This is a genomic window from Acetobacter okinawensis JCM 25146, assembly GCF_000613865.1.
GTDB lineage: Bacteria > Pseudomonadota > Alphaproteobacteria > Acetobacterales > Acetobacteraceae > Acetobacter > Acetobacter okinawensis.
On the sequence record NZ_BAJU01000009.1, the window covers coordinates 1 to 57,671 of the forward strand.

Consider the following 57,671-nt stretch of genomic DNA (forward strand, 5'->3'; position numbering starts at 1 on the left):
CTGCGTGTGGGCCGGGCGGGCGGGGATATCTTCCTCATCGGTGTTGAGGGTTACAATACTGGGGTTATGGCCCGACCAGAGCCATGTGAGGAACCGCTCGTAAATGCCGGGCTGGAACGCGGGGGGGAAGGGAATGGTGTGGGAGTGGAAGTGATGTGGCTCCGGGGGGGTGTCCTGCGTGTCGGCCACGTCAATCAGATTATCGGCCACCAGTCGTCCGTCCGGGCCAAACAGGCGGGCATGGGCGTTGGGGCTGGGTTCGGTCAGGCGCTGGAGCAGGGGGCGGGCCAGACTGGCTTCCAGCTCGTAGCCACGGTCCTGTAGCTGCGTGGCATGGGGGTGGGCGGCACGTACCGCACTCTGCCCCAGTGCTCCGGCGTAAATGCGGGCCTGTTCACGCAGAGCCGTAACCTCTGTTGCCAGCAGGCTGTTGCGGAACTGGTTGAGGAACAGGACCGTCAGCCCTAGCAGGGCTAGTGGCAGAATATTGACCAGCAGCACGCGGCGCATAAGGGGAGAGATCAGCCGTGTGCGCGACGCCTGATAGGCGGCTGTGGCCTCCACCCCGCCATTGTGCGGGCGTTGTCCGGGTATGCGCAGGTTGCGGGCCCGCGCGAACAGATGCGCCAGCAGGGGGGGGCGGTCGGTCATGCCCTTGGGTCAGTCTTCCTTGTAGCGGTAGCCAATGCCGTACAGGGTTTCAATCTGGTTGAAGTCATCATCCACCTGACGGAATTTTTTGCGGACCCGCTTGATGTGGCTGTCAATGGTCCGGTCATCCACGTACACTGTGTCCCCGTAGGCGGCGTCAATCAGCTGGTCGCGGGATTTGACCAGACCGGGCCGCTGCGCAAGCGTTTTAACCAGCAGGAATTCGGTTACGGTCAGGGGGACATCCTCCCCTTTCCATGTGCATTTGTGGCGCAGTTCATCAAGGGAGAGGTTGCCCCGTGTGAGCGCTCCGCCACCGGCGGGCGCGCCACTGGCTTCCGCCCGGCTGACCTCGTTACGGCGCAGCAGGGCGCGGATGCGCTCCAGCAGCAGGCGCTGGGAGAACGGCTTGGTAATATAGTCATCCGCCCCGAGCCGCAGGCCCATGAGCTGGTCGACCTCCTCGTTCTTGGAGGACAGGAAGATGACAGGCAGGTTGGAGCGGGTGCGCAGGCGCTGCAAAAGTTCCATGCCGTCCATGCGGGGCATCTTAATGTCCAGTATGGCCAGATCGACCGGGTAGGCCGTCAGGCCCTGCAATGCCGACTCGCCATCCGTATAGGTACGGACGTTAAAACCCTCTGCTTCCAGGGTCATCTGAACCGATGTCAGAATATTGCGATCATCATCAACCAGCGCAATTGTCTGCTTGGTGCGCTCTGTCATCGTTTGTGTGTTCCTTCCCTTGCCATCCGCGCAAGCTGCCTAACTTAGGCGCCGCAGCCGATCCATGCCAAGGGGGGAAAGGCAAGAGACACGCTTTTTTCAGCCCAAGGGCTGTCATGGGCAAAATCCTGCCCTGCAGGGGGCCAACGGGTCTTGTCGGCGGGTGCGGTGTTGCCTACTTCTTTCTGCATGACCCAAGATACAGAACCCACACAGGTCGAGACCCCGGTAGAACCGGCTCCGGCCGAACAGGCTGCCCCCCAGCATGAGGGTGCAGCCGAGAGCACTGCCGATGCGCGTGTACAGGACCTTGAACGCACCGTAACGGAGTTCAAGGAAAAATGGCTGCGCGCGGAAGCGGAAAACCAGAACCTGATGGCCCGCGCCAAGCGCGATGTGGACGATGCCCGCCAGTATGCGGTGCAGAAGTTTGCGCGCGATGTGGTGGAGGCGGCAGAAAATCTGCGTCGCGCACTCGACAGCCTGCCCGCCCCGACAGAGGGTGAGGATACGGTTGTTACCAAAATGCGCGAGGGGATTGAGAGCACCGAGCGCTCCTTCCTGTCCATTCTGGAACGGCATGGCATCAAGAGCGACAACCCTGCGGGCAAAGCGTTTGACGCCAACCTGCATCAGGCCATGGCTGAGCAGCCGAGTGCGGAGCATGCGCCCGGTACGGTCATGCAGGCATGGACGCCCACATGGACGTTGCATGGCCGCCTGCTCAAGCCCGCCATGGTGGTTGTAGCCAAGGGTGCCGGCGCACAGTAACGCTGCGGGGCGGGAAGGATAAAAACCTTTCCGCCGTGTGGTTTTTCCTTCTTGAAAAAGGGAAAACCACACCATACATCTGGCTTGTCATTGTGGTTGCGCCCCGGTTTTGTCCGGGCACACCCGGTTACGATAAAAAAGGGCTTTATCTGATGCTTCGGGTCGGATGAAGTCGCTACAAGGAGCACGAAATTGAGCAAAGTCATTGGTATCGACCTCGGCACCACCAACTCCTGCGTGGCCGTGCGCGAAGGTAACGAAACAAAAGTCATCGAAAACAGCGAAGGCGCACGCACAACGCCGTCCATGGTCGCTTTCACCGAAGGGGGTGAAATGCTGGTCGGGCAGGCCGCAAAGCGTCAGGCTGTTACCAACCCTACCAACACTCTTTATGCCGTAAAGCGCCTGATCGGCCGCCGTTTTGATGATGCAACCGTCCAGAAGGACAAGGGCATGGTGCCCTACAGCATTGTCAAAGGCGACAATGGCGATGCATGGGTCGAGGCACGCGGCACAAACTACGCCCCCTCCCAGATTTCCGCCTTCATTCTGGGCAAGATGAAGGAAACTGCGGAATCCTACCTTGGTGAAAAAGTCACGCAGGCCGTTATTACGGTTCCCGCGTACTTTAACGATGCCCAGCGTCAGGCAACCAAGGATGCAGGCCGCATTGCCGGTCTGGAAGTGCTGCGTATCATCAACGAACCCACCGCAGCGGCTCTGGCTTACGGGCTGGAAAAAAAGAGCGGCGGCACCGTGGCCGTGTATGACCTTGGTGGTGGTACGTTCGACGTATCCGTGCTGGAAATTTCTGACGGCGTGATCGAAGTAAAATCTACCAACGGGGACACCTTCCTCGGTGGGGAAGACTTTGATAACCGGATCATCGCGTTTCTGGCTGACGAGTTCAAGCGCGAGCAGGGCATTGACCTGCGCTCCGACAAGCTGGCTCTGCAGCGCCTGAAGGAAGCCGCAGAAAAAGCCAAGATCGAGCTGTCCTCCTCCAAGGAAACCGAAATCAACCTGCCGTTCATCACGGCGGATGCCTCCGGTCCCAAGCACCTTGTGGTCAAGCTGAGCCGCGCCAAGCTGGAAAGCCTTGTGGATGACCTGATCAGCCGCACGCTTGAACCCTGCAAAGCCGCGCTGAAGGATGCCGGTCTGTCCGCTTCGGGGATTGATGAAGTCATTCTGGTCGGCGGTATGACCCGCATGCCCAAGGTGATTGAAACGGTTAAGGAATTCTTTGGCAAAGACCCTGCCCGCAACGTGAACCCGGATGAAGTGGTTGCTATTGGTGCCGCCATTCAGGGGGCTGTGCTCAAGGGTGATGTCAAGGACGTTCTGCTGCTTGACGTAACCCCCCTGTCTTTGGGGATTGAAACCCTCGGTGGCGTGTTCACCCGCCTGATTGACCGTAACACCACCATTCCGACCAAGAAGAGCCAGGTGTTCTCCACGGCGGAAGACAATCAGGGCGCTGTGACCATTAAGGTCTATCAGGGCGAGCGCGAAATGGCGGCGGACAACAAGCTGCTTGGCAACTTCGACCTGACCGGCATTCCCGCAGCACCGCGTGGCGTACCCCAGATTGAAGTGACCTTTGATATTGACGCAAACGGCATTGTGTCCGTTTCCGCCAAGGATAAGGCGACTGGCAAGGAACAGCAGATCAAGATCCAGGCATCTGGTGGTCTGTCGGACAATGACATCGAAAAGATGGTCAAGGACGCTGAAGCCAACGCAGCAGCCGATAAGGCCAAGCGTGAGCAGGTGGAAGCCCGCAATAGCGCTGAATCCCTTGTGCATCAGGTCGAAAAGTCTCTGGCTGACGTGGGTGACAAGGTGCCTGCGGCTGACAAGTCCGAAGCCGAAAGCGCCATTGCCGCCGTTAAGTCCGCTCTGGAAGGTACAGATGTGGACGCGCTCAAGAGCGCAACCGAACGTCTGACGCAGGCCGCCATGAAGGTGGGTGAAGCCGCCTACAAGGCTGGTCAGGAAGCTGAAGGTGCAGAAGCCGGTGCCGCTGCTGGTGCCAAGGCTGATGAAAAAGACATCGTTGACGCCGACTTTGAAGACGTGAACGAAAACAAGAAGTCCTGATCGGACGTATGCAGCCTATGGGGCCATGTGACATGCATGGCCTCAATGCATTTTCTATGCGGCGTCCGTGCTTTTTATAAGGCGGACGCCTTTTTACGTTTTACATTCTGGACAGATGCTGTGCTCATGCAAGAGGCAGCCCCAAGAGGACTTTCATGGCTACTAAGCTTGATTACTACGAAATTCTTGAGGTAACCCGCACGGCCTCTGGCGAGGAAATTAAAAAAGCCTATCGCAAGCTGGCCATGAAGTTCCATCCCGACCGTAATCCGGGGGATGATGCGGCGGAGGCCAAGTTCAAGGAAATCAATCAGGCTTACGATGTGCTCAAGGACGAGCAGAAGCGCGCCGCCTACGACCGCTTTGGCCATGCTGCGTTTGAAGGGGGTGGCCCGGGGCCGGGCGGGTTTGACTTTAACGGGTTTGGTGGCGGCGGTCTGGGCGATATTTTCGAACAGATGTTTGGAGACATGATGGGCCGCCGTGGAGGACAGGCCCGGAGTGGGAACGACATTCAGACCCATGTCGAAATTACGCTCGAAGAAGCGTTTGCAGGCGTTGAAAAAGATGTGCGGGTCATCACCCGTGTAGCGTGTGATACCTGCCACGGCACAGGCTCCAACAGCGGTGCCGCAGGGGTGGAAACCTGCCCAAGCTGCCATGGTGCAGGCAAGGTGCGCGCGCAGCAGGGCTTTTTTGTGGTGGAACGGGCTTGCCCGACCTGCCATGGCGCTGGCCGGGTGGTCAAGGACCCCTGCAAGGCCTGCCGTGGGGAAGGGACCGTGGAGCAGGAACGGACCATTAAGGTGCAGATCCCCGCAGGTGGAGGATGGCACACGCATCCGCCTGACTGGCGAGGGCGAGGCCGGTGGCAATGGCGTGCCAGCGGGCGACCTGTATGTGCATGTCTCTGTTTCTGAGCACTCCATTTTCCAGCGTGATGGGGCCAATGTGTATTGCCGCGTACCCCTGCGCATGGCGCAGGCTGCTCTGGGCACGGAAATAGAAGTGCCTGTGATTGATGGCGGGCGCACCAGTGTTAAAATTCCGGCCGGAACACAGACCGGCGCGCATTTCCGCCTGCGGGGCAAGGGGTTCTCGGTCCTGCGTTCGAGTGCGCGGGGGGATATGTATATTCAGGTCACAGTGGAAACGCCGCAGGTGCTGACCAAGCGCCAGCGCGAACTGCTGGAAGAATTTGAGAAAGAAGCGGGGGAGGATGTCAAGCACAGCCCCGAACACACGGGGTTCTTCCGTCGTGTGCGTGATTTCTTTGAGGGATCGGAATAAGACAGATGCGTATTGGCATTGCAGGGATTACAGGCCGCGTAGGACAACTGCTGATTGAAGAGGTGCGGGCGGCAGGTGCAACTGTTGCAGGGGGCACCACGCGCGCGCCAGAACAGGCCACAGGCTGGCAGCCGAGGTTCCATTATTTACCAGCATGTCTGCTCTGGCGGAAAAATGCGACGTGGTGATTGACTTCACCCATGCAGATACAGTCGTTTCCAGCGCCAGAGCTCTGGTCGGTACCGGCGTTGCGTGGGTGCTGGGCACCACAGGCCTGTCGGCGGAGCAGCTGGGGGCGTTGCAGGAGGCATCCGGTCATATGACTGTGGTGCACGCGGCCAATTTTTCGCCCGGTGTTACGCTGGTGCAGCGTCTTGCCAGGATGATGGGGCAGGCTCTCCCCGCAGAAACCTATGATGCAGAAATTGTGGAGATGCACCACAGGCAGAAGGTGGATGCCCCATCCGGCACGGCGCTGGCTATTGGTCAGGCGGTAGCTCTTGGCCGCGGCGTGGCGCTGGAAGACGTGCGTGAAAGTGGGCGTGATGGCCTGACCGGCCCCCGCCAGACGGGCGCCATTGGCTTTGCCGCCCTGCGTGGTGGGCAGATTGTGGGCGAACATGACGTTCTTTTCACATCTGCGGATGAGCAGATTACCCTGTCGCACCGTTCGTTCAACCGCCGCATCTACGCAACAGGTGCGGTGCGGGCGGCATTGTGGACAAAAGGGCGGGAAGCCGGCCTTTACAACATGGAAGATGTGCTGGGTCTGCCGCCGCTGTAAGCATGTGCCTGTCTGTTCAGCGCATGCCCCGCGTTTGGCGCAGGGCTGAAAACAGGGGCTTGTTTTTTGTGGCGGGGCCGTATGGCTCTTGACCATTACAGTCTATAACGCCATACGGTCCCGTCCCCTTTTTTGGGGATGGTTACCTGTTTCCTTTTTTCACTGGCGTGGGGCGAACGGCACCATCATGCGTAAAGACGGCGATTTTCTGTTTACTTCGGAATCTGTTTCTGAAGGTCATCCCGATAAAGTTGCTGACCGGATCAGCGATACCGTTCTGGACGCGTATCTGGCGGCGGATCCTGAAGCCCGCGTGGCGTGTGAAACGCTGGTAACGACCAACCGTATCGTTATGGCTGGTGAGGTGCGCGGGCCTGAATCCGTTACATCCGAACAGCTGATCCACCTGGCGCGTGAAGCGGTCAAGGACATCGGCTACGATCAGGAGGGTTTCTCCTGGCGTCATGCCGAGGCCTCCAACTACCTGCATGCTCAGTCCGCTGACATTGCCGTAGGTGTGGACAGCACATCGGACAAGGACGAAGGTGCAGGCGATCAGGGCATCATGTTCGGTTATGCCTCTAACGAGACAGACACCCTCATGCCTGCGCCGCTGTATTATGCGCACCGCATCCTGCACACCATCCGCGACCTGCGCCGCGCTGGCGATGCGCGCGTTGCTGGCCTCCAGCCCGACGCCAAAAGCCAGGTAACCCTGCGCTACGTCAACGGTCGCCCGGTGGGCGCGACCTCGGTCGTAATTTCCACACAGCATGATGAAGGTGCGGACCAGAACGCCCTGCGCGAGCGTCTGCTGGACGTGACCCGTGGTGTGCTGCCCGAAGCTGGATGCCGCCGGAAAACGAATTTTACGCCAACCCGACCGGCGTATTCGTGATTGGTGGTCCCGATGGCGACTGCGGCCTGACAGGGCGTAAAATCATTGTGGACACCTACGGTGGTGCTGCTCCGCATGGTGGTGGCGCATTCTCCGGCAAGGACCCGACCAAGGTTGACCGCTCCGCAGCATATGCCTGCCGCTACCTTGCCAAGAACGTTGTGGCGGCCGGTCTGGCTGACCGCTGCACCATCCAGCTGTCCTACGCTATTGGCGTGTCCCATCCGCTGTCCGTTTACGTGGACCTGGATGAGAGCGGCAAGGATGTGGACGAAGCCCGTCTGGGCGAAGTCCTGCGTGAGGTCATGGACCTGACGCCGCGCGGCATTCGCAAGCACCTGCGTCTGAACCGTCCGATCTATGCGACCACGTCCGCATATGGTCACTTCGGTCGTACGCCGGACGACAAGCTGGATACCTTTACGTGGGAACGCACCGATCTGGTGGATTCCCTGCGCAGCGCACTGAAGCGTTGATATAAAGGTAGCGTGCTCATGACGGAGGCAAAAGGTCAGGCTATTACTGGCCAGCCCGAAGCAGTGGATGTAAAGCCCCCGCCGGAAAGGTGTATGGCCGCCAGCGTGGGCATCCGCTCCGCCCCCGTCAGGAACGCCTGCTGGACGAAACGCTGCCACGCCTGCGGTTTCCGCTGGATAAGGCAGCAGACCCAGCCTCTGTTTTTGGCCATGCGCCACAGCAGATCTGGTTCGAGGTCGGTTTTGGTGGGGGCGAGCATGTGCTGGCCCAGACCAAAGCCCACCCCGAGGTCGGCTATATAGCCTCCGAAGTTTTTCATAACGGCCTGTGCTCGCTGCTCAACAAGCTTGTGCCAGTGGAGCAGGAAGCAACCGCTCCACTGCCGGATATGCTCCGCTTGTGGGATGATGATGCGCGGCTGGTGTTGCGGGCATTGCCGGATGCCAGTCTGGACCGCCTGTTCCTGATGTTCCCGGACCCATGGCCCAAGGCCCGCCATGCAAAGCGCCGTTTTGTGCACCCGCAGAATGTGGAACTCTGTGCGCGTGTGCTCAAACCCGGCGCCATCTGGCGTGTGGCCAGCGATGACCCGACCTATCAGGCATGGGTGGAGGAAGTCATGTCCGCCCAGCCATATTTTGAAGCACCACCACCCGCCACGACCCGGCCGGATGGATGGTTCCCTACCCGGTATGAGGCCAAGGCCATAGCCGCTGGCCGCCAGCCGCTTTACTGGACGTTTACCCGCCGTTAGGCGGTGTCCACTTCTTTGTCCCGGTTGGTTGCCTGCGTGCGGCATGTTGGCTAATCAGCCGCATTACGTTTTTGCCGTGCGAAAGGTCCACCCATGAGCCAGACGACGCTTCCTATCCGTCGTGCCCTTATTTCCGTCTCCGATAAAGCAGGTCTGCTGGACCTGGCCCGTGCCCTTGTGGCGCAGGGGGCGGAAATCCTGTCCACGGGCGGTTCCGCCAAAGCCCTGCGTGATGCAGGGGTGCCTGTGACGGAAGTATCGGATTACACGGGCTTTCCTGAAATTCTGGATGGGCGCGTTAAAACTCTGGTGCCCAAAATTCATGGGGGCATTCTTGGTCGTCGTGACCTGCCAGCCCACGTGGCGCAGATGCACGAGCACGGCATTGGCCCGATCGATCTGGTGGCAGTGAACCTGTATCCGTTTGAAAAAACGGTTGCCTCTGGTGCGGATGCAGAAACCTGCATTGAAAATATTGATATTGGCGGCCCGGCCCTGATCCGTGCTGCGGCCAAGAACCACGCGCACGTGGTGGTGCTGACCGACCCCGCCCAGTATGAAGGGCTGATTGACGCATTGGGCAATGGCGGCACCACGCTGGACACGCGCCGCTTTTACGCCGGAGCAGCCTATGCCCGTACGGCTGCGTATGACGCTGCCATTGCCGCATGGTTTGCAGCACAGGCGCAGGATGCGTTCCCCGAGCGTTTTGCCCTTGCTGGCCAGCGGGCTGAAATCCTGCGGTATGGCGAAAACCCCCACCAGCAGGCTGCTTTCTACCGCGATGGCAGCACGCGTCCCGGCGTTGCAACGGCGGTGCAGGTGCAGGGCAAAGCACTGTCTTATAACAACATCAACGACACGGATGCAGCGTTTGAGGCTGTGGCCGAGTTTGACGAACCCGCAGTGGTCATTGTCAAACATGCCAACCCTTGCGGGGTTGCCGTTTCCAGCGCGTTGACCACGGCCTGGGATCAGGCCCTGCGGTGTGACCCGGTTTCTGCCTTTGGTGGCATTGTTGCGCTTAACCGCCCGCTTGATGCTGCTACGGCGGAAAAAATTTCCACCATCTTTACCGAAGTCATTGTCGCCCCGGATGCGGCAGAAGATGCCAAAGCCCTGCTGGCGCGCAAAAAAAACCTGCGTCTGCTCCTTACGGGTGGCCTGCCTGACCCGACGGCGGCTGGTACGGTCGTGCGTTCAGTTGCCGGGGGCTTTTTGGCCCAGACGCGTGATAACGGGCGTATTGCCCCCGAAGCGCTCAAGGTTGTGACCAAGCGCAAACCGACCGAGCAGGAAATGCAGGACCTGATCTTTGCATTCCGGGTGGCCAAGCACGTCAAATCCAACGCCATTGTATATGCCAAGGACCGCACAACGGTTGGTATTGGGGCAGGCCAGATGAGCCGCGTGGATTCTGCACGGATTGCCGCAAGCAAAAGCGGGGAGGCGGCGAAGGCTGCTGGCCAGTCTGCACCTCTGACGCAGGGCTCGGTGGCAGCGTCTGATGCGTTCTTCCCCTTTGCTGATGGGCTGGAAACCATTGTGGCTGCCGGTGCAACGGCCGTCATCCAGCCCGGTGGTTCCATCCGTGATGATGAGGTGATTGCCGCAGCCGATGCCGCGGGTATTGCCATGGTGTTTACTGGTATGCGTCATTTCCGCCACTGACGCGCTTTTCCCGCTCTTGCGGGAATGGCTTTTCGTGGCAGATTATGCAGACGAGTCTCACGCATTGCCGCGCCTTGCCCGTTTTGGGGCAGGGTGCGCCTGTCCTTAGTGGTTGTTTCATGCGCTCTTTGCTTAGTTTGTCTGCTTTGATTCTGGCATCTTCCGTTGCGGTTGCAGCCCCTGCCATAAGGGGGAGCAGGCTCATGGCGCGCCTTTTGCCTCCAGACAGACCACAACGGAAAAACAGGCGACCGGGGTTTATGACCTGTCTGTCCTGCCCGTGTTTACGGGGAATGTGGTGCAGTTCCTGCCCGCACCACACGGGGGCATTGTGGGTTTTGTGCTGGATGATGGCACACAGGTTTTTGTCTCTGCCGCGCAGGCCCACACATTTGCGGGCTTGGTCAAGGTGGGGGACAAGGTTGATATTCGCGGGCTCAAAGGGCAGGTTCTGCCGATCATGCGGGCATTCAGCGTGACCAGCCCGCGCGGGCGCACCGTGCAGGACAGCTTTATTGAGATGCCCCTGCACTCACCGGAAATGATCGCAGGGCCAGACCTTGTTCTCCATGGTGAGGTCTGGATGCCCCTGTATGATGTAGGGGGCAATCTGAGCGGTGCGGTGCTCAAGGACCATTCGGTGATTTATCTGTCCCCGCGTGAGGCTGCGCGTGTGGCCAGCCTGCTCAAGCCGGGGCAGACGCTCTATGCCGTGGGTGGTGGGAGCAGTGGTGAGCTTGGCATTGCCATTGATGCGCGAGAAATTGGCCCTGCGGTAGACAAGCTGGTCAACATTACGGTGGGGAATGTGCCGCCTCCCGGCCCCGCACCGGGGACACCGGGGTATGATATTATTCCCGGAGCGGACGAACACTAAATTACCGGCACACAAAGTATCATGCCAAAATGGCGACCACAGAACCGTGGTCGCCATTTTGCGTTAAACACCTATGAGATCATTAAACACGCATGCAAATGCGTGGCGTGTGGGAGGCTGGCATGGCGTTGATACGGTGGATTATTGTTTTTCTTATTTTTGCCCTGCTGGCGTCCCTGTTCGGGTTTAGCGGCGCGGCTTCCGGTTTTTCGGAAATTGCCAAGGTGCTGCTGTTTGTTTTTGTTGTGCTGCTCATTATCAGCCTGTTTTTTGGCGGGCGCTCACGTTCGGGGCCATAATGCACAAAGGGGTCGCACATTCCAGATGTGCGACCCCTCCTGTTTAAGCCCGGATATTTTGCCCCCCACTTTACCAGATAGGTTGGTAGGGGCTTTCAATCTGGCTGAAATCTGCGATCATGCGCATCATGCGCACAAGGCGTGACAGCAGTTTCAGCCGGTTCTGGCGAAGTGCAGCTTCTGGTGCGTTGACAGTCACGTCTTCAAAAAAGCGGTCAAGGGGCTGGCGTAGGCTGGCGGCAGCGCGCATGGCGTTCGCAAAGTGCTCGGCAGCAAAAGCCTGTTCTACCGCAGGTTCGACCGTTTGGAGTGTTGCGTAGAGTGCGCGCTCCTCTTCCTGCGCGAACAGGGCAGGATCCGGCGTCCCTTCGTGCGGGCCGTCCTTTTTGTCTTCAATCCGCAGGATGTTGGCAGCCCGCCGGGTGGCGGCCAGCAGGTTTTTGCCATCCTCCGTTTCCAGCATGGTCTGCAATGCCTGAGCACGGGCGAGCAGACGCACAATGTCCGTGTCGTCATTATCCACCGAGATAGCGGCGAGGCAGTCATGCCGTGCCCCTTCGGCACGGACCTGTACACGCAGGCGCTCGGCAATGAACTGGGGCAGCAGGGCCAGATCGGGGGCATCACGCAAGGGTTCTGGCAGGGCTTGTGCCGCCAGCACGAACAGTTGCACCAGGTCCAGCCGCAGCCCGTTCTCGCGGATCAGGCGGATGATGCCAAGGGCAGCGCGGCGCAGGCCAAAGGGGTCGCCCGAGCCGGATGGTTTTTCGCCAGCAGCAAAAAAGGCTGTCAGCATATCAAACCTGTCGGCCAGCCCGACCACGACGGAAACGGGGGCTACCGGCACCTCATCCCCCGGTCCGCGTGGGGTGTAGTGCTCGCTAATGGCCTGCGCCACATCGGCATGTTCACCGTCATGGCGGGCGTAGTAGCCGCCCATGACCCCCTGCAGTTCAGGGAATTCGCCAACCATGCCGGTTGTCAGGTCGGTTTTGCTCAACTCGGCGGCGCGCTCGCACAGGTCTTTGGGGGTGCTAACCATATCGGCCAGAATACCGGCAAGGCGCACCATGCGGCGCGTGCGTGCGCCCTGTGAGCCAAGTTTGGCATGGAAGGTAATGCTGTCCAGCCCGGCTACGCGTGAGGCAAGGCTCTGTTTGCGGTCAAGGTTCCAGAAGTGCCGTGCATCGGCAAAGCGGGCACGCAGCACACGCTCGTTGCCGCTGACAACCAGAGACCCATCATCGGTAGGAATGATGTTGGCAACAAAGGCAAAGCGCGGCGCTGCCGAACCATCACTGTTGCGCAGGGCAAAATAGCGCTGGTTCACACGCATGGACACCTGCATGACCTCGGGTGGCAGGTCCATGAAGATGGGGTCGATCCGTCCGAGGAAGGGTACGGGCCATTCGACCAGCCCTGCGACCTCATCCACCAGCCCGGCATCGGCGACAATGCTCAGCCCTTCGGCCTGTGCAAGGGTGTTCAGGCCCGTTGTAATGGCCTCGCGCCGCTCGGCGGCATGGACCATCACATGGCGTTCGTGCAGACCCTGCTGCCATTGCGCGGCACTGCTGACGTCCATGGTGCCGGGGTTGAGGAAGCGGTGTCCCTCGGTCTGGTTGGACGCACTCAACCCATGCCCGTTGTCCTCTGCCGTGGCTATGGAGAACGGGACAATCTGGCCATCAAGCAGGCAGACAATCCGGCGCAGGGGGCGCACCCATGTCATGCTGCTGCCAGCACCCCAGCGCATGGACTTGGGCCAGGGGAAGCGGCGCAGCAGATCGGGCATGATGGTGGCAATATGCGCTGAGGCCCCAAGGGGGGCTTCCTCACGTTCCAGCACCCAGAAGCCGTTTTGCAGGGTCAGCGCATCCTTGCTCACACCATGCTTGCGGGTAAAGCCTTCCAGCGCTTTGTCGGGCGCACCCTCACGCGGGCCACGTTCGGAAATGGTGCGGCCCGGCACCATGGCGTCCAGACTGAGGGAGGCTGCAATGCGGCGTGGGCCGGTGTAGCTTCTGGCATCCGTCGGGTTGAGGGGGGCCAGTGCATCGCTCAGCAGGCGGAGCAGGCTTTCGCCAGCCTGCTGTTGCATGCGGGCTGGAATTTCCTCGGAAAAAAGTTCGATCAGCAATTCGGGCATGGTTTTATTGGTCCTCGCCTGCCAGCCAGGTTTCGCAACACAGTTTGGCCAGTGTGCGCACCCGGCCAATATAGGCGGCGCGTTCGCTTACGCTGATGACGCCGCGCGCATCAAGCAGGTTGAACAGATGGCTGGCTTTAAGGCACTGGTCATAGGCGGGCTGGGCCACGCCTGCTTCTGCCAGAGCCACACTTTCCTTTTCAGCATCGCTAAAGTGCTGGAAGAGCAGTTCCGTGTTGGCCAGTTCAAAATTATGGCGCGAATAATCCTGCTCGGCGCGCAGGAATACATCGCCGTAGGTCAGGCCCGCGCCGTTGTAGTCGAGGTCATACACATTTTCGACCCCCTGCACGTACATGGCCAGACGCTCCAGCCCGTATGTCAACTCCGTGGAGGGCAGGGTTACGGGAATGCCGCCTACCTGCTGGAAGTAGGTAAACTGCGTGACCTCCATGCCATCGCACCAGACCTCCCAGCCCAGACCCCATGCGCCAATGGTCGGGTTTTCCCAGTCATCTTCCACAAAACGGATGTCGTGCTTGTCAGGGTCAATGCCTATGGCGCGGTAGCTGTCCAGCAGGAGCTTCTGGCTCTCCTCCGGTGTGGGTTTGAGCAGAACCTGATACTGGTAGTAGTGCTGCAGGCGGTTCGGGTTTTCCCCGTACCGGCCATCGGACGGGCGGCGGCAGGGCTGCACGTAGGCGGCCTTCCACGGCTTGCTCCCCAAGGCACGCAGGGTGGTGTGGGGGGAGAGTGTGCCGGCACCTATTTCCTGATCATAGGGCTGGAGAATGGCGCACCCCTGTTTTGACCAGAACTGGTGCAGGGTCAGGATCAGATCCTGGAAGGAGAGGGGCCGCTCTGTGGGGCGGGGAGACGCCGGGTCCATGGTATGGATGAAACTCCGCAATATGACGGTCAGGTTGGATGTGCGCATGGCACGGTTGGCCACACCATACAGCCCCGCGCGCCAGACCGGAAGAGAAGGCAGGCTTTATGGCAGGGTTTCCTTCTTGGCGTACTCTCTTGTAACAGGCTTGTGGGCGCGCCACATCTTGGCCAGAGTGTTCTGGCACAAAGCTCTGGTGCTGCAATTGGCCCGTCAGGGCGGGAAGGTATGGAATGACAAACGAAGAACGCGACCTTATTGAAAAATTCATGGCCCGTGTTGGCGGTGCTGCCCAAGGTGGCTTTGGCAGCGTGCCGGGGAGCCAGCCCAACCTGCCCGCAATTGACCAGCAGGCAGACCAGTTTATTGCGCAGGAATTCCAGAAGTACCCCGAAGCCCGCTACCGCGTGACCCAGATGGCCGTGGTGCAGGAAGCCGCACTGGTGCAGGCACAGAATCGGATTCAGCAACTTCAGTTCCAGCTCCAGCAGGCACAGCAGGCTCTTCAGGCAGCACAGCAGCAGAGTAATGCAGGGCAGCAGAAGTCGGGCGGTTTTTTGGTGGTCTGTTTGGTGGCGGGCAGTCGGCCCAGCCGCAGTCTGCACCGCCTCCGGGCTGGGGTGGTCGGCCTGCCATGCCGCCGCAGTACCAGCCGCAGCCCATGCCCTACGGCATGCAGCCTTCCGCGTTTTCGGGCGGGTCGGGTTTTCTGGGCAGCGCGCTGACCACAGCCACGGGTGTGGCGGGCGGCATGCTTGCGGCCAATGCTCTGACCAGCCTGTTTAGCGGTCACCACGATGCTGGCGGTATGGGTGAAGGCGCTATGGGCGGGACAACCACCAATGAAACTATTGTCAATAATTATGGTGACACCGGAGCCGACCCGTTTGCCGGAGGTGGCGTGCAGGCCGATCAGGGCTTTGACGCAGGCGGTGACTGGGGTGGCGGAGACGGTGGTGACTGGGGCGGTGGCGACGACCAGAGCTTCTGATACGTAGCGTCTGCTTACGCTACTGCTATGTGAGTAAGGGGTAATGCGCAGGCATTACCCCTTTTTTATGGGCGGGCCTTTGCCCTGTTCATGCTGGTAAGCTGAGAACAGGCCCGGATTTTATCGTGTTGCGCTGGGGCGGGCCATGGACTGGATCAGTGCCAGCATTTTCTGCCGTAGGTCACGGTCGGGTATCTGGTAGTAGGCCCGCACCAGATCCAGTGTTTCCTTTCTGGCCAGCATATCCTGCTCATCTGTCATGGCCTTTAGGGACGGATTACTCGGCAGAGCCGGTGGCGTGGTGGCACAGGGAGTAGATGTGCCAAAAGGCTTGCGTGTTTCGGCAAAGCCGTGATTGAGGGCGTTTGGCTTGGCGGAGGAGAGCATGTCGTCAAAAAAGAAGCTGATCGGCACGTCCAGCGCTGTGGCAATGTCATACAATCGGGAGGCCCCGACCCGGTTGGTACCGCGTTCATATTTTTGAATTTGCTGGAAGGTGACGCCCAGTGCCTCCCCCAGTTTTTCCTGCGAGAGCCCAAGCAGTGTCCTGCGCAGCCGAATGCGCTTGCCAACGTGGGCATCTATCGTTTCCGCATGTGTGGAAATCGTGGCGGCTGGATCCGTTAGAGGCTCGGTATTGCTCACGACTGTTTTTTTTCCCGCGGCTGTAAAGGCTGGAACAGGAGGACGGATACCATGTAATCTTAACGTTTCATAAAGGAAAAATTGTAATGCTTCATATAAATTCCTGCCTTGTTAAAGCGGCGTTGCTTAGGGGCGTCTGGGGTAGGGTATGCATGTCAGCCCCAGCAGCATAAGGCAAAGTGCCAGCGGAATGGACTGGCCCAATCTTCCAAACAAGGTTGGCGGAAGTGGGGCAGGCAGTGCCACGCTCAGAACACCTTGTTTGCCCCATCCCAGATGGTCAAGCATGTGGCCCAGACCATCATAAGCGACGGAAATACCCGTATTGGCAGCGCGGGCAATGGGCAGCCCCTCCTCCACCGCGCGTAGGCGCACGGAGGAAAGATGCTGCCGTGGCCCGGCACTGTTACCAAACCATGCGTCGTTGGTCACATTGGCCAACCAGCGCGGGCGGTCATGGGCATTCACAACATCGCCTGAAAAAATAACCTCGTAGCAGATAAGAGGACCAACGGCCGGCACGTCGGCCAGATGCCATGTTTGTGGTCCCGGACCTGCGGCCATGCCACCTTGTGGTACAATCTGCAGGGGAATGAACGGGGGCTGATACTCACCAAACGGCACAAGCCGGGCCTTGTCATACACGGCTTCAATAGCGCCATCGGGAGCCAGAGCAACTACGGAGTTGCGGTAGTGTCCGCTATCATCCATGCGCAGTGCGCCAATAATGCCAGCATCGGCCCCGATGGCCCACTCCATAATAGCCTGCCGTGCACGCGGGCTGTTCTGAATCAGCTCATAACCGGGGAAAGAGGTTTCAGGCCAAAGAAAAACAATGGGCCGAAAGTGCTCTCCCGGTTTGCGTTGTGTGGTCTGTAATGCTTGTGCTGCCTGAACCCCCTGAGCAGTCAGGCCGAGGTAGCGCATAAAAATATCGCGCGGGGATTGCCGGCCAATTTTTTCGGTCTCGGGGACATTCCCCTGTACAATAACGGTAATGGGGCCGGGTTCGCCTGCGGGGTGTACGGTGTACAGCCGCAGACCTGCTGCTATGCCCCACGTCAGAAGGCCAGCCCCCGAGCACATAAGAACCCGCCTACGCAGGTGGGACAGGCAAGGAGGAGGCGGCACATGCCCGGGGTTTAGCGTGTGGCTTATCCAGCGGGCGAGGGGTGTCTGTTCCAGTATGGTGGTGCCGCACAGCAGAGAAAGAGTGACAAGGCCCAGAGTCAGCCCGTCCTCTCCCACCCATGCGGCAGGCTGGATCAGTAGCTGCCCTATAGGGCCGGGAATAGCCAGGCAACTCCCAAGCGCATTCCATGTAAACCCGCTGAAAATAAAAGTGCGTCCCATGTCAAACAATGTCCACAGAGCCGCAAAGGCGCTCAGGCGGCGTATGCCAGCGGGCAGCAGGGTGGAGAGTGCCGCAGGGGCGGCAACAGTGGGTGCCAGAATAAGCGCGCAACCAAGGGAGGGAAACGGGACAAACCACCAGAACTCATCCGCACGGATCAGCACGGCATAGACCAGCCAGTAAAGACCGGCGGCATAAAAGCCAAACCCGAATAGTGCTCCTGCCCAGGCGGCGCGCTTCCAGTTTTGGGTAGTGTTGAGGATATAGCCCAGCAGGCCAAAGCTCAGGAGCAGAATGGGCAGGCCATGCAAAGGTGGCAGGGCCAATGTTGCAAGCCCACCAAGACCCAGCAGGATGGCAATAAAGCAAAGAGTCTCCCGTTTTGGGCAAAAGCGGGAAAACACGATTTTACGGGGCATGGGAGCGCTCATGGTGCAGGCAGGTCGCCTGCCCGTGGATGAAGTCCGTTTGAGTCAAGGGGCTACCCCCACGGGCGCGTGCTATGCGCGGCTTAGTCTAGTGCGTCGCGCAGGCGGCGTTCATAGTGGCGATAGTATTTGTCCGCCAGAAGTTCACTTTTAACCAGAATGGCAACGTCTGTAGTGTTGAACTGCGGGTCAATGACCGCGCCATCCCCCACATATCCCCCAAGGCGCAGATACCCTTTGATAAGGGGCGGTAGGCCAACAAGGCAGCGGCGCACGTTAAGTGTATGCGGGTCTGTGCGCAGCATTTCCACCCGCCGGTTTTCCAGTGCGCGGACACGCAGGCCGGGGGGGCGAGATGGTTATGGTAGAGGTAGGTTAGCTCATCTGCGATCTGGTCGGGGTCCGTGCAGGGCAGGCTGGCGCAACCAAACAGCAGGTCAATGCGGTGGAGAAAAATGTAGGATGCAATGCCCCGCCACAAAAGCTGCATGGCCGCGCGGCCACGGTAGTTTTTGTCCACGCAGGAGCGCCCGACTTCTAGCAGTCTGCCGGGGAATTCCTTGAGCGGGGTAATGTCGTATTCATTGGAGGAGTAGAAGCGCCCGATCTTCTGCGCGGCATCACCCTGCACAAGACGATAGGTGCCAATGACCCCGCGTGCGTCTGATGCAATGGCGTTGTCTATGACCAGAAGGTGGTCTGCAACGCTGTCAAACTCATCAATATCGCGCTTCAGGCGCAGGGTTTCCGCACTGGGGTGTGCCCCCATTTCCTCATAAAAAACGCGGTAACGCAGGGCTTGAGCCGCGTCACGTTCGTCATCTGTTTCGGCAATGCGGACGCTCAGGCTGCCACCATGCAGTTCCGGGAAGCGTGAGCGGTCCAGATCAAGCGCCGAAAGCCCGCCTGTGGTTTGTGTGGAACTCATGTCTGGTCTTTCTTGCGGCGGGGACGGGGAGTTGTCTTGCCTGATGGAGCCGCTGCTGCCTGACGTTTTTTGCCAAACAGCTCCAGCCGCATGGAGACAAACTCGAATCCAAGCCGCTCCGCCACCTTCATCATGAAGGCCTCGTGTTCGGGGTCTTCAAACTCGATCACTTTACCGTTATCAACATCAATCAGGTGATAATGGTGCCGACCATGTTCCGTTGCTTCATACCGAGCACGTCCGCCGCCAAAATCGCGGCGTTCCAGAATGCCTTTTTCCTCCAGCAGCCGTACCGTGCGGTACACGGTAGCGACCGAAATGCGGGAATCCAGCACCAGCGCACGGCGGTACAGTTCTTCCACATCCGGGTGGTCGTCTGCCTCGGAAAGAACACGTGCGATAACCCGCCGTTGTCCGGTCATTTTCAGGCCGTGTTCGATACACAGCTGCTCAATCCGCGATTCTGCCGCTTGTACCTTCAAGGTCACAAACCCTGTCTAATGTTATCATCTCTGCGTTCGTCTTTCAGGTAGCCGAAGTCAGAGGTGTTTGTCCAATTTTACACCACCATACAGTTTTTTTATGCTGTGTAGGCCTGTCTGTATGATGGTCGCCTGTGGTTTTTTCCCTCGGAAGGAGGAAGGTTGGCATGAATGATGCCTGATGCCAGAGCAGCAGAACGGTAATTGCGCTGCGGCTCTGGATATTACTGCGGAAAAATGCCCCATGACGTTTGTACGCACACGTCTGGCGCTGGATGTGCTGGCCCCCGGTGGCCTGCTGGCAGTGCGCCTTATGGGGGAGGAGCCACACCGCAATGTCAGCCGCTCAGCCAAAGCTCTGGGCCATAGCATTGTCGCGGACACTCCACAGCCGGATGGTAGCGTGGTGCTGACGATCCGCAAAAAGAGGCCAGCCCCACGCCCGCCTGACAAGTCAGGGCATTCAAGGGGCTGGCCCTGCAGTCGACTAGTTGTTCATGGCTTCGAAGAAGTCATTGTTCGTTTTGCTGTACTTGAGCTTGTCGAGCAGGAAGTCCATGGCATCCATGGTGCCCATGGGTGCCAGAATCCGGCGCAGCACCCACATTTTGGATAGGGTGGCGCGGTCAACCAGCAGCTCTTCCTTACGGGTGCCGCTCTTGGTGATGTCAATGGCAGGGAAGGTGCGTTTGTCGGCCAGCTTGCGGTCCAGCACCAGTTCCGAGTTGCCCGTGCCTTTGAATTCTTCAAAGATCACTTCGTCCATGCGGCTGCCGGTATCAATCAGGGCGGTGGCGATAATGGTCAGGGAGCCACCTTCCTCAATGTTACGGGCGGCACCAAAAAAGCGCTTGGGCCGCTGCAGGGCGTTGGCATCCACACCACCTGTCAGCACCTTGCCCGATGAGGGCACGACCGTGTTGTAGGCGCGGGCCAGACGGGTAATGGAGTCGAGCAGGATCACCACATCGCGCTTGTGTTCAACCAGACGCTTGGCTTTTTCGAGCACCATTTCGGTCACCTGCACGTGGCGGTGTGCGGGTTCGTCAAAGGTGGAGGCAATGACCTCGCCCCGTACGGAGCGGGCCATGTCGGTCACTTCCTCGGGGCGTTCGTCAATCAGCAGCACGATCAGGAACACTTCGGGGTGGTTGGCCGAAATGGAGGAGGCAATGCTCTGGAGCATGACCGTCTTGCCCGAACGCGGGGGGGCTACGATCAGGGCGCGCTGGCCCATACCGATGGGGGAGACAAGGTCGATCACCCGGGGGGTGAAGTCCTTTTGTGACCCTTTTTTGTTTTTGTCGCCCTTGGGTTCGGGGGCGGTGGCCTGACTTTCCACTTCCATCTGGAGGCGGCGCTCGGGGTAGAGCGGGGTCAGGTTGTCAAAGTTGATCCGGTGGCGCACCGCATCGGGGGACTCAAAGTTGATCGTGTTGATCTTGAGCATGGAGAAGTAGCGTTCTCCATCCCGTGGGGCGCGAATCTGGCCTTCAACCGTATCCCCGGTGCGCAGGCCAAAGCGGCGGACCTGTGTGGGGGAGATGTAAATATCATCCGGGCCGGGAAGGTAGTTGGATTCGGGCGCACGCAGGTATCCAAACCCGTCATGCATGATCTCAAGCGTGCCTTCGCCATAAATGGCCTGATCGTTGTCCGCCAGTGTTTTGAGGATGGCGAACATCATGTCCTGCTTGCGCAGGGAGGACGCGTTTTCGATATTCAGGTCTTCAGCGCAGGCCAGAAGGTCGGCTGGAGACTTGGCCTTGAGTTCCGCAAGATGCATCTAACAAATGCCCTGACTGGCAAGAAAAAGTTCAAAAGGGGAAGGTCCGGGTCGTTCCATGCACGGCAGAGCCGGTCGGGTAGACCGGTAACACGCATGCCTGAGGAGGCATGTCCGGGCCAGAAGGAACCTGACGGGAGGGGAAACCGCTGGGCAGGTGAAGTCAGCCAGCGTCTTAGGGAGGGATAATACCTGCGCTGCTATGGATCGTCAACACAGGATATGGGGTCTGCGTGGGTAGCAGCCAGAGGCTATTTGATGCCACCCAGCCAGCCTTTTTTCCAGAACCATAGCAACGGCAGGATGATGGTCGTAGCCATGAGCCCGAGCGAGTACCAGTAGCCAAAAGACCAGTTAAGCTCGGGCATGTACTTGAAGTTCATACCATAAATACCTGCGATCAGCGTTGGTGCGACCCCAATGAAGCTGACCACGGTCAATACTTTCATCACCCCGTTCTGCTCGATGTTGATGAACCCCAGCGTTGCATCAAGCAGGAACTCCACCTTGTCCTGCGACTGGGAGACATAGGCGTCGAGCGAGGACAGGTCATGGCTGACGGAGGTTATGCGTGCGCGCAATGTGCCGGACAGGGCATAGGCTGCGGTGACCTTGCCCTCCTCATCCGGAGTAGGAGTGGTGAGCGGTGTTGGGGGGGATGAACGCGGCGTGCACAGGGCAAACCCCGTAACCGGGAGAGTGGAAGAGGTTTTCCGGCTTTCGCCTAAAAACAGGGCAATACGCTCCATGCCCAGCAGAGTATCGCGCATGCGCGAGCACAGGTTGCCGGCTTCGCCCACGCGCTGGAGCAGGTTGCGCTGCCACACGGCCACGTTGCGGATGGGGGTCTGCTGCGTGCGGGCGCGGAAAATATCGTGCGAGAGTGTGTCCAGCAGATTGCCCATGCTTTCCAGAATATCAGCCAGCCGGTCCACAATGGCTTCGATCAGGGCCACCAGTATTTCTCCTGCGTGGAGCAGGGTTTCATGCTGGGGGGGGATTTCGCTGGGTTGGGTGGCAGGCCCTGCCGTTCCGGTGTGGTGTGCGGGGGCGGCATGGTGGAGGCCACGCAGTCCGCCACAAGCTGGGCGACAGTCTCGAACGCAGATAGAACTGGAACCGGATGGTAAAAAGCCGCTGCTCGGTCAGGATAAAACCGACCGGCATGGTTTGAAAATCCTCCCCGCTCTTGCGCAGCAGCGGGGAGGACAGGAACGCAGCACCATTGCGCACGCTAATGCGTGAAGAACTCTCGATCGCACTCAGGTCATCAAGTGTGGGAATGGGCTGGCCGCACAGCTTTGCCGCCAGCGCCAGTTCGTCCGGAGTGGGGTTGAGAAGATCCAGCCAGATAGCGTTTTTGGCATCGTCTTCCGTTTCAACGGCGCGAGCAGGCATACCGGGCCTGTGGGCCAGAAACATACGATTCTCCCAGTTTTTGCCTTGCAGGCGGAGCGTGTGCGTGCCGGTGGCGGCCGGGTTGGCGACCTGCCTCCAAGCATACGTGTCCCTTCAAGTATGACGCCTTTGTCTGGTTTGTGGCAAGATGACCGCACGGGACCGTGCAATGCGGCCGCGCATCTGGTAAGCCATTTTGCCAGTTGAAAATGATAAGAACATATGGCCCCCGACAGGGCGCGCCATGGGGCTATTGTAAGGAGCGGCAGGACAGAGAATGGCGAACCCGATCGAACACGGCGCCGCAGCGGCACAGAGCAATTCCTTCAGGCAGCAGCCTGATGAACACGGGCATTTTGGTGGCCGTTATGGCGGCCGCTTTGTGGCCGAAACGCTTATGCCGCTCATTCTGGAACTGAACGCGGCATACGAGGCCGCAAAGGCCGACCCCGCTTTTCACAAGGAGCTGGCGTATTACCAGACCGATTATATCGGTCGCCCCAGCCGCTGTGGTTTGCCCGCCGCATGACAGAGGAGTTGGGGGGTGCCAAAATCTACCTCAAACGTGAAGAGCTGAACCATACCGGTTCGCACAAGCTCAACAACGTCATGGGGCAGATTCTGCTGGCGCGCCGCATGGGGCGCACCCGCATTGTGGCCGAGACCGGGGCAGGCCAGCATGGTGTGGCCACCGCTACCGTATGCGCCTGTTTGGCATGAAATGCGTGATCTACATGGGTGCTACCGATGTGGAGCGGCAAAAGCCCAACGTGTTCCGTATGCGCCTGCTGGGGGCCGAAGTTGTGCCCGTAACCGCCGGGGCCGGTACGCTCAAGGACGCCATGAACGAGGCCATGCGGGACTGGGTGGCCAATGTGGCGGACACCTATATGCTGATCGGCACCGTAGCTGGCCCACATCCGTACCCCGCCATGGTGCGTGACTTCCAGAGCGTGATCGGGGAGGAAACAAAAGCCCAGATGCGCGCGGCCGAAGGCCGCCTGCCGGATGTGGTGGTGGCGGCCATTGGTGGTGGCTCCAACGCCATGGGTATTTTTTACCCGTTCCTGGATGACGTGAGCGTCCGCCTGATTGGGGTGGAAGCCGCAGGCCATGGGCTGGATAGCGGCAAAACCGCAGCGTCCATCGAGCGTGGTCGTCCCGGTGTGCTGCATGGCAACCGTACCTATCTTTTGCAGAACGCGGATGGGCAGATCGATGAGGCGCACTCCATCAGCGCCGGGCTGGATTACCCCGGTGTTGGGCCGGAACATTCATGGCTGAATGATATTGGCCGTGCCGAATACGTGGGTGCGACCGATACGGAGGCGCTGGATGCCTTCCAGCTCTGCACAAGGCTGGAGGGGATTATTCCTGCCCTCGAATCGGCGCATGCCGTGGCCTATGCCGCCAAACTTGCCCCCACCCTGTCCAAGGACACGTTGCTGGTGATCAACCTGTCCGGTCGTGGGGACAAGGACATCTTTACTGTTGCCGAGCATCTGGGAGTTACGCTGTGAGCCGTATTGCCGCCCGTTTTAAAGCCCTTGCTGCCGAAGGTCGTGGCGCGCTCATTCCGTATCTGGAGGCGTATGACCCCGACCGTGCCACATCGCTTGAGTTACTCCGGGCCATGCCCGCAGCTGGTGCGGACCTGATCGAGGTTGGCATGCCTTTTTCCGACCCGTCAGCCGATGGTCCGGTTATTCAGGCCGCAGCCCTGCGCGGGCTCAAGGCCGGGGCCACGCTGGTTGGCGTGCTGGATATGGTGGCGGAATTCCGTAAGGAGGATGATGCGACCCCGGTTATTCTGATGGGCTACGTCAACCCCGTGGAATCTTACGGTTACGAACGATTCTGCAAGGATGCCGCCGCCGCCGGGGTGGACGGGCTTATTCTGGTTGACCTGCCGCCAGAGGAAGGTGCTGTCATTGCCGCTCCCGCGCAGGCTGCGGGGCTGGATATTATCCGTCTGGTCGCACCGACTACACCTGATGCCCGCCTGAGCTATGTGCTCGCGCATGCCTCGGGCTTTGTTTATTATGTCAGCATCGTAGGGATTACGGGTACCCGTTCGGCAAGTGCGCATGACCTTGCCGGTGCCATTCCCCGCATCCGTGCGGCGACTGATCTGCCATTGCCATTGGTTTTGGTGTGCGCACGCCAGAGCAGGCTGCTCAGGCCTCCAGCATAGCCGATGGCGCTGTTGTGGCCTCCGCCCTGCTGGCAACGCTCGCGCAAACGCTGGATGAGCAGGGGCGGGCCACGGCCCAGACCCTGCCGCGTGTGCTTGAGCAGATCCGTGGTCTGGCTCAGGCCGTGCGTGCGGCAGGCCAGAAGGCACCATGATCGGTAATTGCCACCATTGATGACCGATAACCCCCGCATTGTTGTTGTAGCGGCGGCCCCGCAGGCTTGCCGCCGCCGAGTATCTGTCCGGGGTGGGGTATGGTGTGCGGGTCATGGACCGCATGCCCAGTTTTGGCCGCAAGTTCCTTATGGCCGGACGGGGTGGGCTGAACATTGCCCACTCCGAAGAACATGCAGCAGTCATTGAGCGCTATGGCCCGGCCAGCCCATGGTTGCGTCCGGCACTGGATGCATGGACCATGCCTGATATTCGTGAGTGGATGTCCGGGCTGGGGCAGCCGAGTTTTGTTGGCTCTTCCGGCAGGGTTTTCCCCACAGGGATGAAGGCGTCACCCCTGCTGCGGGCATGGCTTGCGCGTTTGCATGCGGCTGGGGTGGTTCTTCAAACCCGCGCGGACTGGCTGGGGTGGGGCGAGGGCGCGCAGCTTCTGTTCACTACACAACAGACGGGGGATGCGGCTGCGCAGCAGGTGGCGGTGGAGGCGGATGCCGTTCTGCTGGCCCTTGGCGGCGCAAGCTGGCCACGGTTGGGGAGTTCTGGTGGCTGGGTTCCTCTGCTGCAACAGCGTGGCGTGGAGGTGGCGCAACTGGAGCCTGCCAACTGCGGCTTTTGCACGCAGTGGTCCACTCTTTTTGCAGAGCGTTTTGCAGGCACTCCGCTCAAGCCTATCGCCCTGACGTTTGAAGGCAGACGTGTGCGTGGCGAAATTGTGCTGACCCACACAGGGGTGGAAGGGGGCGCACTTTATGCGCTTTCCACCCCTGTGCGGCAGGCTATTGCCACGCAGGGGCAGGCCACCGTGCTGTGCGACCTGCGCCCGGACCTGAGCGAGCAGGAGCTGCTGGGCAGGTTGCGTGCAACCCGTGTGCGGGAGAGCCTGAGCAATCGTTTGCGTAAGGCGCTCCGTCTGCCCCCCGCAGTGGTGGGGCTGCTGCGTGAGCAGGGTGATGTCCCCGCAGACCCCCGCGCTCTGGCAGCACTTATCAAGGCCGTACCGCTGACTTTTTATGCCCCTGAGCCACTGGCCCGCGCCATTTCCACAGCCGGGGGGGTTACGCGCGCGGCGTGTGACGAGTCTTTTATGCTCAGAGCGCTCCCCGGTGTGTTTGTTGCAGGGGAAATGCTGGACTGGGAGGCCCCGACAGGGGGGTATCTGCTCCATGCCTGCTTGCTACCGGCCGTGCTGCGGCAAAGGGAATGGAGGCATGGTTGCGCAAGGGTGGGACAAGGCGGTATCCCCTCCAACCATGAACAGCATGATTACAATGGGGGAGGTGCCGGGGGGTGGTCCGGCACGCATGGACCTGGGTGAACTCCTGGCCACGCGTCTTCTGGTGCAGGGCAACTCCGGGTCGGGTAAATCGCATCTTCTGCGGCGTTTGCTGGAGCAGTCTGCGCGCATGGTCCAGCAGGCAATTATCGACCCCGAGGGCGACTTTGTCAGTCTGGCCGAAAAATTCGGGCATCTGGTCATAGATGGTGCTGACCATTCTGAAATGGCGTTGCATGCGGCGGGTGAGCGTATGCGCATGCACCGTGCCTCTGTAGTGCTCAATCTGGAAGGGTTGGATGCGGACCAGCAGATGCGTTGGGCAGCGGCTTTTCTGGGCGGTATGTTCGAGGTGCCGCGCCAGCACTGGTACCCCGTTCTGGTGGTGGTGGACGAGGCGCAGCTTTTTGCGCCCGCTGCGGCGGGTGAAGTCTCGGACGAGGCGCGCAGGGCCTCCCTTGGGGCCATGACCAACCTGATGTGCCGTGGCCGTAAGCGTGGACTTGCGGGTATTATTGCCACGCAGCGTCTGGCCAAGCTAGCCAAGAATGTGGCGGCGGAAGCCTCCAACTTTCTTATGGGGCGCACTTTTCTGGATATTGATATGGCGCGCGCGGCGGACCTTTTGGGCATGGAGCGCAGGCAGGCTGAGGCGTTCCGTGACCTTGCGCGTGGCACGTTTGTGGCTCTTGGCCCCGCCCTCAGCCGCAGGCCACTCTCTGTGCGCATTGGCGCTGTGGAGACGGAAAGCCGCTCGGCAGGGCCGGTGCTTGCGCCGTTTGAGCCGCCGTCCGCTCCTGTGCACGAGCTTATTCTGGCTCCCGTACCTGTGCAGGACCTGCCCGCCCGCCAGCGCAAGGCACCCGCTCCCTCAGCCCCCGACCTGCTGACACAGCTTGCCGCCCATGGGGAGGCACAGGCCAGTGTGCAGCCCGAGCAGGAGCAGGAGGAGGACACGCCCGAAACACAGGCCGAGCGTGAAAGCCGCATGAACGCCATCCTGCGTGACATGATGGAGGATGAGGATTCGTCCTTCAGGCCCGTGCCTGTCCTGTATCAGGATTTTCTGGTGCGCTGCCGTATTGCAGGGCTGGGGCGCAATGCTTTGGACCTGCGCCGCTTTAACCGTGCACTGGCCACAGCCCGCAGCGGAGTAGGGGAGGACACGTCCGCCTCCACACAATGGCAGGAGGCCGAAACCCGCGCCTCCGCCCTGCCAGAGGACCTTCAGGCGGTCTTTCTTTTTCTGGCCCGTGCCGCCATTGAGCGCGCGCCCTGCCCATCGGATGCGCAGATTGCCAAGGTATATGGCACGGTGTCCACCGGTCGGGCGCGCCGCCTTCTGGCATGGTTCGAGGACCAGAATCTGCTGGTGCTGCGGGCCGATGGCATGGGGCGGCGGGTGCTCACCTTTATCGGCTCAGGGTGGGAAACGCTGCCCGGTGTTGCCGAGGGTTGAGCCCATCCACCCGTTTTGTGTGGTAAAAGGCGCAAAAGAACACACCCACGGGCATGACGGGCGGAGCATGGAGTGCTATAGCCCGAGGCATGACGGACGACCCGCCCTTTAGCCCGGCCCTGCTGCCTGCTGGCTTTGTAGATCTGCTAACCCCCGATGCCCGTACGGAAGCGCGGGGTGTGGCAACCCTTATGGATGTGTTTGCCTCCCACGGCTACGACAGCGTCCGCCCGCCTCTTATGGAATTTGAGGAAACCTACCTTGCCGGTGCAGGGGTGGCTCTGGCGGAGCAGTGCTTCAGGGTCATGGACCCGGACACCCGGCGCATGATGGTGCTGCGGCCAGATATTACGCCCCAGATCGCCCGTATGGCTGCGACTCGCGTAAGCGGGCTGCCGCGCCCGCTCCGCGTATCCTACGCAGGCCCTTGCGTTGTGGTTGCTCCTGTAGCTGCGGAGGAAAGCAGCCGCCAGATCATGCAGACCGGCATTGAGCTGATCGGCCCGGATTCCCCCGAAGCCGATGCAGAGGTCATGTCTATCGGGGCCGAAGCGCTCATGCGCCTTGGCGTGAAGGATGTCTCCTTCGACCTGACCATGCCGCCCTTTATTCCCGCCCTGCTGGAAGAGGCGGGTGTGCCCGCCGCACAGCGCCCAGCACTTATGCGCGCGCTCGACCGCAAGGATGCCGCAGCCGTGGCCCAGCATGGCGGAGCGCTGGCTGCAACGCTTATTGCCCTGCTTGACGCCACCGGGGCTGCGGAGCACACGGTGGCGCTGCTGGCTGAGCTGAGCCTGCCACCCAAGCCCGCATTGTGCTGGACCGGTTGATTGATACGGTAGCCGCTGTGCGTGAAATCTGCCCGACCCTGCGCATGACCGTGGACCCGGTAGAATTCCGGGGCTGGAAATACCATACCGGTGTGTGTGTAACGCTGTTTGCCGTGGGCCGCTCGGAAGAGCTGGGGCGTGGCGGGCGTTACATCTGCAATGATAACGAACCGGCCTGCGGGTTGACCCTACGCCCCGACGTACTCTTCCGCATGATTCCCCCCGCTCCGGCACGTGCGCGCGTGTATCTGGCGCTGGATGCCAACCGGCAGGAAGCCGCAAGCCTGCGTACGCAGGGTTACGCGACCGTGCGCGGTTTTGCCTCCGGCGCACAGGCCGAGGTAGAGGCCCGTCACCTTGGGTGTGGCAGCGTTCTTACCGGCACCCACAGGGTGGACCTCGCCTGAGAGCACTTCAGGCGTGATTTTTCTTTTTTGACCAGCAGGCAGTTTTTTTCAGGAGCAGACCGTCTATGTCCAACGTAACCGTGATCGGCGCCCAGTGGGGTGATGAAGGCAAAGGCAAAATCGTTGACTGGCTGGCCAGTCGGGCCGACGTGGTGGTGCGTTTTCAGGGCGGGCACAATGCGGGCCATACGCTTGTTGTTGGCAATCAGGTTTACAAGCTGTCGCTCCTGCCGTCAGGTGTGGTCAGCGGCAAGCTCGGTATTATCGGTAACGGTGTGGTGGTGGACCCGCAGGCTTTGCTGGCCGAAATTGCGCGGATTGCAGAGCAGGGGCTGAACGTCACCCCCGAAACTCTGAAGATTGCAGAAAACGTCCCCCTTATCCTGCCCGTGCATGGTGCGCTGGACCGTGCGCGTGAGGCCGCCCGTGGCGATCGCAAGATTGGCACCACAGGGCGTGGCATTGGCCCCGCCTATGAGGACAAGGTGGCCCGCCGTGCCATCCGTCTGTGCGATCTGGCCGAGCCCGAGACATTGGACTGGAAGCTGGACGAACTGCTCCTGCACCACAACACCCTGCTGGCCGGTTTGGGTGCGCCAACCTTTGCCAAGGAAGAACTCCTTGCCTTCCTGAGCGATGTTGCCCCCAAGGTCCTGCCCTTTATGGCTGCCACGTGGGACATTCTCGATGATGCACGCCGCAACGCCGCCGCATTCTGTTCGAGGGCGCGCAGGCGGTCATGCTGGATGTGGACCATGGGACTTACCCGTTTGTTACCAGTTCCAACACCGTTGCTGCCAATGCGGGAACAGGTTCTGGCATGGGACCGTCTGCTGCAGGGTTTGTGCTGGGCATTGCCAAGGCATACTGCACCCGCGTGGGCGAGGGACCGTTCCCGACCGAACTGCACGATGCCATCGGCCGCCGCCTTGGTGAGCGTGGGCATGAGTTTGGTACGGTTACGGGGCGTCCGCGCCGCTGTGGCTGGTTTGATGCGGTTCTGGTCCGTCATGCCGTGCGGGTTGGCGGTGTTAACGGGCTGGCCCTGACCAAGCTGGACGTGCTGGATGGGCTGGATGAGATCAACATCTGCGTTGGTTACGAACTGGACGGGCAGAAAATCGAGCGCTTCCCCTCCGGCTCTGCGGCACAGCAGCGTGTTCGCCCGGTTTATGAGACAATCGAAGGGTGGAAAGAAACCACCCAGGGCGCGCGCCGCTGGGCCGACCTGCCTGCTCAGGCCATTAAATATGTGCGCCGTGTAGAAGAACTGGTGGGAGCTCCGGTCACGCTGCTGTCCACCAGCCCGGACCGTGATGACACCATTCTGGTCCGCGATCCGTTTGAAGACTGAGTTATGACGGTTTGATGACAGACGTCTTAAAGGCCCCGGCACTGTGCCGGGGCTTTTTTGTTGGTAGTCCGCTGGTTTTGTGGGTGGGTCACAAAAGATTCACAAAGCCGTTTTTGCTGTGTGCACAGCGGCTTTTATGCGTGTGCCATACGCCATAATGGGGTGCGCGCAGGGTTTTGGGCATACAGGCGGTTGTTTTTTGTCATCTGCGCGTCATATCCTAGTGGCAGGTTTTTAAAAGGCATTCTGGTATGCACAAGGCAGATCTTCTGGTTGTTGAGGATGATCCGGCACTCGCCCGGCTTGTTAGCTACAATCTGGAAAAACAGGGTTACATGGTGCGCCATGCAGCGGACGGAGAGGCTGCACTGGATTACGTGCGGCAACGCCGGCCTGACCTGATTCTGCTGGACTGGATGCTGCCCGGTATTTCCGGTCTGGAAGTCTGCCGCCGTTTGCGCGAGCAGGCCAGAACAGCCGCCCTGCCCATTATCATGTTCAGCGCCCGGGGGGAGGAAGCTGACACGATCCGTGGGCTGGATACCGGGGCGGATGACTATCTGGTCAAGCCCTTTAGCATGGACGCGCTGTTTGCCCGTGTTAAAGCCATTTTGCGGCGCGCCCCGCCGGTCGATAAAACCTTGCGGTTTGACACGCTGGTCATGGACCGGGTGAGCCACAAGGTGGAGCGGGATGGGCGGTTGCTGTCTCTGGGGCCGACCGAATATCGCCTGTTGGAATTCCTGATGTCGCACCCGGCTCAGGTGTTCTCGCGCGAGGAATTGTTGAAGCATGCGTGGGAGCGTAGTTCCTTTGTGGAGTTGCGCACAGTGGATGTACATATCCGCCGTCTGCGGCAGACCCTGAACGAAGGGGGAGGGGCGGATCTGATCCGCACCGTGCGGGCGCGTGGCTATGCACTGGATAAAGTGCAGGATCAGGACTGAACACACCGCAGAAAGGGGCGGCTGATCATGCATGCTTGGCTGGCGGCACTCTGCGGCATGGCGGGGGGCGGCGCGTTGGCGGCTTTGCCGCTGTTGTTGGCGCGTGCGAACCATTTTGAACCGCTTCCCGACGATTCCGAAAACCGGAAAAACCGCATGGGGCGGGACCATTCATCCACAGTTACGCTGGATGAGGTCATGGCCTGCCTGCCTGCGGCAACGCTGGTGCTGAATGACACACGGCTACCGTGTGTTATTTCGCCCGAAGCCAAAAGGCAGTTCACAAACAGCATTGGTAGCATTATCCGCCATCCGGCTTTTCAAAGCTGCGTGGACAGGCTTCTGGCGCAGAAAAAAGATGACCAGCAGCCTGCCGAGGCGCTGATTGTGCTGGATATCCCCCACTACAGGGTGGTGCGTGCGTGGTTGCAGAAGAAAACCGTGCCAGATGTGTTTCTCTCCGAAGGGTATCGTAAGGGAGGTGGCGCGTTTTCATCCAAAACAACGCTGGTTTTTGTTGCCCTGCATGATGAGACAGAGGCCGTTCTGGCCGAGCGCCAGCATACGGATTTTGTGGCGTTTGCCAGCCATGAACTGCGTACGCCACTGGCCTCCCTGCTGGGGTTCATAGAAACCCTGCAAGGCCCTGCCGCCGATGATCCGGGTATTCAGCAGGAGTTTTTGGGCATTATGTCCGAGCAGGCCAAGCGGATGCAGCGGCTATTGGACGGTCTGCTTTACCTGTCACGCGTGCAGATGCAGGAGCACCACAGACCCAAAGAAACAATAGGCATTGCTGAACTGCTCAAGCGTCTGTCGGACGAGGCAGCAGGGCTGATTGCGGGCAAGCCTGTGCGTTTTCAGGTTCAGGCGGATGATGTGCAGGAACTATGCGTGCAGGGGGATGAAACCCAGCTTTTGCAGGTGTTGATGAACCTTGTGGAAAACGCGCTCAAGTATGGCCTGTTTGACCGTGGCAAACGTCATGACGAGCCCTTGGGCATTACGGTTGCCTGCGCCCGTGCCGCCAAAAATGCCGGTTGGCCGACTGAGCCGGGGTTGGTGTTGAGTGTTACGGACACGGGACCGGGTATTCCTGCGCGGCACCTTAACCGTCTGACCGAGCGTTTTTACCGTGTGGCCAAAACAGCCGCCAGCGTGCAGGGCAGTGGTCTGGGGCTGGCTATTGTGCAGCAGATTCTGGCCCGCCATGATGGGCGTTTGAGCGTGGAAAGCACGGTGGGCGAGGGTACGACATGCCGCATATGGCTCCCACTCATAAGTTAGGCTCTGCCTGCGAGCGGATTTTAATCTAACAGTGACAATCATATGCCCGATGTGCTCTTTGTTGAGGAACCCGGGAGCTAAAAAGAAGGGCTTTGCAAACCATGCAGCATATCAGACACAACCTTGCTGTTTGCGTGTTCGGGTGTGTTGTGTTGATGGGCTGTTCTCGTTCACAACCAAAAGATGCCGACACAGTTTGTGCGCTCCCAGCGGCACATCCGGACGGTCACGGTCATGTCTTGGCAACTGTGGGGGATGGGCTGGGTCATCTGGCACCTATGGCGCTTTCTGCCATACCCGGCATGAATGGAATAGGTGGCCAAGCGGCAGGCATGGGGATGCAGCAGGTCACGAACCGTTTTGGCATGGACCATCCTCGTGGTATGGTCAGCAGTGTTCCCCTTCACGCGGAGAACGAAAACTCCGACCAACATACCATACCGTCCGTCCCCTGCCCAGTCAGGAAAACCGTACAACAAGAGGTTAACGGTCAGGATATCAAATTTTCTGAATAGTTAAAGAAAACCGGTGGCATTGCAGATATTGCTGGAAAACTCCTGCGACCTGATCCGACCTTACTGCTACCGCATTTTGGCTCCCGTTTTTTGTTAAAGGCAGCCATGGACTGGGTTGTCATAAAACCGTCATCCAATTGTCCTGAAAGCATAATACCATTTCCCCCTGACTTACTTTAACCCAGAACAGCGCGGCACGTTTTTGTTGCCGCATAAGCTTTTGCAATTGGCTCAGGGAAAAAACCAACATGCGTTTTTCAGTCAGGTCTGGAATGTGTCTGGCCGTCATGACCACCTTCCTTACGGCACTTCCAGCAGCATCTCGGGCCGAGAGCGTGACCGGTGCAGGCTCCAGCTTTGCCGCTCCGATCTATGAAGGCTGGGGTGCAGTCGCCAAGTCTGCCACCGGCGTGACCGTTAACTACCAGAGCGTTGGTTCCAGCGCAGGCCAGAACCAGATCGTGGCAGGCACGGTGGATTTTGGCGCGTCTGACGCTCCCATGGATGCCCAGAAGCTGGAAACCAACCATCTGTTCCAGTTCCCCACGGTTATGGGTGGCATTGTTCCGGTTGTGAACATCCCCGGCGGTATCAAGCCCGACACGATCACGCTGAGCGGTGACGTGCTGGCAGATATTTACGCAGGGACCATCACCTCCTGGAATGACCCCAAGATTGCGGCCCTGAACCCCGGCGTCAAGCTGCCGGAAGTGGCGATTGCACCAGTTCACCGTGCAGATGGTTCGGGCACAACCTTTGTGTTCACCTCCTACCTTGCGGGTTCTTCCTCCTCCTGGAAGGAAAACTACGGCGCGAGCACATCCATTAGCTGGCCCGGTGGCCTGGGTGCCCGTGGGAACGATGGCGTTGCAGCAACCGTGCAGAACACCGAAGGTGGCATTGGTTATGTGGAATACGCTTATGCAAGCCGCAACCACCTGACCACCATCCGCCTGCGCAACCATGCTGGCGCCAGTGTTGTTGCCGGTATGAACAGCTTTTCCCACGCCGCACAGGCTGCTGACTGGGGCCATGCTTCCCATTTTGCAGTGAACCTGCTGGACACGGATGGCAAGGAAGCTTGGCCGATCATGTCTGCAACTTACGTGCTGGTTCCTGTTCCTGCCCGTAACCCCGACCGTGATCAGGCCGTGCAGAAGTTCTTTAGCTGGAGCTTCAATAATGGTGATGCCATTGCCACCAAGCTGGATTATGTGCCTCTGCCCAAAGCCGTTAAGGACAGCATTATGTCCGCATGGAAAAGCGGCAAATAAATTACGTTTTGTAATTTTTACTGCGCATTTGAGCTTGCTGGAAAGCGGCCCGGAAACGGGCCGCTTTTTTAATAAATCCGTAACGAAACCATCACCGAAGCATCACGCACAAAAAAGTTAGAGCGGGTTATTCACTCCTCATCGTTCTTATCATGGAATGGCCACAATGCGCTGTAACTCGCTTTTTTCTTCTGTTGCTCTAACGTCTTTTATGTTGGCTGGAATCGCTCCTGTGGCCGAGGCGGCTTCCACTGAGGATTCCGAAATTCGTCTGCTGCGTGCGGAAATGTCCCAGATGCGTCGGGATATGCAGCAGCAGATCGTCACCCTCAAGCATCAGCTGGCAAAAAGCGATGCGACCTCAGCAAAAGGCCGCGTGGGTAAGGCGGCTGGCCATGGCCGCAACACCATGCATGTTGCTGACGGCACCTACGACCCGAACGTGCAGTTTGGTGAGCAGGAACCCCTCAAAAAAGCTGCTCCCCTGTCCGGTGTCGGCACCCCGCCGTCTGACCGTGGTGACACCATGTCCTGGAAGGACTTCAAAGCTGCCACGGCATCTGACGAAGAAGTCCGTATTGGTGGCATGATTGTCGGCTTCCCCAAAGGTCGCTTTACGGTTTCTTCCGAAGACGGCGCATACGGCTTTTCCGTTGGTCTGGCTTTCCACGAAGACTTTGGTGGTTTTCTTGGGACTAACGCGCGTGGTAGCGAAAAAGCTGGTGATTTCAGCAGCTTTACCGAAAATGCCCGCCGTATTCGTATCCCCTTCACCTTTCGTTACAAAGACTGGGTTGCTAACGTAACGCCTGACTTTGGTGCAGGTAGTGCTGACGGTGCATCCACCGACCAGACTCTGTATGAAGCGAACCTGAACTACACGGGCTTTCATAATACCATCCTGACGGTCGGTTACTTCCAGCCGCGCGTAACGGAAGAAGATTCCGAAAGCTCGAACGACTTCGAAATGATGGAACGTCCCGCCATCACCGATGCCGTGCGTAAGATTGCAGCAGGTGACGCCCGCTTCAGCTTTGGTGGTCTGCATTACGAAAAACGCTGGTGGGTTGCTGCTTACTTTACGGGGCAGAGCTTTGGTCAGCGTAGCAGCAATACAACTGGCAACAACTCCTATGGTGTGTCAGGTATTGTAAACAGCCAGACGGGCGGCACCTTCCGCGCTGCTGGTCGTCCTTATATGTCTAAGGACATTGACGTGCATGTTGGCATTTCCGCCATCAGCGCCTTCAAGGTGGCTGAAACATGCAGTGCGGGCACAACCACGGCAGCAGGTACCTGCTCGCGTTCCTATAAGCCCGGTCAGTCCCCAGAAGTTAACCTGACCAGCACAAACCTGATTGGTGCTACAATTAGCAACGCATCGTCTGTGTGGTCGGCAGGTCCGGAACTTGGTTTCCGCTGGAAAAAGCTTCTGCTTAAAGGCGAATACTACAATATCGGTATCAACCGGGACAACAGTGGGATTTCGGGGGCTGAAAAGCTCAAGACCGTTCATCTTCAGGGTTATTACGGTTCTGCCAACTATACTCTGTTTGGCAAGGGTCGTGAATATAACATCAAGGAAGGTGCATTCGCCGCTCCGGGTGTGGAACATGAATTTGACCCCTCACGCGGTTACTGGGGTGCAATGGAAATCACGGGTCGTTACAGCGTAACAGACTTCAGTGACGTTGCGCAGAACGTTAATGGTGGTCGTCAGACTGTATGGTCCGGTGGTATCAACTGGTATCCTAACCGCCACTTCCGCTTCATGCTTGACTTCAACCACTTCATTGTTTCCCAGAATGGTTCTGCATGGAACAACGCTGGGCGTAACGGGAACTCTCTCGCCGCCCGTGTGCAGGCTGCGTTCTAAAGCCGCTTGCCTCTGGCTTTGGTCAGATATTCAGTGTGGAAAAGGGTCATTCGCAAGAATGGCCCTTTTTTTATGCCTGTTGAAAGGCAGAGGAATAAAAAACCATACCGGACGGTATGGTTTTTTATTTTAATCATCAGATATGTGGAAGCTATATGGGGCTGCCGTGTGCTGCGGTGCACGTCATACCTGTTGCTTACAAGGTCTGTTTGACCCAGATTTCAGGGTAAAAATCCGGGCCTGCGTTTAGCGCGAGTAACCATACCCGTAAGCAGGCTGCGGGGCAGGCAGGACGTTTTTATAAGAGATCATGCATGCCACATACGCATTGTTATACTGCGTTTGAATGCCGCCTTGCTGACTGTTGGAATAGAGGCTCCCCCCCAGACCGCCACCCATGGCACCCGCAGCCGCCCCAATGCCAGCACCCGCGCCGCCGCCGGCAGCAGCGCCAAGACCTGCCCCCAGAGCTGTTGCGGCCAGCCCACCATAAATGGCCTTATGGTTCTGCCGTTCGGCCTGCCCCTGCACGGCCGCCGCGGCTTGGGAGCGGCAGAAGTTCTGTTCCTGCAGGAACTGACCATAGTTTTTGCCGGGTCCGGGCAGAACCTGTGCGGTTGGCCCCATGGGTGTTTCCGCACAGCCTACCAGTAAAAGAACGGGCAAGAAAGCAACGGGAATCGCTATAAACTTCATCTCACTCTCTCCAATTATATTGGACGATGTTAAGGTAAGAGAAGTATGTCATTTTTTAGTTAATAGAGGAATAATAGAAAAAAGGGGCAAGGCGGCCGGTACCGGTAAGCCTTGCCCCTTTTTTCTACTCTGCTCTTTTTACACAGTGGTATTCAGCCGTGTCACCAGAAGCTGGTTGATGCGGAAACCTTCCACGTCCACGACCTCAAAGCGAAAGCCCGAGGCATCCACCCGGTCAGTTTTGCGTGCCATGCGGCGTAGGCGGTGCATGATAAAGCCGCTGATTGTATCAAACTGCTCATGGTCGGGCAGGGTGGCAATATCCAGCTCACGCATGACTTCCCCAATGGGGGCAGCACCGTCCACCAGCCAGGAGTTGGCGTCACGCTGGACAATGGCCTGCTCCTCAAACGGGCTGGCCAGACCATCCATGAGCACACCCATGATATCCTTGAAGGTAATCAGCCCCACCACCAGACCATATTCATTGACCACCAGCGCAAAACCCACACCGGATGTGTCAAACTGGGCGAGTGTATCCCATAGGTTCAGCGTCTCCGGCACGGAGGGGACGTCGCGGCGCATGCGGGCAATGGGGTTGGAATGGGGGCGGCCCGAGGGAGCGGTGGACGGGTCCACAACGGATGCCAGAACGTCTTCCGCGCGGATGGAGCCAATGACCTTGTCTAGTCCGCCATTGCACAGCGGGTAGCGCGAATACGGCTCCATGCGCACTTTTTCGTGGTTATGTTCGGGAGTGTCCTGAATATCGAGAAAAATAATCTCGTCCCGGGGCGTCATGGCGGAGGTAACCGAGCGGTCCTGTAGTCCCAGCACGTTCTCGATCATCTGGTGCTCTTGATGGAGCAGGGCGCCAGAGGCTGTGCCCGCGGCCAGAATGGCATGCAGGTCCTCCGGAGTGACAGGTTCCACTGCCGAGGCAGCAGGAATTTTGAGCGCTTTGAGCACCACATCGGAAATTTTGGAAAAAATCCAGACAACGGGGTAGAGAATGCGCAGTGCCAGCCGTGGGAACCAGCCCACGGCAAGGGCGACCTTGTCGGGGTTGCTCATGGCAACGCGCTTGGGCAGCAGGTCCGCGAACAGTACGAACATGCCGGTAACAAAAACAAAACTAAGGGTGGAGGCCAGATTTTGCGCCCACCAGTCGGACAGTCTCCACTGAGTGAAAAAATCAGCCAGTGGGGGGGACAGCATTTCGGAGCTGACAATACCCCCCATAATTCCCACGCCATTCAGGCAGATCTGGATAACGGTTATGACCTGCCCGCTGTTGCGGCGGAGTGCCAGAAAAGCCTGGGCACGGGGGTCTCCTGCTTCTGCACGGCTGCGGAGCCTGACTTCCCGGGCAGCGGCAAAAGAGATTTCGGAAAGCGCGATCAGGATACTGATTGCGATAAGCAGAATAAGGGTCAGCAGACCCATTATGAACAGGAGCAAGAGAACGTCCGGTTTACTGTTAGGATGTCACAGTATGAACACAAAGTGAGCCGCTGACCAGCAATGATTCCCATTGTATTTTTTATGTCACGGAGGAATTGAGGGTCTTCAAAACTCTGTCAGAGCGGAACAGACGGGCTTTGCAGGCGTTGGGGAGTGGCTAGCATATATGCGCCACTGTCTGGTCGGTGGCGTGATGACTGTTTGGTTGCTCCCGCTGGATAAAACTGATGTTTGATGCGCTCTTTCTTGAACAGGCTGGTCAGATGGCCAAGCTCGTATGTCTACCCGACGACGCTCTGCCTGCGGAGGAGGTGACTGTCCGTGTCCACTGGTCGGGGCTGAATTATAAGGATGCGCTGGCCGTTACCGGGCGCGGTCCCGTGGTGCGGAACTGGCCAATGGTTCCGGGCATAGATTTTGCCGGTGTGGTCGAGCACTCTGCCAGCCCCGATTTTTCTGTCGGGCAGGAAGTCATCCTCAATGGCTGGGGGGTAGGCGAAAAGCACTGGGGAGGTTTGCGCAAAGGCCTGCGTGCCGGGTGCCTGGTTGCAGCCTTTGCCGCAGGGGTTGAGTGGTCAGCAGGCTATGGCGCTAGGAACGGCAGGGTTTACGGCTATGTTGAGCGTGCAGGCCCTTGTGCGCGAAGGGGTAGAGCCCGTCCATGGTCCTGTGCTGGTAACAGGAGCAACCGGTGGGGTTGGGAGTGTGGCCGTTATGCTGCTGGCCCAGATGGGGTATGAGGTGGTGGCGGTAACCGGTCGTCTGGAGGAGCAGGCTTACCTGCATCAGCTTGGGGCGACAGAGGTACTTGCGCGCTCACATTTTGAAATGCCGTCCCGTCCGTTGGAAAAAGCCCGCTGGCTGGTGCTGTGGATGTGGTGGGCGGGCAGGTTCTTGCGTCTGTATGTGCCTCCATGAAGCCGCAAGGCGTGGTTGCAGCCTGTGGGTTGGCGGGTGGTATGGATTTTCCGGCAACAGTTGCCCCCTTTATTCTGCGTGGTGTGACCCTTGTGGGAATCGATAGTGTGATGTGCCCTCAACCCGTGCGGCGGCAGGCATGGGCGCGTCTGGCAGAGCAGGTGAATAAAACCCTGCTTGCAGGTTTGACACGGGTTATTCCTCTGCCTGATGTGCCAGCGCTGGCAACGGAATTGCTGGATGGCAAGGTGAGGGGGCGCATTGTTGTTGAGGTGCCCTGACTTTAATGGGAGAGGGTGTGTTTTACAGTGTTTTGGCTTGCTCGATAATAGTTAGAAAAATCATTAAATATTGATCTGTCCGGGCATTATTCGGGGAAAAACCCCCTGCAAACGGGGGCAGTCGTTATTAAAAATCTGACAAAAAATAATAAAAACGCATAGATTAAAAATAAAAATAATTAAAATAAAAAGTTAATATGAAAATATATCGTATTTAAACGAAACATCATTAACGGAATATAAATATAAATCATATTATAAATACATATATCAAGATACACATCGTTTTTACATGGGCACTCTGTAACTGAGAAAATTCTCAACACCATGTTTATCTTGACGGGAATTGCATACCTATATAATTAAATAAATTAGTTAAATAAACTATGTAAGTATGATCGTATGGTCGCAGCCTCCACACGCCCCCGTGGTACAGATATGACAAGGGAACTGGTGCGCATTGCGCGTGGCTGGTTGCTTGGGTCTGTTGTGGCCGGGGGTGTGAGCGCTGTTCTGCTGGTATGCCAGTTTGTCCTCCTTGCGCATGTGGTGGACAACGTGGCGTTTCATGCTCAGGCCCCCCACACGCAAGGGCGCGCATTTATACTGATCCTGATCTGCCTTGCAGGGCAGGTGGGGGCGCGTTTTGCATCTGACATGATGGGAACACGGGCCGGGCTGCGGGTGGCCAGTCATGTGCGCGGGCAACTTCTGGCGCATCTGTTTGCTGCGGGACCAGTTGCATGTGCGGATGTGGCTGCCGGAGATATCGTGACCACCTTTACGGAAGGGGCGGCAGCGCTGGTCCCTTATTTTGCCCGTTACCTGCCTTCTGCTGCCATGATGGTCGTTTTGCCTCTGCTTATTCTGGCAGTTGTGGCGGGCGTGGATGGGTGGAGTTTTCTTGTGCTGGCCTGCACCGGCCCACTTGTTCCCGTATTCATGGTTTTTGTGGGCTATGGCGCGCAGGCCATTATGGACCGGAGGTGGCGTCAGCTATCCCTGCTGGGTGGTAGTTTTCTCGATGCGTTGCGGGGGTTAAAAACCCTGCGTCTGCTGGGGCGCGCACAGGGGAGTCTGGAGCGGATTACCCAACTGGCGGATGCGCACAGGCGTACGACCCTGTCGGTTATGAAGGTGGCGTTCCTGACGTCTGCTGCACTGGAGTTTTTCTCCAGCCTGTCCATAGCACTTGTGGCTGTTGTGTTTGGCACACGTCTGTTGGCGGGCACTGCCGACTTCCGCTCTGCTTTTCTGGTGCTGCTGTTGGCCCCAGAGTATTTTATGCCCTTGCGCACTTTTTCTGCCAGTTATCATGCGCGGCAGAATGCGCAGGCTGCATGCAGAGCATGGATACGGTTTTGGGTCTTGCCCACTCTGGCTCGCTCCTATAGCGGGCAACCCATGCAGGGCGTGATCGGGGGAGTGCAATGCCGTGCTCTTTGCGTGTGTCGGCCGGATGGTATGTCTGTTCTGCACGACGTAACCTGTGATTTTGCAGCAAACAGGTTAACGGTCCTGACCGGGGCGAGTGGTGCAGGTAAAACCACGCTACTCCATGCCCTGCTTGGTTTTATTCCTGTTTCAGTTGGAACGCTGGAAGCCAGCAATGTGTCTGGCCACCCCATACAACTGGATGGTGTGCGCATGGCATGGGTGCCACAACGCCCGGTTATGGTTTTTGGCACCGTGGCTGACAACCTGCGCCTTGGTGCGCCGGATGCGGATGAGGAGCAACTGCGCCACGCAGCGGCACAGGCCGATGCGCTGGGCTTTATTGATGCACTCCCCAATGGGTTTGAAACGCATATAGGCGAACGGGGGAGCCGCCTGTCCGGCGGGCAGGTGCGGCGTCTGGCCCTAGCGCGTGCTCTGCTGCGCAACCCGGATGTTCTGGTGCTTGATGAGCCAACGGCAGGGCTGGATGCAGCCAGTGCGTTGCGGGTGAGCAATGCCATATGCCGCTGTGTGCCAGGGCGCATTGTTGTTGTGGCAACCCACGAGCAGGTCATGGCTGCACGCGCGGACGTGCTGCTGCATGTGGCTGACGGCACGGTTGTCGTGCAGCCGGTCAGGGCGGAGAGCGTTGCATGATGGCGCAGGGAAGTCCTTTGCAGGGTGAGGGCCTGATGTCGGGCTGGAGGGGGGTCTCCGCTTGGCCGCTGCTGCGCGGTGGCGTCTGGTCTGGGGGGTGGCGCTTGCTTGTGCGGCGTCACTGGCAAGTTTTGGCCTGCTTTTCCTGTCGGGCTGGCTGCTGGCGGGTGCGGCGGTGGCCGGGCTTGCAGGGCAGGTGAGCGCGCGGGCTTTCAATATTATCCTGCCGTCAACGGGTGTGCGCTTTTTTGCCATGGTGCGCATTCTGGCCCGTTATATGGAGCGGGTTGTTGCCCATGATGGTGCTTTGCGCCTGACGGGGCAGTTGCGTGCATGGGTGTATGAACGGTTGATCCCCCTTGCTCCGGCAGGGTTGGTGGAGTTGCAGGGCGGAGACATGTTGGGCCGCTTTGTCTCGGATACGGACAAGGTTGCAGCATATTATACGGATGTTGCTCTGCCTTTTGCACGCGCCGCGTTGTGTGGTGTGGTGTTTGTCGGGGTGTTTGCCTGTTTTCTGCCGCTGGCGGCGCTGGTTCTTGCACTTGGGTTGCTGGGTGGGGCGCTGGTGCCATGCCTGAGCGGCGCTGCAATGGACCGGCTGGTAAGGAGGGGAGCAGAAAAGCAGAGCCAGATTCAGGCAGAACTGGCGGAAACACTTCAGAATCTGGGTGAGTATCTGCTTTTGGATGCGGCATGTAGCCGTGCCAAAGGTTGGCAGACTCAGCAATCTGCTGTGGATCATGCACGCTGGATGCTTGACGCGCTGGAAGGAGCCGCACGCGGGCTTGTTACAATCCTGACATTTGTCACAGCGCTGGCCGTGCTGGTTCTGGCGGCGCACGCGCACCAGATGGGGCAGTTGAGTGTTGCTGAAATTCCCATGCTGGTTCTGGGGGTTCTCGCAGCGTTTGAGGTTGTAACCCCCCTGCCGCTGGCGCGGCAGGCTGCGGCGGAAGCGCGGCTGGCAAGTATGCGGTTGCAAATGGCGTGCGCGCCGCATGGTGCAGCGGAGGTGGTGCAACCCCACGCCCTGCCTCACGCTCCGTACGACCTGGTAATGCGTGACGTGAGTTTTGCATACCCCAAGACTGTCAGCCCGGTTTTGCAACATGCATCGCTGAGCATACGTCAGGGCGAGCATGTGGGGCTGGTAGGGCCATCGGGCGTGGGTAAAAGCAGCCTTATCAATCTTCTGTTCGGGTTTTATGCACCTTGCGGTGGCAGCATAACCTTTGGTGGGGTGGATGTGCGCCTGCTCCGGGCCGAGGATATGGCGGCGTTTGTTGCTGTGGTCGCACAGGACTTTCATCTGTTTGCCGGAACATTAAGGGACAACCTGCTGCTTGGTGCGCCGTCCGCCACGGATGCGGATGTGGCGGAGGTGCTGGAGGTGGCGCAGTTAACCCGGTTTGTTCAGTCCCTGCCAAAGGGTTTGCAAACATGGGTTGGCAATGATGGTCTGCGCCTCTCTGGTGGGCAGGCGCGTCGGGTGGCTGTTGCTCAGGCCCTGCTGCGGCGGACACCATGGCTTGTTCTGGACGAACCGACCGAGGGGCTGGATGCGCCCCTTGAGCAGGCTCTTATGGCGGCCCTTACGTGGTGGGCTGCTGGCACTACCATTGTGTGCATGACCCACCGCACGGCGGTGCTGCCATTCATGCACAGGGTTGTCAGGGTGGAAGACGCACGCTTTTGCCCGGAAGGGAGAGCGACATGAAGAACTGAAAATGAAAAACGCTTTTCTTCTGTAATAAGGTTGAGAAAATGGATCTGATTAACCCTGCGGTCGTTGACCTCTCACGCTTTCAGTTTGCGTTGACGGCTCTTTACCACTTCATGTTTGTTCCCCTTACATTGGGGCTGACCTTTATGCTTGCGGCTATGGAAACGGTGTACGTCGTGACCGGCAAGCAGGTGTACAAGGATATGGCCCTGTTCTGGGGCAAGCTGTTTGGCATCAACTTTGCTCTGGGGGTCGCCACCGGGCTGACCATGGAGTTTGAGTTCGGCACCAACTGGTCCATGTATTCCCGCTTTTTTGGGGATATGTTTGGCACGCCGCTGGCCATTGAAGGACTGATGGCGTTCTTTATGGAATCCACCTTTGTTGGTCTTATGTTTTTTGGCTGGGACCGCCTGAGCAAGCCTGTGCATCTGGCGATTACCTACCTTGTTGCACTGGGCTCCAACCTGTCTGCCTTGTGGATTTTGGTGGCCAATGCCAGCATGAACATGCCCAACGGCGCACATTTTGACCCCGAAACACTGCGTATGACGTTTGACAGCTTTGTTGGCGTTGTCTTCAACCCCGATGCACAGGCCAAGTTCGTGCATACATCGGTTGCGGGGTATGTGGCGGCGTCCATGTTTGTCATGGGCATTAGCGCCTTCTACCTGCTGCGCAAGGAACACCGGGAGTTTGCTGCCCGCTCCTTTAGAATGGCAGCGCTGTTTGGCATTTTCTCCACTGTTGCGGTCATTACGCTGGGCGACGTGCTCGGCCGTCTGGACTATGAGCACCAGCGACCAAGATCGCGGCCATTGAGGGGCTGTGGCACACCAGCAAGCCGCCTTATGAGCCATGGATTATTGCTGCTCTGCCCAATGATGCCAAGCAGGAAAGCTCGTATGAAATTGGGGTGCCGTTTGTGCTGACCCCGCTGATTACGCACAGCTTCACCACCCCCATTACCGGCATGATCGAACTGGAAGACGCAGCCGCTCCACGCATTGAGTCCGGCATTGCCGCTGTCAGTGCCCTGCGCCGGTATGAGGAGGGCCATCAGGCGGCGGATCTGGAGATGTTCCATGCTCATCAGAACGACATGGGCTACGGCCTGCTGGCATCGCGGCATGCGCCTAATCAGGATGTTACCGCCATCCCTCCCGAGCAGATCCAGAGTGTTGTCGAGCAGACCAAGCCGGATATCCTGCCTAATGTGTTTGTGACCTTCTGGTCCTTCCGCCTTATGGTTTTTCTCGGCGTTTTCTTTTTCGTTCTGTTTGCAATGGCGTCCTACCTGAGCCTGAAGAACCAGCTGGAACGTAACCGTCTGTTCCTCAAGATATGCATGTGGGCCATTCCCCTGCCTATTCTGGCAACGGAGTTCGGCTGGATTACGGCAGAGGCTGGCAGACAGCCATGGACGGTGTTTGAGCGGCTGCCTACCTTTATGTCTGCTTCAACGCACAGCGTGTCTTACATGCTGTTCTCGCTGGCCGGGTTTACTGTGCTTTACAGCATATTTATCGCGGTTGAGCTTTACCTGATGTTCAAGTTCGCACGGTTGGGGCCGGAGGCGCATGGTCAGCACGACCATGGTGCTGACGCAGACCACCTGTCCATTGTGGCGCATTAAGGAGGGTCTTGCATCATGGACCTTTATGTTATTCTCAAACTCGTCTGGGCTGGCCTTTTGTGTGTGCTGCTGATCGGGCTTGGCCTGATGGTGGGCATGGATATGGGGGTAGGCACCCTGCTGCGCTTTGTGGGGCGCACGGATGGGGAGCGCCGCACGGCGCTCAACATTATCGGCCCGCACTGGGACGGGAATCAGGTCTGGTTCATTCTGGGCGGGGGGGCTATTTTTGCAGCGTTCCCCACCCTGTATGCCACATCCTTTTCCGTGTTTTATGTGGTCATGATCCTGCTTTTGTTCAGCATGATCTTGCGGCCTGTGGCGTTTGAATACCGCTCCAAGGTGGATGCACGCCTATGGCGGGCAAGCTGGGACTGGGTTTTTCTGCTTTCAGGCTTTTTGCCCATGTTTGTGTATGGCGCAGCCTTTGGCAATATTCTTCAGGGGGTGGGTTACCACTTTAACTGGAGCGGGCAGTATTTTCAGGACGGGTCGTTCCTGAGTTATCTGCTCAACCCCTTTGCCATTCTGTGTGGTCTTATGGCGGTCAGCCTGAGTGTGATGCAGGGTGGGGTCATGCTGATGATCCGCTCCGAAAACCCGATCCATGACCGTGCGCGCCGTTACGCCAGCCGTGCGGGACTTGTGGCGGTTGTCCTGTTCCTTGTCGGTGGTGTGTGGGTGCGGGGCATGCATGGCTTTGTGTTGGAGCAGGGGAATCCTGCCATGCCAGCAAACCCCATGCACGGGCAGCACGTCAGCATGCAGGTTGGCGCGTGGTTGAACAACTATGCAGCACATCCCGTACTGTGGCTGCTGCCGCTGCTGGGTGTGGTGTGCATGCTAGCGGAGGTAGCGCTGGTGCTGGCCAACAGGCCGCGTGTGGCATGGTGGATGGGCCTTGGTGCCTGGGTGGGCACAATTGGCACGGTTGCGGCCTCCATGTTCCCGTTCTTTATGCCGTCCACCACAAATCCGGATCAGAGCCTGACAATCTGGAACAGTTCTGCCAGCCAGTACGGCCTGACCTGCATGCTGGCTGTGGCCCTGATTTTTGTGCCGCTGATCCTGTGTTACACATCATGGTGCTATTACGTGATGCGTGGCAAAGTACATACGGCAGATATTATAAAAGACACGCATAGTTACTGAAAAGGAGAGGGGAGATGAAAATCTTTCTGCGTTTTGCAGGGTTGGGTCTGGCTCTGGTGGTGGCTTTGCTGTTTGCCGTTTTTGTGGGCGATCAGGGGCCTTGGTACTTTGCATGGGCGGTAGGCACGGTCATGATTATTCTGGTCGCAGCTGCCGGGGGTGTTCTGTTTGACGCACAGACCGAAGACCATGTGTCTGAAGGGGAGTTCTGAGCATGATGGGTGATCTGGAAGCCATTATATTTTTTGTACCGTTTTTGTATTTATCCTTTTATATAATAGCATTTTCTGTTATAAAAAGGATGTTTCCCTAGCCTGTAATTCTGACATCAGGGAAGCCGCACAAAGGAACAGCCTGCATATCGCAAGATATGCAGGCTGTTTTGTATTGATACCAAAAGTTATGCCACACTCCTGTAGTTTCAGGAGTGTGGAGAGTTGTCAGGCTTCCAGGCCGCCATCTACCGGCAGGGCCGCACCCGTGATGTAGGACGCCTTGGGGCTGGCCAGAAAAGCAGCCATGGAGGCAATGTCATCCACCGTGCCATACGCGCCGGTTGCGACAAAACTGCTGATAAGAGAAGCACCTTCACCATCTTCGGGGTTCATGTCGGTGTGGATCGGGCCGGGTTCGATCACGTTGGCTGTAATGCCACGGCTCCCCAGATCCCGCGCAACGCCCTTGGCAAAGCCACGCAGGGCTGCTTTGGTGGCAGCATACAGCGAAATACCGGGGAATGGTGCGCGTGCCCCAAAAGCGGAGCCAATGTAGATAATCCGCCCGCCTTCCTTCATGTGCTTTACGGCTTCCATGGTTTCCACCATGACGGCCCGCACGTTCAGGTTCAGGATATTTTCGATCTGTGCGACCGTCATTTCATCAATCGGGCCGTAAGGGTAGGTGCCTGCGTTGCAGACCAGTGCGTCAATGCGGCCAAAAGCGATTATGGTTTCGGCAATGACTTCGCGGTTGCCTTCCACCGATGCGCCATTGGCTTTGATGGTCAGGGCCTTACGACCCAGAGCACGCACTTTTTCCGCGACCTCTTCCGCAGCACCCGAACTGCTGGAGTATGAAATGGCAATATCATACCCATCTTTTGCCAAAGCCTGTGCAATGGCAGATCCAATACCCCGGCTACCGCCGGTAACAATAGCAACACGATTGCTCATAATATTAAAAACCTTTCAAAATTCAGGCGTTGTTCAAACCAAGCATCAGGCTGATGTTCTGCAGTGCTGCCCCGGATGCTCCCTTGCCCAGATTGTCCAGACGGGCAGTCAGCAGGGCCTGCCGGCAGTGTGTGCCTGCGTGCACGCGCAGTTCCATTTTGTCACTTCCTGCCAGTGCCTCGGCGGAGAGTGTCGGCTCGTGCGGCATAACGCGCACATGTTCCTGCCCTGCATAGTGCTCTTGCAGAATGTTGTGCAGGTCACTCCCGGTGATGTGACCTTGCAGGTCATCCAGATGCAGGGGGATGGAGACAATCATCCCACGGGCAAAATGGCCGACCGAAGGCACAAAAACCGGTCGCCGGCCAAGCCCAGCATGCTGGTGAATTTCGGGCACATGCTTGTGTTCAAGGCTTAAGCCATACAGCTCAAAAGCTGGGCCGCCAGCACTTTCATGCGCTTCTATCATGCTGCGGCCACCGCCGCTGTACCCACTGATCGCGTTAATGCAGATAGGGTAGCGGGCATCGAGCACGCCTTTGTCCACCAGTGGGCGGAGCAGGGCGATGGCACCAGTCGGGTAACAGCCGGGGTTGGAGACGCGCAGAGCGGTTGCAATGGCTCTGTCCTGCCCTTCTGCCAGTTCGGGGAAGCCATAGACCCACGCGGCATCGGTGCGGAAGGCAGTGCTGGCATCCAGCAGGCGGGGGGCAGCATCACCCAGTGTTGCCGCCATCTGCACCGCCTCGCGCGAGGCGGCGTCTGGCAGGCACAGAACAACCAGATCAGCCGCGGCCATGGCATCCTTGCGGGCCGCAGGTCCTTGCGCCGGGCGGGGTCGATTGAAAACAGCGTAACAGGCAGGGCCGAGAGGCGCTCGCGTATTTCCAGCCCTGTTGTGCCTGCTTCGCCATCAATGAAGATAACGGGTTTCTGTGTCATGCCTTCCTCTTCTGATTCTGGCGGTAGGTTAGGCTTTATCCCTGCAAGCGCATAGACGCGGGGTGGGATTATGGCACAATGTTTAACACATCAAGACCCCGCCACCCGCACGGCAGACCACCAGAACAGGCAAAGAACCATGACCAATACGCCCCAGCCCCCCGTAGCATTCCCCAAGGACATGGCATCTGGCAGGCACACAGCCGCGCAGAACATGGAACGCCTGCTTGCCCTTATGGCACGCCTGCGCGACCCGGAGGAGGGATGCCCGTGGGACCGTGAGCAAACGCACCAGACCATTGCCCCCTACGCCATAGAGGAGGCTTACGAGGTACTGGATGCCATTGAACGGCAGGACTGGCAGGCTTTTCCCGATGAACTTGGAGATCTGCTGTTGCAGGTTGTCTATCAGGCGCAACTGGCCGAGGAGCAGGGGCATTTTGCGTTTGCCGATGTGGCCCGGATCGTGACCGAAAAAATGATCCGCAGGCACCCGCATGTGACTTTTGGCAAGGATGTGTTGGGGGAGGATGTGGCGCCCTCCTCCCATGCCGCGGGCGGTGTTTCCGCCACTGCCGCACCGGGGCAATGGGAGGCGATCAAGGAGGGGGAGCGCAGGCGCTCGGCTCAGGCGGGTGGGGCTGGTAGCCCCCGGCTTGGAGCGTTGGCGGGTGTGCCCCCTGTTCTGCCAGCCCTGCTGCGTGCCTCCAAACTGGCGTCCCGCGCAGCCCGTGTCGGGTTTGACTGGCCCGATGTGGAGGGAGTTCTGGCCAAAGTGCATGAAGAAATCGATGAATTTTCGGTGGAAATGCAAAAGGGAGACCGCGAGAAAATGCAGGACGAACTGGGAGACGTCCTGTTCTCGGTAGCCAGTCTTGCGCGTCGGCTCAAGCTGGACCCGGAGGCCTGCCTGCGGCAGGCGTGCAACAAGTTTACCCGCCGGTTTGAGGCGGTCGAAGCCCGTCTGGCGCAGGACGGGCTGAGCATGCAGGACCAGAGTGTGGAACAACTGGATGCGTTATGGTGCGCTGTCAAACAGAACGAAAAACCCTGAAGCCGGAGCGGCGGCTGGGCTGGTCCCGCCGCCCCAGTGCTGACCAAGAGGGTATTTCTCCCCCTTGGCACGCAAGGTTTACTGTGCGCCGGAAGGAAGGACGCCACCTGCCAGATAATCCATGATCCGGCGGGAGAAAGCATTCACATCCTTTGGTGTTTCGCCATTCTGAATGCTGGCGACATCAAGCAGGATATGAGCGAGTGCATCAATCTGCTCTCCAGCCTGCACTTTTTGTGCCAGTGCATGCACAATGGGGTGGGCGGGGTTGAGCTCAAGCACAGGGGTAACGTCCGGTATGTCCTGCCCGCTGCGCTGCATGAGCTTACGCAGTTGCAGGTCCGGCCCCCCTTCTGGCGCACTCAGCACCATGGCGCTGGAGACCAGACGGTCTGTCGAGCGGATGTCGGACACAGCATCCCCCAGAACGGTCTTCAGAGTGGGGAGTAAGGTATCCATATCCGCTTTTTCGGCCGGGCTGGCTTCTGGCGCACCAAATTTTTCAAGGTCGTTCAGGCCCTGTGCAACATTGCGCAGGCTTTTGCCCTCATACGTGCCAAGCGTTCCGGCCAGAAGGAATCCACGGGGTCGCAGAGCAGCAGCACTTCCACTCCGCGTGCCTTGAACCTTCAATCTGGGGGGAGGCGGCCAGCACGTCCGCATTGTCGCCTGTTACGTAGTAAATGGCGTCCTGCTCGGGTTTGAGGCGTGAGAGGTAGTCATCCAGCGAGGTCAGTCCTTCTACCGCGCTGGAGCGGAAGCGGCTCAGGGCTGCCACGTCCGTTTTGTAGGTGGGGTCGTCCCACATGCCTTCTTTCAGGACCGGGCCAAAGTTTTCCCAGAACGTGGCGTAGGTATCTGCATCCTTGGCGCGGGTTTTCAGCTCGTTCACCACCTTGGTGGTTACGGCCTTGCGGATGCGCGACAGAACGGGTGTGGCCTGCAACATCTCTCGCGAGACGTTGAGGGGCAGGTCCTCGGTATCTACAACGCCCTGCACAAAGCGCAGCCACGGGGGCAGGATTTCCGCATCATCGGTGATGAACATCCGGCGAACATGCAGGCGCACCTTGCTCTCGCGCACCTGCTCGCCAAATTCGAACGGACGGGATGAGGGGACGAACAGCAGGGCGGAAAACTCCATCGTGCCTTCCGCGCGCCAGTGCAGCGTATCCCACGGCTTGTCAAAATTATGGGTGATGTGGCGGTAGAATTCCTCAAGCTGTTCTTCCGTCACGTCATTGCGGGACTTGCGCCACAGGGCCGTACCCTCGTTGGCGGCTTCTTCCTTGCCTTCGCGCATGATGGTGACGGGCCACGCAATATGGTCCGACCATTTGCGAATAATTGCCTGCAAGCGCCATGGGTCCAGAAATTCGTCGGCATCGGATTTGATGTGCAGGGTAATATCCGTACCGGCTTTGTCCCGCGTGGCAGGTTCAAGCGTGTAAGCGCCCTTGCCATCGGATGACCAGCGCCATGCTTCGTCCGTTCCGGCACGGCGGGAGACGACATCCACCTTGTCTGCAACCATAAAGGCGGCATAAAAACCAACACCAAACTGGCCGATCAGGCTCGGGCGGTCTTCGGGTTTTGCATTTTCCAGCTTCTGCCCGAATGCGCGGGTGCCCGAGCGGGCAATGGTGCCGAGGTTGGCCACCAGTTCGTCCCGGCTCATGCCCGACCCATCATCACTGATTGTCAGCAGGCGCGCGTCTTTGTCAGGGTTGATGCTGATTTTGGCGTTTTCGGGCAGGGCCTGTGCGCCATCGGTCAGTGCCTCAAACCGGCGGCGGTCCGTGGCATCGGCGGAGTTGGCAACCAGTTCACGCAGAAAAATCTCGCGCTCGGAATAGAGCGAATGCACGACCAGATCAAGCAACCGGCCAACTTCTGCGCTGAACTCGCGCGTTTCACTGCCCTGATGTGCTGTGGCGTTTGGGGGTGTTTGTGTCATGCCAAAGTCCTGTCAATTACGATCATCTTATATAAGGGCAGTGTATGCCATAGCTGTTGCGCTTCCGCACCCTGCCTGTTCTGGTCCAACAGATGTGGTGGGGGGCAAGGGTTTTCAATATCTGTGCCGGACATGTCTGGTGGCCGTGCGCATTCGGGCTTTATGCGGGTGGAAAATGCGCCAGAACACGTTCGACCAGAATGGTTAATGCGTTGGAAAGAGCAGTAAACCCGCTGTGTGGGGTACGCGTGTTTTCATCCATGTAAAGGCCGCGTCGCATCTCTATTTGCAAGGCATGCATGTTGCTGGTGGGGCGGCCATAGTGGCGGGTAATATAGCCCCCCGCATAGGGGAGATTGCGGGCAACTTTAAACCCCAGCCCCTGTAAGGTCTGTTCGGCAAGATTGGTCAGATGTGGTGTGCAGGACGTGCCGTAACGATCGCCCAGCACAAAGTCGGGTGAGCCTGCCTGTGGTGCATCTGGCATGGAGTGCAGGTCCAGCAGCAGGCTCAAGCCATGTTGTGCCCGGGCGGCCTCAAGTAGGTCAGCCAGAGTAACATGGTAGGGCATCCAGTAATGGCGGATGCGCAAGGCGGCCTCCATAAAAGGTAGACGTTGCCGGTAAATGGGGCGTCTGTCCGCCACAATGCGTGGGATTGAGCCCAGCCCTGCCAACCCCCGGTCTGATGGCGCGACAAAAGAGGGAATGGACCCGTGGAACATCCGGCTGTCCAGGTCCCATGCCGCGCGATTGACGTCGCAGAACACGCGCGGAAAGGTGGCTTGGAGCAAGGGTGGCCCCAGAGTATGCGCGCCTTGGGCCAGTTTTTCCACGTAGCTGTCTTCTCCACTGCGCAAAATATCCAGCGGCTGGCGGGTCAGGCGGATAAATGCTTCGGGATAGAAATGTCCCGAGTGGGGGGAGGCCAACACCACAGGCCCGGTTGCAGGGGTGCCAGACACCAGCACCGGTGGCGGTGCCATTTGCCTGTCCGGTCCACTCTCCTCATGTGCTTCCTGCTGCGGCAGAAGAAAACGCCGCAGGCTGGGGGGAAACAGGGAAGACGCAAATTTTTTCATATTCCCACTATTGTGGGCTTGCGCTCGCAAGGCAAGGAGGATAAAAGGCCCACACACATCAGGAATGGGCGCATAGCTCAGCGGTAGAGCACTACCTTGACATGGTAGGGGTCACAGGTTCAATCCCTGTTGCGCCCACCATTCCTAGAGTGGCAGAAAACCAAGGTTTTCTGGGGCATCAGCAGTTGGCTCCTTACCTTCTGCATGATCGTCTAGCACGCGAATAGCACGCATATTGAGATTTACCATCGACTGGGTTGCAGCCCGGTCGATGGCGCTTGCGATTTCGTCAATAACCTTTCTGGCGTTGCTAAGATAGTCCGGTCGGACATGGACATAGCGTCCAGTCGTGCGGAGATTGGGCATGGCGTGGCCCATAAAGGTTGCAACCTCTATGTCAGGCACTCCACGGGTTATAAGCTCTGTCGCCATTGTGTGACGAATTGTGTAGGGGACAATTTCTTCTGGTAGCCCAGCATTACGGCGCACTGCCCGCCAAGTCTTATTGATCTTGGCAATTGGTTTGCCATGATAGGTGATAAGGGAACCAGGTCCAGCGGCTTCAATGATTGGGCGAAGGAAATGTGCCATTGGTACGCGTGGACGTCGCTTTTTGGTCCGTTCTCGGCCGGGAGGATTGAGATCAATAATCCCATGAGTCAGGTCGCATTGCTCGCGTGTAAGCTGTAAGAGCGCTTCTGGTCGAGAGACTGTGCCAATCAATAAGGCGACAAATACCCGCATGTGTGGGGGCATGTCGGCGTCCCACAGTTGCGCTATTTCCTGTATCGTCATGATGCGTTGCCTCCCTTCCCCCTCAGGGGGCAAGGTAATTGGCATTTGTTTGTCTATCTCACCATTTTTCCACGACCAGTTTAGAGCAGCGGCTGCAATACCCATCACTCTACGGGTATAACCAGTAGATAAGCCGTTTTTTTGTAGGTGTGCCGCTATGCGCTTCTGTTCTGTTAGCGTGTAATCAGAAACACAAAGACCAGGTGTTAGGGCTTCAAGCACTAATTCTAGAGCGCGTTGGTTCGGGCCAGAGCTGCGTGTGCTTTGTGAGTGCTGAGAGTAACACCGCATAAAAACGGATGCAATTGTCGTGTCGATTGCGGGTTCATTGCGTCTATGGGCATTCTGAGTAACAAATGCAGCCAGCTTTATTTGGGCTTCCTGAAAAACTGTTGTGCCAAGAGATGCTCGCTTTGTCTGTCTGGTATGTGGTTCATACCAGCACGCGCACCATGCATCCGAGTTGGGGCGTTTTCCAAGAAAGTGTTTCCCAATTCGGAAGATATGGTCGGGCATTGTTCATTTCTTAGTAGATAATCAGAAATATGAGTTTGTGTGTAGCGCACACGAAAACGAATTTTTAGATAGCCAATGCGACCATCTAATCTTTCTCGTCGTAAAGTGGAGACGGAAATGCCAAGATGTGCAGCGGCATCTCTTTCAGTGAAATAAAACATCTTCATCTAGTAAGCCTTACTAGTACGAAAAAAGATATATACATGGAAAAAGATGGTAGATTAGAAAAGAAATCTAGAACTGCTATCAAAAATAAAATTCTTATTGCGGCCTAAATTTTCTAATGACATTTTATTTTCTCCGTATCAAACAGCCCGTTCCATGGTTGAAATACCAGCTTAACCTAGGTACTATACTAACCAAGATGTCGGATCGCTTGAGTAGTTGTCAGCGGTTCGTCGGGGTTAAGTGCTTCTAACACTGAACTCTAACGGAAAAGGTCGTCATGTTTATGACGGCCTTTTTTGTTTCAATCAAGGTATTATTTTAAAAAAATGAATAATATATTTATATAATTTGGATTTTTAATTATAGGGTTACCTCAACCTCTAATGATGAACCAATTCAATCCATAATTTATGAAGCATTTATTTTGTATGAAAGTGCTTATATTTCCGGATGGAACGTTCTTCCCATAATCAGAACATGCGGAACTATACGGCACAGTTCTTGATATAATGAGAGGCAAAGATTTAGCGGCTAAATTTTTGCTGTAGTTCCCGATCTTGGGAAGTGGCCTGTCTAGTAAACCAAAAAAGGCCCGGTCAGATTATCCTGAACCGGGCCTTTCATCATGGTGTCATTTCTACCGCATGTAGAGTAGGAATTTTACTCACATCGACAGTTTTAACAGCCTGCCATTCATCATAAGCCGATTGCATTCTGTTCCAAAGGGTGGGGCCATTACCGCAGAGCTTGCCAATACGAACAGCAACAACCGGACTGATTGGCTTGTTCTCTGACAAAATATCATGAAGGTGTTGGCGGGAAATACCGAGCAACGCGGCAATTTCGATTTTCGATTTGCCAAGAGCCGGAAGAACGTCATCCCGCAGTATTTCGCCCGGATGTGTGGGGCAGCGGTTAGGGGCGGGTCTCATCGAGTGCTCCTGTATTGTTTGTTGGATGTCTATAATAAAAGCATCTTGTGATTAAGATCAAAAGTGATGTGTGATTCTATCCGCATACACTGAAGATCATGACGGCTCATTGACTATTCTTTGCCCTTAGTGGGGCGAGATTTAGTGTCTCAGTTTTAGCGGCTAAATCTTTTCTAGCGTTTTACGGCGGCAGCCGATGCTCCGCAGGACAAGACACCGTTGAGCCATAGGTGAATAAGGTTGTGTGAAGGGTGCACCCTTCACCTGTCCTGCCCAGCCTTATGGCTGATATTAGAGCCAATTAGTGATCTCGGACACCGGCAAAACCGATAAAAACCCGTGTTTATCCGAAATTGCGCAAAAAATCGGCAAAAGCCGCGATTATCGCCTCATGTCAGACATACCTCGCGTCAATTCGCTATTTGTAAAGCGGACATGAATTGGCTGGGTCACTCATAGCTGGTTGGGAGCCGCAAACGGACCGGCCGGTTCCGGCTGCTAAGAGGGCAAAGCAGATGTTGCCGCTCTACTGGAGAGGAGTCTCGCCAGATTTTTAGCGGCCCCACCGACTAACGTGCAGATACCCGCTTGACAGCGCATCATTCGACAAAGAACCCCGCAGTCGACGACGCGCCCGGGAAGCCATGCCCCTGAGTGGAAGGCTGAATCTTGTCATGGTTACTTCCTACAGGCACCATGATTTCTGGGAGCGTCTAGCAAAGCGGGTGATGCCGCTGATACTATCGATAGGGCGAGCATGATAAAGATGGGGTTCTTCTGGTTCTCTTTGGAGTCGGTTTCCCGACTTTTATTGTTCTACGACCAAGTGGGGTACGAATCCCAAAATTAGTGCTGACGACGATCGGCGGTTTGGCGATCTTTGCTGGGATCGCCCTTGGGATTGAGGAACGTATTACTAAAGTCGTCTCGCCTTTTGGGCAACTCACCGCGGCAACGGAAAAGGCAACAGCAGACGCACAGGCCATTTCACAACTTAAAGAGCGCGTCGAAAATCAGAGCGCGACGGTCGATCTAGTCGCTACTCAGGCGGAGAAAGCGAAGGACATGTCACAGGCCGCCACTACCCAAGTTACTAAGGCACAACAAGAGATCGATACGCTGAATAAAGTAATCAGCGAAGCCGGAGTTACACTCAAGTCGCTGAAGGAAGAAGAAGAATTCAGAGGGTTAATCATAGCTGCTCAAAACGACGATCGAGCTAGTTACGACAGATTGGCGAAGATCTCGGTGGACAAAGAGAGCCGCTTTTCTGCGGCGGCGATAGATGCCTATCGGACCATAACCGGTGCGCACAACTCCAGCATATATCAGAGCGGATTTAAAGGCTATTGGAAACAAGGTATTGATCCATCAAAATTTTCGTTTATTGAACTATAAAAAATCTACCACACGACACCGTCACAGATAAGGCCTGCGCTTCTGGAATACATATGGAACCGCAACGATATTCCGAAGCTGAGCCGCATGGATTTCATGATCGATGTGATGAAGACGGACAGCACCTTACGGCTACCGAATATGCCGCTCGACATTTCTTGGAAGGGGGAGACTTGACACTGAAAATGAATCCTATGGCCTTTGATAGCCTTTATGAGTGGTGGGCGCAGCACCGAGGCGAATTCGTAGAAAAATAGGGCTAGTAGCTCGGAATAATTCAACTCGAGAAGAATATTCGTGTTGCAGGGAAGCGGGGAGGCAAGTCCCTCTTAACGATGAAGAAAGCGTCTTCTACAACGGGTTTGCGAAGAATGAAGCGCCAAGCTGCCGTTTCCTCCCTGCCAAGAAAAAAACGAAATTATATCTCCGTTTGCCAGACAGCGGACAGACTGCATTCCCCCCATTCCAGCCACACACCGCTCCTCTTCACGTCGGACAACACGGGATAAAGGCCAATACCGCAGTGTGCCATACGCCAGTTTGCCTATAGTTTGTGCATTGAAGGGCCAGATATCTGACCTCATCAGCCATCATCGGGGTGTCGTGCAATGACCCGAATGTAGGCTACAGCGAAGTCAGGGGCCATCGCCCGTGTCTGTTCCCATTCTCGTAACATGTTGACAGGAACGCGGAGACAACTGGCTAATTCGACTTGAGACAAACCGAGATCGTTACGGGTTTTACGGATCAACTACGCCCTTTGCCCGCGTTCCATGCCTTCGATGGATACAGAACGGTCTTCGGACTCCGCTGGATCGGCAAACAGAATGATATAATCTTTCTTCACCGTTGTCGCTTCTTCTTACGGAAATAAAACGGGGAGATTATCCTGCCAGATAAACACACTGATGTCCTCAATGATGGAGGCGTTTTGTTTGCTGGTCGTGATTGCGGTAGTTGTGGAATTTGGCACAAGTTTTTTGCTGTTTGCAAAGACAAGATTGGCAGTGTGCATTGACGGGCTGGATAGTCGATTTTTATGCTTGGCTTAATCAGCCATCCAATCCTCGGAACGTAGACCATTTACCCTGGTAAACTCACGAAGGTTTCCGGTTACTACAACAAGACCTCTGCTTCGTGCATGCCCAGCAATCATCAGGTCATAGGGGCCGATCACGCAGCCGAGGCGCGAAGCATTAAGGAATTGGACGGTCTTTGGGATATTGTTGACCCAGACGCTGCGGATGCCGCGCTGAAATGGCTGATTGCCAAGCAGGAGGCCGTAGCGACCGAAGCAAAAAACTCTTCCGCACCCCAGGCTTCCAGCAACGCTGTTGGCTCGTAAAGAATGGGGTGCCTTACACCGTGGCGATGGAGGATATGAGCGACGCCGAAGTTATGGCGCACTCCATCGCTTTTTCTGAAATGGAAGGCTACCGGTTCAACTGGAATTCCATGACCATGGAGCAGCCCAATGCCTGACATGACGCCGGTTGAATTTGCAGCCCTTCTGGGCGGTATGGTTGTGGAGGTCGAAAACGCTGCGCAAGAGGGGCTGGAGCGCGCAACCAAACTTGTGCAGCGCGAGGCCCGGGCCGAACTCGGACACTACCAAGATGCCTCCGGGCCATTTCCCGCATGGCCGAATTGGCGGAAAGCACCAAAGATGATCGCGTGAGGCAGGGGTACCCGGAAAACGAACCGGGCCTGCGCTCAGGCGAGATGCGGGAGGGAATTGAGCGTAACGT

The 57,671-nt window shown here is 57.8% G+C and carries 35 protein-coding genes, 1 tRNA gene and 18 pseudogenes (1 of these 54 running past the window's edge); 33 read left to right on the top strand and 21 right to left on the bottom strand.

Annotated elements, in window-relative coordinates; all coding sequences use genetic code 11:
• Together JCM25146_RS05900 and JCM25146_RS05905 are read right to left on the bottom strand one after the other, a co-directional pair.
• Positions 1-651: stimulus-sensing domain-containing protein (locus tag JCM25146_RS05900; protein ID WP_025826578.1), on the bottom strand; the 651-nt coding region annotated here is incomplete at its 3' end.
• A 9-nt stretch (positions 652-660) separates the two neighbouring features.
• On the bottom strand, positions 661-1,377 hold the full coding sequence (locus JCM25146_RS05905; RefSeq protein WP_025826580.1) for a response regulator transcription factor: 717 nt from the start codon (positions 1,375-1,377) through the stop codon (positions 661-663).
• 189 nt (positions 1,378-1,566) lie between these two features.
• Between JCM25146_RS05905 and JCM25146_RS05915 the strand changes: the two genes are divergently transcribed.
• From JCM25146_RS05915 to JCM25146_RS05960, 9 genes and pseudogenes are all read left to right on the top strand, one after another.
• Positions 1,567-2,148, top strand: a complete 582-nt coding sequence (locus JCM25146_RS05915) for a nucleotide exchange factor GrpE (RefSeq protein ID WP_025826582.1) — start codon at positions 1,567-1,569, stop codon at positions 2,146-2,148.
• A gap of 192 nt (positions 2,149-2,340) precedes the next feature.
• Positions 2,341-4,251, top strand: coding sequence for a molecular chaperone DnaK (gene dnaK / locus JCM25146_RS05925; RefSeq protein ID WP_025826584.1), 1,911 nt, complete (start codon positions 2,341-2,343; stop codon positions 4,249-4,251).
• Between the two features lie 155 nt (positions 4,252-4,406).
• Positions 4,407-5,541 (top strand): annotated as a pseudogene (dnaJ, locus tag JCM25146_RS17590) (molecular chaperone DnaJ).
• A gap of 5 nt (positions 5,542-5,546) precedes the next feature.
• Positions 5,547-6,325: pseudogene (dapB, locus tag JCM25146_RS17595) on the top strand (4-hydroxy-tetrahydrodipicolinate reductase).
• A gap of 187 nt (positions 6,326-6,512) precedes the next feature.
• A pseudogene (metK, locus tag JCM25146_RS17600) lies at positions 6,513-7,699 on the top strand (methionine adenosyltransferase).
• 18 nt (positions 7,700-7,717) lie between these two features.
• Positions 7,718-8,454, top strand: a pseudogene (gene trmB, locus JCM25146_RS05945) (tRNA (guanine(46)-N(7))-methyltransferase TrmB).
• A 93-nt stretch (positions 8,455-8,547) separates the two neighbouring features.
• The gene (gene purH, locus JCM25146_RS05950) at positions 8,548-10,125 is read left to right on the top strand and encodes a bifunctional phosphoribosylaminoimidazolecarboxamide formyltransferase/IMP cyclohydrolase (protein WP_025826587.1); all 1,578 of its coding nucleotides are present in this window, start codon (positions 8,548-8,550) and stop codon (positions 10,123-10,125) included.
• 298 nt (positions 10,126-10,423) lie between these two features.
• Complete coding sequence (locus JCM25146_RS17605) at positions 10,424-11,002, top strand: hypothetical protein (protein WP_242400958.1); 579 nt, start codon at positions 10,424-10,426, stop codon at positions 11,000-11,002.
• Between the two features lie 92 nt (positions 11,003-11,094).
• Complete coding sequence (locus JCM25146_RS05960) at positions 11,095-11,301, top strand: DUF1328 domain-containing protein (protein ID WP_408734908.1); 207 nt, start codon at positions 11,095-11,097, stop codon at positions 11,299-11,301.
• Positions 11,302-11,371: 70 nt separating this feature from the next.
• Here the strand turns inward: JCM25146_RS05960 and glyS are convergent, their stop codons facing one another.
• Entirely contained in the window at positions 11,372-13,450 is a 2,079-nt protein-coding gene (gene glyS / locus JCM25146_RS05965) for a glycine--tRNA ligase subunit beta (protein ID WP_025826590.1), read from the bottom strand.
• 4 nt (positions 13,451-13,454) lie between these two features.
• Positions 13,455-14,339 (bottom strand): glycine--tRNA ligase subunit alpha, encoded by an 885-nt coding sequence (locus tag JCM25146_RS05970; protein WP_025826591.1) that lies wholly within the window; start codon positions 14,337-14,339, stop codon positions 13,455-13,457.
• A gap of 233 nt (positions 14,340-14,572) precedes the next feature.
• Here JCM25146_RS05970 and JCM25146_RS17610 point away from each other — a divergent pair.
• Positions 14,573-15,330: pseudogene (locus JCM25146_RS17610) on the top strand (DUF2076 domain-containing protein).
• A gap of 120 nt (positions 15,331-15,450) precedes the next feature.
• On the opposite strand, the gene JCM25146_RS05980 reads toward JCM25146_RS17610, so the two are convergent.
• The 4 genes and pseudogenes from JCM25146_RS05980 to JCM25146_RS05995 form a co-directional block, all read right to left on the bottom strand.
• Positions 15,451-15,975 carry a helix-turn-helix domain-containing protein gene (locus JCM25146_RS05980; protein WP_025826592.1) on the bottom strand — a complete coding sequence of 175 codons (525 nt, stop codon included), beginning with the start codon at positions 15,973-15,975 and terminating at the stop codon, positions 15,451-15,453.
• Between the two features lie 126 nt (positions 15,976-16,101).
• Positions 16,102-17,748, bottom strand: a complete 1,647-nt coding sequence (lnt, locus tag JCM25146_RS05985; RefSeq protein WP_242400959.1) for an apolipoprotein N-acyltransferase — start codon at positions 17,746-17,748, stop codon at positions 16,102-16,104.
• A 92-nt stretch (positions 17,749-17,840) separates the two neighbouring features.
• Positions 17,841-18,685, bottom strand: a pseudogene (locus JCM25146_RS17615) (GNAT family N-acetyltransferase).
• Positions 18,682-19,173: a Fur family transcriptional regulator gene (locus JCM25146_RS05995; protein ID WP_025826596.1), complete on the bottom strand. Its 492-nt coding sequence runs from the start codon at positions 19,171-19,173 to the stop codon at positions 18,682-18,684. Before JCM25146_RS05995 ends, JCM25146_RS17615 begins: the two are co-directional and overlap by 4 nt.
• Before the next feature lie 175 nt (positions 19,174-19,348).
• On the opposite strand from JCM25146_RS05995, the pseudogene JCM25146_RS21265 reads away from it, so the two are divergent.
• Positions 19,349-19,606, top strand: a pseudogene (locus JCM25146_RS21265) (sulfurtransferase TusA family protein); the annotation flags it as partial.
• 48 nt (positions 19,607-19,654) lie between these two features.
• On the opposite strand, the gene rho reads toward JCM25146_RS21265, so the two are convergent.
• Together rho and JCM25146_RS24840 are read right to left on the bottom strand one after the other, a co-directional pair.
• Complete coding sequence (rho, locus tag JCM25146_RS06000) at positions 19,655-20,953, bottom strand: transcription termination factor Rho (RefSeq protein ID WP_025826598.1); 1,299 nt, start codon at positions 20,951-20,953, stop codon at positions 19,655-19,657.
• A gap of 251 nt (positions 20,954-21,204) precedes the next feature.
• A pseudogene (locus JCM25146_RS24840) lies at positions 21,205-22,351 on the bottom strand (magnesium transporter CorA family protein).
• Between the two features lie 277 nt (positions 22,352-22,628).
• On the opposite strand from JCM25146_RS24840, the pseudogene trpB reads away from it, so the two are divergent.
• The 8 genes and pseudogenes from trpB to JCM25146_RS06055 all read left to right on the top strand — a co-directional run bounded on the left by trpB (position 22,629) and on the right by JCM25146_RS06055 (position 32,276).
• Positions 22,629-23,871: pseudogene (gene trpB, locus JCM25146_RS17635) on the top strand (tryptophan synthase subunit beta).
• Positions 23,868-24,700: pseudogene (gene trpA / locus JCM25146_RS17640) on the top strand (tryptophan synthase subunit alpha). Before trpB ends, trpA begins: the two co-directional pseudogenes overlap by 4 nt.
• 83 nt (positions 24,701-24,783) lie before the next feature.
• Positions 24,784-25,973, top strand: a pseudogene (locus JCM25146_RS17645) (TIGR03862 family flavoprotein).
• The gene (locus JCM25146_RS06030) at positions 25,970-27,451 is read left to right on the top strand and encodes an ATP-binding protein (protein WP_025826602.1); all 1,482 of its coding nucleotides are present in this window, start codon (positions 25,970-25,972) and stop codon (positions 27,449-27,451) included. Before JCM25146_RS17645 ends, JCM25146_RS06030 begins: the two are co-directional and overlap by 4 nt.
• A 53-nt stretch (positions 27,452-27,504) precedes the next feature.
• Positions 27,505-28,688: pseudogene (locus tag JCM25146_RS17650) on the top strand (ATP phosphoribosyltransferase regulatory subunit).
• Positions 28,689-28,753: 65 nt separating this feature from the next.
• Positions 28,754-30,042, top strand: a pseudogene (locus tag JCM25146_RS17655) (adenylosuccinate synthase).
• 251 nt (positions 30,043-30,293) lie between these two features.
• A complete protein-coding gene (phoB, locus tag JCM25146_RS06050; protein WP_025826604.1) occupies positions 30,294-30,989 on the top strand; it encodes a phosphate regulon transcriptional regulator PhoB in 696 nt (231 codons plus the stop codon).
• Between the two features lie 27 nt (positions 30,990-31,016).
• The gene (locus JCM25146_RS06055) at positions 31,017-32,276 is read left to right on the top strand and encodes a sensor histidine kinase (protein WP_025826605.1); all 1,260 of its coding nucleotides are present in this window, start codon (positions 31,017-31,019) and stop codon (positions 32,274-32,276) included.
• A 633-nt stretch (positions 32,277-32,909) separates the two neighbouring features.
• On the opposite strand, the gene JCM25146_RS22855 is transcribed toward JCM25146_RS06055, so the two are convergent.
• On the bottom strand, positions 32,910-33,080 hold the full coding sequence (locus JCM25146_RS22855) for a hypothetical protein (RefSeq protein WP_199897714.1): 171 nt from the start codon (positions 33,078-33,080) through the stop codon (positions 32,910-32,912).
• On the opposite strand from JCM25146_RS22855, the gene pstS reads away from it, so the two are divergent.
• Complete coding sequence (gene pstS / locus JCM25146_RS06070; protein WP_242400961.1) at positions 33,079-34,065, top strand: phosphate ABC transporter substrate-binding protein PstS; 987 nt, start codon at positions 33,079-33,081, stop codon at positions 34,063-34,065. The genes JCM25146_RS22855 and pstS overlap by 2 nt on opposite strands.
• Before the next feature lie 157 nt (positions 34,066-34,222).
• Complete coding sequence (locus JCM25146_RS06075) at positions 34,223-35,941, top strand: OprO/OprP family phosphate-selective porin (protein ID WP_025826612.1); 1,719 nt, start codon at positions 34,223-34,225, stop codon at positions 35,939-35,941.
• A 246-nt stretch (positions 35,942-36,187) separates the two neighbouring features.
• Here the strand turns inward: JCM25146_RS06075 and JCM25146_RS06080 are convergent, their stop codons facing one another.
• Together JCM25146_RS06080 and JCM25146_RS06085 are read right to left on the bottom strand one after the other, a co-directional pair.
• Positions 36,188-36,637, bottom strand: a complete 450-nt coding sequence (locus JCM25146_RS06080; protein ID WP_025826614.1) for a glycine zipper family protein — start codon at positions 36,635-36,637, stop codon at positions 36,188-36,190.
• 138 nt (positions 36,638-36,775) lie between these two features.
• Positions 36,776-38,098 (bottom strand): hemolysin family protein, encoded by a 1,323-nt coding sequence (locus JCM25146_RS06085; protein ID WP_025826616.1) that lies wholly within the window; start codon positions 38,096-38,098, stop codon positions 36,776-36,778.
• A gap of 230 nt (positions 38,099-38,328) precedes the next feature.
• On the opposite strand from JCM25146_RS06085, the pseudogene acuI reads away from it, so the two are divergent.
• The 6 genes and pseudogenes from acuI (at position 38,329) to JCM25146_RS06115 (ending at position 46,120) form a co-directional block, all read left to right on the top strand.
• Positions 38,329-39,300: pseudogene (gene acuI / locus JCM25146_RS21270) on the top strand (acrylyl-CoA reductase (NADPH)).
• Positions 39,301-39,738: 438 nt separating this feature from the next.
• The gene (gene cydD / locus JCM25146_RS06095; RefSeq protein WP_035372095.1) at positions 39,739-41,394 is read left to right on the top strand and encodes a thiol reductant ABC exporter subunit CydD; all 1,656 of its coding nucleotides are present in this window, start codon (positions 39,739-39,741) and stop codon (positions 41,392-41,394) included.
• A 61-nt stretch (positions 41,395-41,455) separates the two neighbouring features.
• Complete coding sequence (gene cydC / locus JCM25146_RS06100; RefSeq protein WP_025826621.1) at positions 41,456-43,114, top strand: thiol reductant ABC exporter subunit CydC; 1,659 nt, start codon at positions 41,456-41,458, stop codon at positions 43,112-43,114.
• Positions 43,115-43,161: 47 nt separating this feature from the next.
• Positions 43,162-44,756: pseudogene (locus JCM25146_RS17670) on the top strand (cytochrome ubiquinol oxidase subunit I).
• A 15-nt stretch (positions 44,757-44,771) separates the two neighbouring features.
• Positions 44,772-45,908, top strand: coding sequence for a cytochrome d ubiquinol oxidase subunit II (gene cydB, locus JCM25146_RS06110; protein ID WP_025826623.1), 1,137 nt, complete (start codon positions 44,772-44,774; stop codon positions 45,906-45,908).
• Between the two features lie 14 nt (positions 45,909-45,922).
• The gene (locus JCM25146_RS06115; protein WP_025826625.1) at positions 45,923-46,120 is read left to right on the top strand and encodes a hypothetical protein; all 198 of its coding nucleotides are present in this window, start codon (positions 45,923-45,925) and stop codon (positions 46,118-46,120) included.
• A gap of 228 nt (positions 46,121-46,348) precedes the next feature.
• Here the strand turns inward: JCM25146_RS06115 and JCM25146_RS06125 are convergent, their stop codons facing one another.
• Together JCM25146_RS06125 and argC are read right to left on the bottom strand one after the other, a co-directional pair.
• On the bottom strand, positions 46,349-47,080 hold the full coding sequence (locus tag JCM25146_RS06125) for an SDR family NAD(P)-dependent oxidoreductase (RefSeq protein ID WP_025826627.1): 732 nt from the start codon (positions 47,078-47,080) through the stop codon (positions 46,349-46,351).
• 22 nt (positions 47,081-47,102) lie between these two features.
• Positions 47,103-48,022, bottom strand: a pseudogene (gene argC, locus JCM25146_RS17675) (N-acetyl-gamma-glutamyl-phosphate reductase).
• 70 nt (positions 48,023-48,092) lie between these two features.
• On the opposite strand from argC, the gene mazG reads away from it, so the two are divergent.
• Positions 48,093-49,076 carry a nucleoside triphosphate pyrophosphohydrolase gene (gene mazG, locus JCM25146_RS06135; RefSeq protein ID WP_025826629.1) on the top strand — a complete coding sequence of 328 codons (984 nt, stop codon included), beginning with the start codon at positions 48,093-48,095 and terminating at the stop codon, positions 49,074-49,076.
• Between the two features lie 78 nt (positions 49,077-49,154).
• Here the strand turns inward: mazG and htpG are convergent.
• Positions 49,155-51,033 (bottom strand): annotated as a pseudogene (gene htpG, locus JCM25146_RS17680) (molecular chaperone HtpG).
• A 160-nt stretch (positions 51,034-51,193) separates the two neighbouring features.
• Positions 51,194-52,114: an N-formylglutamate amidohydrolase gene (locus tag JCM25146_RS17685; protein ID WP_035372087.1), complete on the bottom strand. Its 921-nt coding sequence runs from the start codon at positions 52,112-52,114 to the stop codon at positions 51,194-51,196.
• Positions 52,115-52,180: 66 nt separating this feature from the next.
• Between JCM25146_RS17685 and JCM25146_RS06150 the strand changes: the two genes are divergently transcribed.
• Positions 52,181-52,255, top strand: a tRNA-Val gene (locus JCM25146_RS06150).
• A gap of 3 nt (positions 52,256-52,258) precedes the next feature.
• Here JCM25146_RS06150 and JCM25146_RS21275 read toward each other — a convergent pair.
• From JCM25146_RS21275 to JCM25146_RS06160, 3 genes are all read right to left on the bottom strand, one after another.
• A complete protein-coding gene (locus tag JCM25146_RS21275) occupies positions 52,259-53,014 on the bottom strand; it encodes a site-specific integrase (protein WP_242400963.1) in 756 nt (251 codons plus the stop codon).
• 263 nt (positions 53,015-53,277) lie between these two features.
• Positions 53,278-53,592 carry a helix-turn-helix domain-containing protein gene (locus tag JCM25146_RS22395; protein WP_159101962.1) on the bottom strand — a complete coding sequence of 105 codons (315 nt, stop codon included), beginning with the start codon at positions 53,590-53,592 and terminating at the stop codon, positions 53,278-53,280.
• Positions 53,593-54,216: 624 nt separating this feature from the next.
• Entirely contained in the window at positions 54,217-54,525 is a 309-nt protein-coding gene (locus tag JCM25146_RS06160) for a HigA family addiction module antitoxin (protein WP_035372088.1), read from the bottom strand.
• Positions 54,526-55,374: 849 nt separating this feature from the next.
• Here JCM25146_RS06160 and JCM25146_RS06165 point away from each other — a divergent pair.
• On the top strand, positions 55,375-55,923 hold the full coding sequence (locus JCM25146_RS06165) for a hypothetical protein (protein ID WP_025826634.1): 549 nt from the start codon (positions 55,375-55,377) through the stop codon (positions 55,921-55,923).
• A 1,048-nt stretch (positions 55,924-56,971) separates the two neighbouring features.
• Here JCM25146_RS06165 and JCM25146_RS21280 read toward each other — a convergent pair.
• Positions 56,972-57,112, bottom strand: a pseudogene (locus tag JCM25146_RS21280) (VapC toxin family PIN domain ribonuclease); the annotation flags it as partial.
• On the opposite strand from JCM25146_RS21280, the gene JCM25146_RS21945 reads away from it, so the two are divergent.
• The 3 genes from JCM25146_RS21945 to JCM25146_RS20660 form a co-directional block, all read left to right on the top strand.
• Positions 57,065-57,268, top strand: a complete 204-nt coding sequence (locus JCM25146_RS21945; protein ID WP_025826637.1) for a hypothetical protein — start codon at positions 57,065-57,067, stop codon at positions 57,266-57,268. The pseudogene JCM25146_RS21280 and the gene JCM25146_RS21945 sit on opposite strands and share 48 nt — an antisense overlap.
• A gap of 129 nt (positions 57,269-57,397) precedes the next feature.
• Positions 57,398-57,601, top strand: a complete 204-nt coding sequence (locus JCM25146_RS20655) for a hypothetical protein (RefSeq protein ID WP_148298984.1) — start codon at positions 57,398-57,400, stop codon at positions 57,599-57,601.
• Positions 57,598-57,671 carry the 5' portion of a hypothetical protein gene (locus JCM25146_RS20660; protein ID WP_051544063.1) on the top strand. 211 nt of this gene lie beyond the right edge of the window, so 74 of the gene's 285 nt are visible here — the first part of the coding sequence; it begins with the start codon at positions 57,598-57,600; its stop codon lies off the right edge, out of view. Before JCM25146_RS20655 ends, JCM25146_RS20660 begins: the two co-directional genes overlap by 4 nt.

Coding starts and splice junctions, on each gene's coding strand:
- JCM25146_RS05960 (WP_408734908.1), top strand. CDS start 11,095: ATGCAAATGCGTGGCGTGTGGGAGGCTGGCATGGCGTTGATACGGTGG.
- JCM25146_RS06055 (WP_025826605.1), top strand. CDS start 31,017: ATGCATGCTTGGCTGGCGGCACTCTGCGGCATGGCGGGGGGCGGCGCG.
- JCM25146_RS20655 (WP_148298984.1), top strand. CDS start 57,398: ATGCCTGACATGACGCCGGTTGAATTTGCAGCCCTTCTGGGCGGTATG.
- JCM25146_RS05915 (WP_025826582.1), top strand. CDS start 1,567: ATGACCCAAGATACAGAACCCACACAGGTCGAGACCCCGGTAGAACCG.
- JCM25146_RS22395 (WP_159101962.1), bottom strand. CDS start 53,592: ATGAAGATGTTTTATTTCACTGAAAGAGATGCCGCTGCACATCTTGGC.
- cydB (WP_025826623.1), top strand. CDS start 44,772: ATGGACCTTTATGTTATTCTCAAACTCGTCTGGGCTGGCCTTTTGTGT.
- pstS (WP_242400961.1), top strand. CDS start 33,079: ATGACCACCTTCCTTACGGCACTTCCAGCAGCATCTCGGGCCGAGAGC.
- JCM25146_RS06115 (WP_025826625.1), top strand. CDS start 45,923: ATGAAAATCTTTCTGCGTTTTGCAGGGTTGGGTCTGGCTCTGGTGGTG.
- JCM25146_RS06030 (WP_025826602.1), top strand. CDS start 25,970: ATGAACAGCATGATTACAATGGGGGAGGTGCCGGGGGGTGGTCCGGCA.
- cydD (WP_035372095.1), top strand. CDS start 39,739: ATGACAAGGGAACTGGTGCGCATTGCGCGTGGCTGGTTGCTTGGGTCT.
- purH (WP_025826587.1), top strand. CDS start 8,548: ATGAGCCAGACGACGCTTCCTATCCGTCGTGCCCTTATTTCCGTCTCC.
- JCM25146_RS06125 (WP_025826627.1), bottom strand. CDS start 47,080: ATGAGCAATCGTGTTGCTATTGTTACCGGCGGTAGCCGGGGTATTGGA.
- mazG (WP_025826629.1), top strand. CDS start 48,093: ATGGCACAATGTTTAACACATCAAGACCCCGCCACCCGCACGGCAGAC.
- phoB (WP_025826604.1), top strand. CDS start 30,294: ATGCACAAGGCAGATCTTCTGGTTGTTGAGGATGATCCGGCACTCGCC.
- JCM25146_RS05970 (WP_025826591.1), bottom strand. CDS start 14,339: ATGGACCCGGCGTCTCCCCGCCCCACAGAGCGGCCCCTCTCCTTCCAG.
- JCM25146_RS22855 (WP_199897714.1), bottom strand. CDS start 33,080: ATGACGGCCAGACACATTCCAGACCTGACTGAAAAACGCATGTTGGTT.
- JCM25146_RS06075 (WP_025826612.1), top strand. CDS start 34,223: ATGGCCACAATGCGCTGTAACTCGCTTTTTTCTTCTGTTGCTCTAACG.
- JCM25146_RS17685 (WP_035372087.1), bottom strand. CDS start 52,114: ATGAAAAAATTTGCGTCTTCCCTGTTTCCCCCCAGCCTGCGGCGTTTT.
- JCM25146_RS06160 (WP_035372088.1), bottom strand. CDS start 54,525: ATGAGACCCGCCCCTAACCGCTGCCCCACACATCCGGGCGAAATACTG.
- lnt (WP_242400959.1), bottom strand. CDS start 17,748: ATGCCCCGTAAAATCGTGTTTTCCCGCTTTTGCCCAAAACGGGAGACT.
- rho (WP_025826598.1), bottom strand. CDS start 20,953: ATGCATCTTGCGGAACTCAAGGCCAAGTCTCCAGCCGACCTTCTGGCC.
- JCM25146_RS21945 (WP_025826637.1), top strand. CDS start 57,065: ATGCCCAGCAATCATCAGGTCATAGGGGCCGATCACGCAGCCGAGGCG.
- JCM25146_RS05905 (WP_025826580.1), bottom strand. CDS start 1,377: ATGACAGAGCGCACCAAGCAGACAATTGCGCTGGTTGATGATGATCGC.
- JCM25146_RS06080 (WP_025826614.1), bottom strand. CDS start 36,637: ATGAAGTTTATAGCGATTCCCGTTGCTTTCTTGCCCGTTCTTTTACTG.
- JCM25146_RS21275 (WP_242400963.1), bottom strand. CDS start 53,014: ATGGGTATTGCAGCCGCTGCTCTAAACTGGTCGTGGAAAAATGGTGAG.
- glyS (WP_025826590.1), bottom strand. CDS start 13,450: ATGCCCGAATTGCTGATCGAACTTTTTTCCGAGGAAATTCCAGCCCGC.